Raw genomic sequence first — 57671 nt, 5'->3', positions numbered from 1 at the left:
AAGGCGGCGCCGAGCAGTAAGCTCGCCCGGCTTTACTCTTGCGAGGCCATGATCTCGCTCGATCACCGGCATCGCGCCGGATGATAAAAGCGGCTCCGCAAGGAGCCGCTTTTTTTATGTCTGTCGGCTAGCCAAGGGGAGCAACCCGCATTCTACTTCACTCGGCCTGCTGCCGGCGCTCTACCCGACGCAGCCAGACCGCAATGGCCAGCGTCACTCCGAAAAGCACCCAGGACGCCCAGGTGACGCCCGCCCAGCCGTCCCAAAGCCAGAAAGGCTCCAGCCAGAACCCGCCGAGACTCGCGCCGCTGTAATAAAACACCAGGTAAAGCGCCGAAGCGCTGCCGCGTGCGCGCTGGGCGTTGCGCCCGACCCAGCTGGATGCCAGCGAATGCGCAAGGAAAAAACCAAAGGCGTTGATCGTCAGCCCGAGCACAATCAGCGCAAGCGAATCGGCGCGGGTGATCGCCGTGCCCGCCATCAGAATAAACACCCCGAGTATCATGCAGCGCGCCACCGACAGCCGCGCGGCCAGCCGACCGGATAACATCGATCCCAGGGTGCCGCTCAGATAGGTGAGAAAAATCAGCCCCAGGCTGCTCGCCGCCAGCTGGTAGGGCGCATTCGCCAGGCGAAAGGTGATGTAGCTGTACTGGTTGATAAACACCATGAAATTAATGCCGCCCAGGGCATAGGCGCCCAGTAGCGCCGGCGTGCGCAAATGCCCGTACAGATCGGCGGCCGCCGTCGCCAGGTGAAACGGCCGGGGCGTAAACGCCCGGCTGGGCGGCAACAGGCGCCAGAACAGCACGGTGCCGGCCAGCGTCATCAGGCCCACGGTCGTGAACGCCGCGGACGCGCCGCCCATATCCGCGACGATGCCGCCGACAACCCGGCCGCTGATCCCGCCCAGCGAATTGGCGCCGATGTACAGCCCCACGGCCCCCACCAGCGCGCGTTTATCGAACTCGTCACCCATCCAGGCGATGGCCACCGCGGGCAGCCCGCCGAGGACAAACCCCTGAGCCAGCCTGAGCGTCAACAACGCGGGAAAGTTGGGCGCCAGCGCCAGCAGCAGCGACAGACTGCCCGCCAACAGCAGGCTATAGCGCATGATGCCCTGGCGCCCGATCGCATCGGACAGCGGGCCGAACACCAGCAGCGCGCCGGCCAGCGACAGCGTCGCTGCCGACATCACAAAGCTGACGGCCAGCGTCGACACACCGTATGTATCCTGCAGCTCGGGCAGCAGCGGCTGAGGCACGTAAAGATTGATAAACACCAGGAACGAGCCCAGGCACATCGCCAGGGTCGCACGCCACCAGGCGCGGGTCTTGAGCGCTATCGCCACGGGAACCTACCGCTCCGGTGACAAAACACGATTCAGCTGCGCCATCTGGCGCTGTTCCAGCGGGCGGCGGGACTGCCAGTAATAGCGCTGCCAGTAGGTATTATCCAGCCGCGACATGATCACCCCTTTGGAGGTGGAAGCATGCAGGAAATAGCCGTCCTTCACATAGATGCCCACGTGTCGGCTGCCTGGCGGACGGAAAAACACCAGGTCACCGGCGCGCAGCTGCCGGCGATCAATCGCGTGGCCTTTTTTCACCTGCCCGCGCGTGGTGCGGGGCAGGCTGATCTCGAAGGAATCGTCGTACACATTCTGCACCAGCGCCGAGCAGTCGACGCCACGCCGGGTTGTGCCGCCCAGCCGATAGGGAGTGCCCGACCAGCGCTCGTGCTCTTCGAGCAGCGCCTCGCGGATCACCGCCGGCTCGGGAGTCTTGAACCGCGACAGGTCAGTCAGAGGGTTATCCGCCGGCGACATCATCGCGCCACCGCTGTGGGATACCCCCGGCAGCGAGTGGGTAAAGCCGCTATCCGACGCGGCATCGTCGGCGTGCCGAGGACTCCCGGCGCAGCCCGCCAGCAGGAGAATCAGCGCCAGGGCACCGGTTTCACGGATGCCCGGCAACAGCATGCGGGGCGGCACGCCAGCAACAGTCATACCCAGGACCTCGTCAAGCGGTGCAGGACGTCGCGGGCGCAGCCGGCCGGGCCGCCGGATCGTACCTGACACACGGAAAGCGGAAACACGGCTCAGCGGGATACGGCCGTGTACGAAATAAACGCGCCGTCGCAGTATAAGCGATAGCTTCGATAGCTGGCGAGGCTCAATGCAGCGTCAACCTGTCACCGGGCAGCGTATCAACATGCAGCGGCACACAATGCCGCGGCCGGCTGCCGGGAAAATCCAGGCTTGCCCAGCTACCCGCCAGCACCGGGGCACCGCAACGCCAGGCCACCAGCGCCTGGCGCAGCCCGGCCAGAAACTGCTGACGCTCGTCGGTTTCCCCCATGCCGAATGAAAACCCGGCATACAGGCCCTCGGCATACGCCTGCCAGCCAGCATAGTGCGTTGCAGCAAGCGCATGGGCGCGCTCAAGCACCTGCGCCAGCCGCGACGGGCTCAGCCAGTCGAGCTCGCGACCGGCGATGGCCAGATCCACCGCCTGGGCAATATCCCACGCCGCCATGTCGATGTCGTTGCAGCCGTCTTCATTGTCACGCACGCGTTCCAGCCGCAGCCGATGGTTACGCTCTTCGACGGGGCTGTCGCCGGTTTGCAGGATGGCAATTTCTTCGTCCAGCCGCCGGCGGTTGAGCGTATAGGGCGCATAATTGATCTGGTAGTCCTGGCGGTCGCCGGCTTCGAGCATGTCGTCGATAAACCCGCTCAGCTCCCGGGCGTCGTGGAGCTGATAATGACTTTCGAGCCACTGACGAATGGTCTCACGCTCCCGGGCGCCTTCCGGCCGCGGCTGGCGCCAGGCGGGGCTGTTCAACGGCCCGACCAGCGCCATCGCGGTAAAATCGCGCAGCGAAGGCCGCCCGTCGGGCTCGCGCCAGCGGCCGGGCTGCCAGTCCAGCCAGTGAAATACGCTGCCGGGATCGTTCCGGTGCCAGGCAATATCCCCTGTCAGCGATACGTCATCGGGCTCCGAGAGGCAGCGCGCCCAGGCCAGCCAGGCGTCGAGCAGCCGGGTCGGTGTGGCATAAAAATGGCACAGGCAGCTTTTCAATGCTTCGGCCAGCGACACCAGCGCGGCGTCATCAAAGCGCCGGCTATCCACGGCCGCCTGGACGTAAAAGGCAAATTTTTCCGCCATCCGGATGGTCGCGGCGTGGCGGCTGGCCTGCCTGAGCCAGCCACGCTGCACCAGCGCCTCGCGGGCCGGAGACCCCATAGCGGTTTGCGACGGAGCCTGAAAGCCGTGCGCGGCGTCGGCGGCCATCTGGTTGAGATGGTGCGCCTCGGCCGGCAGCCAGTAACGCGTCAGCGCCTCGGCGCCTTCTTCGGCATGCACATCCAGCTCGTTTTCCAGATAGCGCTCGGCCTCGAGGCGCTTGGCTTCGGGCAGCGGCGCCTGCGGGTCGCGCTGACGCTGCATCAGCTGCGGGTCACGCACGCCGGCAATCGCCTGCAGCCAGTGCCGTGGCGTGTTGCGATACGCCCGCAGGCGAGCGCGCGAGGCGTCGCGGCAGGTCGGTTCGGACAGCGCCATGAGCTGCGCTTGCCAGGCATGGGATGGCTGCCAGGCATCGCCCGGCGCCTGCGCTGACCCGGCCGCGCCTTCGTCGCGGTAATCCATCCCGCCGGCCAGGCTCATCCCCCGGCGGTAAGCCTTGAGCACGTCGGCCCAGCCGGCGTAGCGGTGTTGCAGGAGTTCGGCGGCATGGGCGGCAAAGTCGTCGGACTCGGCGGCCTCAAGGTAGCCGCAGCAAGCGCCCGACCAGGCCAGCTCGGCCAGCCGCAGCCAGTCCCACGCGGCCCATTCCAGCGGCGCATCGGTGGCTACCCAGCGCTGTATCATTCCGATAAACGGCGCGCCCTGGGCCGCCAGCTCTTCTACCCGTCGCTGACGCCGGGCCACGTTCAGGGCGCCGAGCTCGGCGGCGCAGGTATCCCAGTGGTAACGCTCGCCCTGCGCGGCCAGCCACAGCATGGCGTCAATCAGCGTCTCGCGCGATGTTATCTGCCACGCCTCGGCCAGCCAGGCGGCGGCGTCCGAGCGGCTGTCGGGCCAGGGCGAGTCGGTCTCGTCGATAGCCAGCAGGTGCCGCTGGTGTTGCTGCCAGCTATGTAACGCGTTGAGCAAAAGATTCCCCTGTTAAACCCGCAAGGCACGGCAAAAAGGCGCTTATTGTAACGGGCCGCCCGAAGAAACGGGACCCCCGCCGCCACCTCGGGCGCGGTCGTCGAGGCGTCGCTAGCGTATTTTGCTGACCACCCAGAGCAGCACCGCCGACCCGGCAACCGCCGTTACCAGCGAGCCGATAAAGCCCCCGGCATGAAGCCCCACCAGGCCAAACAGGAAACCGCCGATCACCGCGCCGACGATGCCCACGCCCACGTTGGCGATAAGTCCAAAGCCGCCGCCGCGCATCAGGTTACCGGAAATCCAGCCGGCCAGACCGCCGATAATCAACCAGGCAATAAAACCCATATTTCCTCCTGTCTGTCTTGCTGTTGTGTCGCCGCGACGAATCCGGCTCCTTCCGGGCCGGGTCTCGGCAAGGTGAACACGCATCGTGTTTGTTTTACCATGATAACAGCCAACCTGTTTTTTCCATTCGTTTATCCATCAGGACGCTTTGATGATTCCCGACTCGCTTCGCCAGCGGCTTGACGCTACCGACGGCCAGCAAACCCTGACCTGGCAGGGGCGCGAAATGGTGCTGTTCCATCAGGCATGGGGGCAGCTGGCCATCGCGCTGACCGGCGCCCAGGTCGTGCACTTTCAGCCGTCAGGCGAGTCGCCCTGGCTCTGGCTGACGCCGACCCCCGCTGAAGCACCGGCGACACTGCGCGGCGGCATCCCGCTGTGCTGGCCGTGGTTCGGCGATGAGCGCTATGCCGATGAAAGCCCCAACCGTCAGGGGCCGTTTCACGGCCATGCGCGGCTGGCCCTCTGGCGGCTCGATGCCGTGGACGAACACGAGGAAGGTATCGAGGTGCACCTGTCTCCCGAGGAGCGCCTGCACAGCCAGCTGAACGTCCGCCTTGTCATCCAGGCCAATGCCCGGCGGCTGAACGTCGAGCTGATCAGCGAAAACGCCGGCGATGCACCGGTCAAGACCAGCGCCGCGCTGCACAGCTACCTGGCCGTTGACGATGCCTTTGCCTGCCAACTCGAAGGCCTGGCGGGCGCTCGCTATCTGGATAAACGCCGGGATTTTGCCGAAAGCGAACAGCAGGGCACTCTCGCCGTACGCGGGCCGCTTGACCGCCTCTACCACAGCAACGCCGCTGTGGTCGTGGACGATGGCCGGCGCCGGCTCAACGTCGCCAAGTACCAGAGCGATTCCACCGTCGTCTGGCACCCGGGCACCGCCACGCTTGACGATACCCACGACAGCGCCGTGCGAAACTTTATCTGCGTGGAGTCGGCCAACACCCGGCTCGACCCGGTCTGGCTGGTGCCCGGCGCGCGCCACCTGCTGGGCACAACGCTCAGCCGAGCCTGAAACAGCCGGCCAACTGCCCCACAGCAACACGCCGGGCCCTGTTACACTGCATCGCGGCACGCGGGCAGCCCGGATACCCGCGTGCCGCCTCTGCGATCAACACACGGCCAACTGCTGGAGACACACCGCATGAACGTATCGCTCTGGTTCGAGGCGTTTTCCATGGTTTTCAATATCGTCGGCATGGTCATGGGCGTGGGCGGCCTGATGCTGGCACAGCGCTCCCCCCGCCGCTGGCCGGGCTACAGCATTACCACGCTGGGCTTTGTCATCGCCACGCTGCCGATCTCCTGGCAGCTGGTGGCCGGGCTGGCACAGGGCGGCTGACTTCATGGCCATGCCTACGCCTACCACGCCTGGAGCGCTGAGTCGCGAACTCGGCAACCTGCTGGAGCGCGGCCGTGACCGCCAGCTGCGTCTGGCCGTCACCGGCCTGTCCCGGGCCGGCAAGACGGCGTTTCTGACCTCGCTGGTCAACCAGCTTCGCCACGCCGGCGTGGAAGCCCGCCTGGATCTGCTGCCGGCGGCCCGGGACGGCCGCCTGCTGGGCGCACAACGCCTGAATCAGCCGGACCTGGGCGTACCGCGCTTTCCCTACGACCCGGCCATGCAGGCGCTGAGCGATACGCCCCCGCGCTGGCCCGAACCCACTCGCGGTATCAGCGAGCTGCGCCTGGCGCTGCGCTATCGCCCGGCGCGCGGCGGCTGGCTGCGTACGTCTGTCTCGCACCTGACGCTGGACCTGTTCGACTACCCCGGCGAATGGCTGCTGGATCTGCCGCTGCTGGATCAGGACTATTATCAGTGGTGCCAAAGCCGCCCGTATGCCCGCGGCGAGCAGCGCCAGGCGATCTTTAGCGAGTGGCTGGCCGCCGCCGAGGCGCTGGACCCGGCTGAAGAAGCCAGCGAAGCCGTACTTGCCGAGCTGGCCGAGGCCTACGCGGCCGGCCTCAAGCGAGCCAGGCAGCTGGGCTTTTCGCACCTGCAGCCGGGGCGGTTTTTGCTCCCCGGCGAGCTGGAAGGCGCCCCGGTGCTGCAGTTTTTCCCCCTGCCGTACCTTGACCAGCCGCGGGAAGCGCTCGAAGCCCTGCCCGACAACAGCGTCTATGCCACCCTGGCCGCGCGCTTTCGCTACTATCAGAAACAGGTAGTGCAGCCCTTCTACCGCGACCATTTCCGCCGCTTCGACCGGCAGATTATCCTGGTGGATGTGCTGGGCGCCCTGAACGCCGGCCCGGAACGCTTTGAAGACCTGTCCCGCGCCCTGGGCGAACTGATGCAGAGTTTCAGCTACGGCAACCGCCATCTGCTCAACCGGCTCCTTGCGCCGCGTATTGACCGCCTGGCCGTGGCCGCCACCAAGGCCGACCATGTCACCCCCGAGCAGCACGACAACCTGGTGGCGCTGCTCAATACCATGCTCAAGGAGCCGCTGAAGGACTTGCGCTTTGCCAACGTGCCGGTCAAGGCCATGTCGCTGGCGGCAATTCGTGCCACCCGGACCCGGGAAGTGCGCCAGGGCAGAGAACGGCTGCCGGCGCTGCGCGGCACCGACCTGGAAGGCGAGGAAACTCTGGTCTATCCCGGCGACGTTCCCGCCAGCCTGCCGGATGCCGCCTTCTGGCAGCGCCAGGGCTTTGATTTTGCCAATTTTCGCCCGCTCCCCGGGACCACCGGGGCGCTGCCGCATATCCGCATGGATGCCGCCATCGACTGGCTGATCGGAGATAAACTGACATGACCACGCCCCAGCCACGCCGGCACTTTGCCCTGGACGACGACAGCTCCTCCGACCCTCACAACGCCAGACACCACGACGCCGGACGCCACCACGGCGCCGATACGCAGTCGGCGACCGACCCCCTGCGCGCCGCCCACCGCTTCGACCAGGGCACCCGGGATACCCAACCGGCCGACGACGACGCGGCCGCCACCGCCCTGCCCGAGCACAGTCTGGGCGCGCCGCGCAAGCGCCACCGCGGGCTGGTGCTGGTACTCGCCGGCAGCGTGGTGCTGGGCATCGCCGAGTTTGTCACCGGACTGCCCGATGCGCTGACCGGCGCCCGCTGGCTGGACGCCGCCTGGCGGCTGCTCGGCCTGGGGGTCATTGGCCTGGGCGCGGCGGCCACGCTGCGCGAACTGGTGCGGCTGAAACGCCTCAAGCGCCACGACAGACTGCGCACGGCGCTGGCCGAGCTGCCGCATCGCTCACCGCGCAAGGCACAAAAGCTGGCCGGCAGGCTCCAGGATCAGCTGCGGCTGAGCGAGGATGATCCGCACTGGCGGGCCTTCCGGGCCGCGCAGCAACCGCATCACAACGGTGAGGAAACCCTGGCGCTGCTGGATCATCACCTGCTGACGCCCCGCGACCGCGAGGCGCAGCGGCTCATCTCGCGCATGTGCGGGGAAACGGCTGTTATGGTGGCGGCGAGCCCGCTGACGCTTGTCGACATGGCGCTGGTGGCCTGGCGCAACCTGGCCATGGTCGACCGCCTGTGCCGTCTTTACGGTCTGGAGCTTGGCTATATCAGTCGCCTGCGGCTGTTCAAGGCGGTGCTGCACAACATGGCGTTTGCCGGGGCCAGCGAGCTGGCCACCGATGCCGGCATGGACATGCTCTCGCTGGACATGGCCGGGCGGCTGTCGGCGCGTGCCGGCCAGGGGTTGTCCGTCGGCCTGCTGAGCGCCCGGCTGGGACTGCGTGCCCAGCGGCTGTGCCGCCCGCTGGCCTTTGCGCCCGAGGCGGCGCCGACCGTGGCCGACCTGCGCCGCGATCTATGGCAACAGCTGCGCCGGCTGGATGCGCGGCCCGACGATACCGCGCCGGCGCAGCGGCGCTGAGCCATCCGGCCGCCGCGATTGGCGCCATCGCCCCGAACCCGTATAGTGGCGGCCTACCCTCGCCAACCAAACGAGCCTCATGCTGCAGAATAATTCCTCGCTTGCCCAACTCAAGCAACAGATTCGTGATACCACCCCCCGCGCCGAAGGACAGGTCAAGGGCACCGACCGCGGCTTCGGCTTTCTGGAAACCGACGACGGTGAATCCTACTTCATTCCGCCGCCCGCGATGAAGCAGGTCATCCACGGCGACCGGGTCGAGGCGGTGATTCACCAGAACGGTGACAAGACCTCGGTTGAGCCGGAAACGCTCATCGAGCAGGGGCTGGATCGCTTTGTCGCCCGTGTGCAGAAGCGCGAAGGCCGCCTGGCCGTGGTGCCCGATCACCCGTCGATCCGTAACGCCATCAAGGCGCGCATCAAGCGCAGCCTCGACGAAGACAGCATCGCCGACGGCGACTGGATCGTGGCGCGGCTGGTCCGCCATCCGATGAAAAAGGACGACCGCAGCTTTTTCGCCCAGATCGACGAGCTGGTCGCCAAATCGGACAACCCCGCCGTGCCCTGGCGGGTGACGCTGGCGCGCCATGCGCTGGAGCAGGAATGCCCGGATGCCGGCAGCGAATGGCCGCTCCACGAGGAAGGCCTGGAGCGGGAAGACATTACCGCGATGCCGTTTTTCACCATCGACAGCGCTTCCACAAGGGACATGGATGACGCCCTGCACGTGGTCGAACGCGAAGACGGCGGCTGGCGCATGAGCGTGGCGATTGCCGATCCCACGGCCTACGTCGACGAAAACCACGCGGCGGACAAGGAAGCCCGGGTGCGCGCTTTCACCGTCTACCTGCCGGGTCAGAACGTCACCATGCTGCCCGAGCAGCTGGCCGACGATCTCTGCTCGCTGCTGGAAGGTCAGACGCGTCCGGTGCTGGCGTGCACCCTGGACGTCAACGCCGACGGCAGCCTGGGCGACTATCGCTTCTTCGCCGCCGAGGCCATGTCCCACGCGCGGCTGACCTACGAGAACGTCTCCAACTGGATCGAGGGCGAAGGCGACTGGACCCCGGCCGACAACATCGCCCCGCAGCTGACGGCACTGCGCGACCTCACCGAGGCGCGCTCGGCGTGGCGCGAAAAGCATGCGCTGGTGTTCAGCGGCAGCCCGGACTTCGTTTTCAAGCTCGATCCGGCCGGCAACGTGCTCAACATCGAAGTCGAAGAGCGGCGCATTGCCAACCGCATGATCGAGGAATCGATGATCGCCTCCAACGCCTGCTGCGCGGACTACCTGTCGGCCAACGTCGGCCACGGTATCTTCAACGTGCATCGCGCCTTTGAGCCGGAAAAGGTCGAAGACGCCCAGGCGTTTCTCGCCACCCAGGACATCAATGTCGACACCGACGACCTGCTCGACCTGCCGCGCTACAAGACGCTCAAGCGCGAGATCGAAAGCCGCGAGAATGCCTGGCTGGACGTGCGCCTGCGCCGCTTCCAGGGCTTTACCCGGATGTCGGCGCTGCCCGGCCCCCACTTCGGCCTGGGGCTGACGGCCTATGCCACCTGGACCTCGCCGATCCGCAAGTACGGCGATATGGTCAACCATCGTCTGATCAAGCACGTTCTCAAGGGTGAAAAGGCGCCCGCCGAAGCCAGCGAAGCGTTGACCGAGCAGCTCACCGAACGCCGCCGCCTGAACCGCATGGCCGAGCGCGACGTGAAGGACTGGCTCTACGTGCGCTACCTGACCCCGGACGCCGAGGCCCAAACCGCCTTTGACGCCGAAATCATCGCCATCAACCGCGGCGGCATGCGCGTGCGTTTGATCGACAACGGCGCCACGGCCTTTGTCCCGGCACCGATGATGCACAGCGACCGCCGCAAGGTGGTCATCGACGACAAGGAAGGCCGCATCCAGGTCGAAGACGTGGAACGCTACAAGCTCGGCGATGCCGTACGGGTCAACCTCATCGAGGCCCGGGAAGACACCCGCTCGCTGGTCGCCCGCCCCGCCGCCTGATCGCCGCGCGCCGGGGCCATCCTGCCCCGGCATCCGCGACAAACAAGGACGCAAAAAAGCCGCCCGGACCATGATGGTGCCGGGCGGCCCTGTTTCTGGCCAACGGTTATCGGCCAGCGGTTATCGGCCGAGGACGCCTTGCGCCGGCCGTGATGACCTCTGGCTTACCAGCCGGTCATTTCCTTGAGCGCGTCACCGATATGAGCCAGCGAGCGCACGGTTTTCACCCCGGCGCCTTCCAGCGCGGCAAACTTCTCATCCGCGGTGCCCTTGCCGCCGGCGATAATCGCACCGGCATGGCCCATGCGCTTGCCCGGAGGCGCGGTGACACCGGCAATATAGGAAACCACCGGCTTGGAGACGTGCTCCTTGATGTACGCCGAGGCTTCTTCTTCCGCGGTACCGCCGATTTCACCGATCATCACGATGGCTTCGGTTTTGGGATCGTTTTCAAACAGCGCCAGCATATCGATAAAGCTGGAGCCCGGGATCGGATCGCCGCCGATACCCACGCAGGTGGACTGGCCAAAGCCGTGGTCGGTGGTCTGCTTGACGGCTTCGTAGGTCAGCGTGCCCGAACGCGAGATAATACCAACCTTGCCCGGCTGGTGGATATGGCCGGGCATGATGCCGATCTTGCTTTCTCCCGGCGTAATCACGCCCGGGCAGTTGGGGCCGATCAGGGTCACGCCCAGCTCGTCACACTTGACCTTGGCATCCAGCATGTCGAGCGTGGGAATGCCTTCGGTAATGCACACGATCAGACGAATGCCGGCCTTGGCGGCTTCGATGATCGAGTCCTTGCAGAAGGGCGCGGGTACGTAAATCACGCTGGCTTCGGCCCCGGTTTCCTGCACCGCTTCCTTCACGGTGTTGAACACCGGCAGCCCCAGGTGTTCCTGGCCGCCCTTGCCCGGCGTTACGCCGCCGACCATCCGCGTGCCGTAGGCAATGGCCTGCTCGGAGTGGAAAGTGCCCTGGCCGCCGGTGAACCCCTGGCAGATGACCTTGGTGCTGTTGTCGATCAGGATACTCATTATTTCCCCTCCGCCGCGTTGACAACCTGCTCTGCCGCGTCGGTCAGGCTGGTAGCCGCGATAATGTTCAGCCCGCTTGCCGCCAGCTTTTCGGTGCCCAGCTCGGCATTGTTGCCTTCCAGACGCACCACTACCGGTACGTTGACGTCAACTTCCTCAACGGCGCCGATGATGCCTTCCGCAATCATGTCGCAGCGCACGATACCGCCGAAGATGTTGACCAGCACCGCCTGGACGCTGTCGTCGGACAGGATAATCTTGAAGGCTTCCGCCACGCGCTCCTTGGTCGCACCGCCGCCCACATCGAGGAAGTTGGCCGGGCTGCCGCCGTTGAGGTTGACGATGTCCATGGTGCCCATCGCCAGGCCGGCGCCGTTGACCATGCAGCCAATGTTGCCGTCGAGCGCTACGTAGTTCAGCTCCCACTTGGCAGCATCGGCTTCGCGCTCGTCTTCCTGCGACGGATCGCGCATGGCCTGGAGGTCGGGATGACGGTACAGCGCGTTGCCGTCGAGGCCTACCTTGGCATCCAGGCAGTGCAGGTTGCCCTCGCCGGTGATGACCAGCGGGTTGATTTCCAGCAGCGCCAGATCCTTGTCGTGGAAGAGGCGAGAGAGTCCCAGCAGGATCTTGGTGAACTGCTTGATCTGCGCCCCTTCAAGCCCCAGCGAGAAAGCCAGCTCGCGGGCCTGATACGGCTGCGCACCGACCAGCGGGTCGATTTCGGCCTTGAGAATCTTCTCCGGCGTTTCGTCGGCTACCGTTTCGATCTCGACGCCGCCTTCGGTTGACGCCATGAACACCACGCGCCGCGTAGTCCGGTCAACGACCGCGCCCAGATACAGCTCGGAGGCGATATCGGTGCAGTCTTCCACCAATATCCGCGATACCGGCTGACCGACGTCATCGGTCTGGAACGTCACCAGGTTCTCACCCAGCCACTGCTCGGCGAAGGCCCCGGCCTCTTCGGGCGATTTGATCAGTTTGACGCCGCCTGCCTTGCCCCGGCCACCGGCGTGTACCTGAGCCTTGACGACCCACTGTTCGCCGCCGATTTTCTTGCAAGCCTCTACGGCGTCTTCCGGGCTGTCCACGGCAAAGTTCCTGGACACCGGCAAGCCATAGTCGGCAAACAGCTGTTTGCCTTGATACTCGTGAAGGTTCATCGCTTCATGCCATTGGTTGCATGTGACTCGAACGATGGGAAACGGTTGCTCCCCATCCCCGCGCTTTCGATACATTGCCGAAAGCATTGCGCCACCCGGAGGTGGCGCTTGTTAAAAGGGATTGTGGATCACTTACGCTTTTTGCGGTTCGCCATGTGAATCGCGTGACCATCAACGGCAAGCGCCGCCTCGTGGATGGATTCCGACATGGTCGGGTGGGCATAGCAGGTCAGCGCCAGGTCCTCGGCACTGGAGCCGAATTCCATGGCAATCACGCCCTGGGCGATCATCTCACCGGCATGCTGGCCGACAATATGCAGCCCGAGAATACGATCGGTTTCGGCATCCGCAATCACCTTGGCGCTGCCCTCGGTGGCATTGTTGGCCATGGCGCGGCCGTTGGCCGCAAACGGGAACGCCCCGGTGCTGACTTCGATGCCCTGCTCTTTGGCGTCCTGCTCGGTCATGCCGACCCAGGCCACCTCGGGGAAGGTATAAATCACGCTGGGAATGGCATCGTAGTTCACCTCGGCCTTCTGGCCGGCGATGATGTCCGCCACCATCATGCCCTCTTCGGACGCCTTGTGCGCCAGCATGGGGCCGCGCACACAGTCGCCGATGGCATAAACGCCCGGCACGCTGGTACGGCACTGATCGTCGACGGTAACAAAGCCGCGCTCGTCGAGATCAACATTGACGCCATCGGCAATCACGCCCTGGGTGTAGGGCTTGCGGCCGACGCAGACGATCAGCTTGTCGAAGGTAATTTCCTTCTCGCCGTCGGCATCCGCGTACTTGACCACGACTTCCTGGCCCTTGACCTCTGAGCCGGTCACCTTGGCGCCGAGCCGAATATCCAGGCCCTGCTTCTTGAGCAGCTTCTGAGTATCCTTGGCGATGGCGCCGTCGACCATGGGCAAAAAGTCATCCATGGCTTCGAGTACCGTTACCTCGGACCCCAGACGATTCCACACGCTGCCCAGTTCCAGACCGATTACGCCGGCACCGATAACGCCCAGGCGGCCGGGCGTTTCGTCAAACTCCAGCGCGCCGGTGGAGTCGACGATAAGGCCTTCGGTCAGCGGCGTCGGCGGAATCTCGACCGGCACGGAGCCGGCAGCGACCACGATGTTGTCGGCTTCATGGGTGCTGGTCTTGCCGTCAAAGTCGGTCACTTCAACCTGCTTTTCGCCGATCACCTTGCCGGTACCGTTGATGGCCGTCACGCCGTTGGCCTTGAACAGCCCTGAGATGCCGCCGGTTAGATTCTTAACGATCTTGTCCTTGCGCGCCATCATCTTGCCGACGTCCATTTTGACGTCGCCGGTGGCAATGCCCAAATCGTCAAAGTCGTCCCGGGCTTCAACAAACTTGTGCGAGGCCTCAAGCAGCGCCTTGGACGGAATGCAGCCCACGTTCAGGCAGGTGCCGCCGTGGGCCACGCCGCCCTTGCTGTCCTGCCACTTCTCTACACAAGCGGTTTTCAACCCCAGCTGCGCGGCGCGAATGGCGGTCACATAGCCACCGGGACCGGCACCGATAACGATTAGATCAAACTTGTCAGCCATGTTGGCTCCTCTGTTCGGGCTGCCCCGCCACACGCGGCAGGGGCAGTGTAGATAAGTTCTCGTGACGCATGAGGACGCCCCGGCGCGCAAGCGACCGGCCGTATGGCAGCGCTATACGTTAAGCAGCAGACGTGCCGGATCTTCCAGCAGCTCCTTGATCACGACCAGGAACTGCACGGCATCCTTGCCATCGATCATGCGGTGGTCATAGGAGATGGCAAGGTACATCATTGGCCGAACTTCTACCTGACCGTTAACCGCCATCGGCCGTTCCTGGATCTTGTGCATGCCCAGGATCGCCGTTTGCGGCGGGTTGATGATCGGCGTCGACAGCAGCGAGCCAAAGATACCGCCGTTGGTGATGGTAAAGGTGCCACCCTGCATTTCGTCGATGCCCAGCTTACCGTCACGGGCGCGCTTGCCAAAATCGACAATGCTCTTTTCCACGTCGGCCATCTGCATCCGGTCGGTATCGCGCAGCACCGGCACGACCAGGCCGCGTTCGGTGGAAACCGCGACGCCGATATCCTGATAGCCATGATAAACGATATCGCTGCCGTCGATCGAAGCGTTGACGTCGGGGAAGCGCTTGAGCGCCTCGGCGGCCGCCTTGACGAAGAAGCTCATGAAGCCGAGCTTGGTATCGTGGGCCTTGAGGAAGGTTTCCTTGTACTGGGCGCGCATCTCCATGATCGCGCTCATGTCGACCTCGTTGTAGGTCGTGAGCATCGCGGCCGTCTGCTGCGCCTGTACCAGCCGCTTGGCAATGGTCTGACGCAGGCGGCTCATGGGCACACGCTTTTCGGGGCGCTCACCCTCGACCGGAGCCGGCGCTGCCTGAGCGCCCTGCGTCGGTGCAGGCGCGGGAGCCGCCGACTTCTTCGCATTACCGTCTTTCAGCGCCTTCTGGACATCTTCCTTGAGAATCCGGCCGCCCTTGCCGGTGCCGTCGATGCGCGATGCGTCCAGGTCGTTTTCCGCTACCATCCTGCGCGCCGCCGGCGCCAGGATTTTGCCGTCCTGATGTTCCTCGGCCTCATCGTCCTGGTCATCGGCCCCGGCAGCCGGAGCTTCATCCGCCGGGTCGCTACCGCCGGCGCCTTCGGCAAACAGGGCCAGCAGCTGCTCGGACTCGACCTGGCTGTCCACGTCAGCGCGAATTTCGGTCAGCGCGCCGTCTGCCGGCGCCACGACTTCGAGGACGACCTTGTCGGTCTCGATCTCGGCCAGCACTTCGTCACGGCTCGCCGATTCGCCGACCTTCTTGTTCCAGCTGGCCACCGTGCCTTCCTGCACGGACTCGGGAAATGACGGCGCCTTGACTTCGTGCTGCTTGCCGGCGGCCGGCTGAGAGGCAGCGGCGTCCGGCTTTGCCGCGGCAGGCTTGTCGTCCTGCGGCGCGCTGTCGGCAGCGGCAGAAGCCTCGCCGAGCTTGCCCAGCACCTGCTCGGACTCCACGGTATCGTCTTCTTTGACCAGGACGTCACTGAGCGTGCCGGCTTCCGGTGCTACAACTTCCAGCACGACCTTGTCGGTTTCAATTTCAACCACCAGCTCGTCGCGCTCGACGCTGTCGCCGGGCTTTTTGTGCCAGGCGGCAACGGTGCCCTCAGCGACGGACTCTGGAAAGGTTGGCGCTTTGATTTCGGTAGCCATGTGGTATCCCTTGTGTGTTCGCGAAACCCCGGTGGGCGCTTACAGATTGAATGCGTCGTCCACCAGCTGGTGCTGCTGTTCGGCGTGAACGGACATATAGCCCGCTGCCGGCGCCGCAGAGGCGGGGCGGCCGGCAAACTTGAGCTTGCCGCCCAGTCCTTCCCCGAGCCGCTCGGCAACCGCGCGCAGGTGGTGCTGACTGGGGTACCAGGCCCCCTGGTTCAGCGGCTCTTCCTGACACCAGACAATATCGGTGACGTTGGTATAGGCCTTGAGCACATCCTGAAGCGCATCGCGGGCAAACGGATAGAGCTGCTCGATACGCACAATCGCCGTATCGTGGCGCTCGTTTTCCTCCCGCCATGCGGCCAGGTCGTAATACACCTTGCCGGCACAGAGCACGATACGCGTCACGGCCTCGGGAGCGAGGTCGGCCTGGTCGGGGAGCACCATGTGGAACTCGCCGTCTGCCAGGTCTTCCAGGCTGGACACGGCCTCCTTGTGGCGCAGCAGCGACTTGGGCGACATGATCACCAGCGGCTTGCGCAGCTTGCGAATCACCTGACGGCGCAGCAGATGATAAATCTGCGCCGGCGTGGTGGGCACGCAGACCTGCATGTTGTTTTCCGCACTCAGCTGCAGAAAGCGCTCGAGGCGCGCCGAGGAGTGTTCCGGGCCCTGACCCTCATAGCCGTGGGGCAGCAGCATGGTCAGCCCGCACAGGCGTCCCCACTTGGTTTCGCCCGAGGAGATGAACTGGTCCACCATCACCTGGGCGCCGTTGAGAAAGTCGCCGAACTGGGCTTCCCAGATCACCAGGTCGTTGGGCGCGGTGGTCGCGTAGCCGTATTCAAAGGCCAACACGGCTTCTTCCGAAAGGAAGGAGTCGTGGATGGTGAAACGCGGCTGGCCGTCGCTGATATTCTGCAACGGCACATAGGTGCTGCCGTCGTTCTGGTTATGGACCACGGCGTGGCGGTGCGAGAAGGTGCCACGGCCGGCATCCTGCCCCGTCAGACGGATCGGATGCCCCTGATCCAGCAGCGTGGCGTAGGCCAGGGTTTCACCAAAGCCCCAGTTGATCGCCAGGTCACCGGCCTGCATCTTGCGCCGGTCGGCATAGATCTTTTCCACCTGACGCTGTACCGCAATCCCATCGGGAATGGTGCACATGCGCTCGGCCAGCAGCTGCATACGCTGCATGTCAAAGGAGGTGTCGGCGTAGCCGGTCCACTCGTGGCCGATGTAGGGCTGCCAGTCGACAAACAGCGCCTCGTTGGGCTCCTGCACCAGCGCATTGGCAACGTGGTTGCCGGCCATCAGGTCTTCGCGGTAGGTGTCGACCATGGCGCCGGTGTCGTCCTGGCTGACCACGCCCTCCTTGACCAGCCGCTCGATATAGCGCGTGCGCGCCGAGTCGTGCTGCTTGATCTTGGAATACATCATCGGCTGAGTGCCCGAGGGCTCGTCGGCCTCGTTGTGCCCACGACGGCGGTAGCACACCATGTCGATCACGACGTCCTTCTTGAACTTCTGGCGATAGTCCAGCGCCACCTGGGTGGTGTGGATGACCGCATCGGGATCGTCACCGTTGACGTGAAAAATCGGTGCCTGCACCATTTTGGCGATATCGGTGCAGTATTCGGTAGAGCGTGCATCCAGCGGATGCGATGTGGTGAAACCGATCTGGTTGTTGATCACCACATGCACGGTGCCGCCGGTGCGGAAGGCACGCGTCTGGGACATCTGGAATGTCTCCATGACCACGCCCTGCCCGGCCAGGGAAGCATCCCCGTGGATGTTGATCGGCAGCACTTTCTCGCCAACCGGGTCCTCTCGGCGATCCTGACGGGCGCGTACCGACCCTTCGACCACGGGGGCCACAATTTCAAGGTGTGACGGGTTGAACGAGAGCGCCAGGTGAACTTCGCCACCCGGTGACATGACGTTGGAGCTGAAGCCCTGGTGATACTTGACGTCACCGGAGCCGCGGTCGAATACCTTCTTGCCGTCGAACTCGTCGATCAGATCGGCGGGGTTCTTGCCCAGGATGTTGACCAGCAGGTTGAGCCGGCCGCGATGCGCCATGCCGATGACGATTTCCTTGGCCCCGTAGCCGCCGGCGCGCTGGATCAACTCGTCCATCATGGGAATGAACGTCTCGCCGCCTTCCAGACCAAAACGCTTGGTACCGGGGTATTTGGCGGCCAGGTAGTTTTCCAGCCCTTCGGCGGCAGTCAGCCGCTCCAGCACATGACGGCGCGCCTTTTGGCCGAACTCGGGGGCGCTGCGTACCGATTCAAAGCGATGCTGTAGCCAGCGCTTTTCTTCGGTATCGACGATGTGCATGATCTCGCAGCCGATGGAACGACAGTAGGTGCGCTCCAGAGCGTCGATAATGTCGCGCAGCGGTGCCTTGTCGAGCCCCAGGAAAAACGAGCCGGTCCGGAATTCGGTATCGAGGTCGTCGCTGGAAAGCTGATGGAAGGAAAGGTCGAGATCCGGTACCGGGGTGGGATCGCGCAGCCCCAGTGGATCAATATCGGCTTTCTGGTGTCCGCGAAAGCGATATGCGTTAATCAGCTGCAGCACCTTGACCTGCTTTTTATCCATACCGCTTTCTTCGGGTACGGCAGCGCCGGGGCGCGTTTGCTGGCCAATGCGGTAGAACTGGTCGCGGACAGGACCCAGCGGGACATCGCCGGACGCATGGCCTTCGGGACGCGGCAGCTCGTCAAAGTAACGGCGCCACTCATCGGGCACAGCGTCGGGATCGGTGAGGTACTGCTCAAAAAGCGCTTCCACGTAGTGGGCATTGGCGCCACTGACGTGAGAAGAACGCCACATCAACTCCATTATGCCTTGTTGCATCTCTCGGTCACCCTACACAGATGGGGTGGTATCGGTATCGCTGCAGGGTCGCGGCGATATCGCTATGGACCATGGCGGTGTGACCTCAGGTCGCACCGCCAATGGCGCCATGATAACAAGCCGGGCGTTACGGTTTAAGTGGCAGGCACAAACTTGTTGCCGCAATGCCTGCAACCCGGGTTGCAAGCCTGAATTTACCGGCACGCAGGATCCGATACCATGCACCCGGCCCTACAATCAGGTGGCGTCAGCCACCAGCATTTCACGAATCTTGCCGATGGCGCGTGTCGGATTCAGCCCCTTGGGACAGAACGCCACGCAGTTCATGATGCCGCGGCAGCGGAACACCGAGAACGGGTCCTGCAGATCGGTGAGCCGCTCTCGAGTCGCGGTATCCCGGGTGTCGGCCAGGAAGCGGTAGGACTGCAGCAGACCCGCGGGACCGACGAACTTGTCCGGGTTCCACCAGAACGACGGGCAGGACGTGGAGCAGCAGGCGCACAGGATGCACTCGTAAAGCCCATCGAGCTTCTCCCGGTCTTCGGGCGACTGCAGCCGCTCGATTGCCGGCTCCGGCTCGTCGTTTTGCAGGTACGGCTGAATACGCTCGTACTGCTTGTAGAACATCGCCATGTCCACGACCAGGTCGCGGATCACCGGCAGACCCGGCAGCGGGCGCAGCGTCAGTTTGCCGTTCCTGACCACGTCGGACAGCGGGGTAATGCAACCCAGACCGTTGCGACCGTTCATGTTCATGCCGTCGGAGCCGCACACGCCTTCGCGGCAGCTACGACGAAAGGCCAGCGTAGCGTCCTGCTCTTTCATCATGTGCAGGACGTCCAGCACCATGACGTCGCGGCCCCTGGTGTCGACCTGAAACTCCTGCATGTACGGCGCAGTATCGGTCTCGGGGTTATAGCGGTATATCGATACCTGAAGATTAGACATCGTGACTCCCTCTCGTCTGCGGCGTATCAGTAGGTACGAATCTTGGGTTCGAAGGTGTCAACAGTCCTGGGCTTGAAGTTGACATCACGCTTGCCCAGCCGCTTTTCGGTCGGGTCGTAGATCGAGTGCTTCAGCCAGTTGACGTCATCACGGTCGGGGTGGTCGTAGCGCGAGTGGGCACCGCGGCTTTCCTTGCGCTCGAGCGCGGAAATCGCCGTGGCTTCCGCCACTTCCATCAGGTTATCGAGCTCCAGCGCTTCGACCCGGGCCGTGTTGAAGGCATTGGACTTGTCCGGCAGGTAGGCATTTTCAATACGCTCACGCAGCTCGGCGAGGCGCTTGACGCCTTCCTGCATCTTCTGCTCTTCGCGGAAGACGCCGAAATCGGTCTGCATGATGTCCTGGAGCGCACGCTTGAGGTCGGGGACGGATTCGCCGTCACCGGACTCGTTCCAGCGCTCGATGCGCTTCATCGCCGCCTGAATATCCGCTTCGCTGGCGTCCAGGTAGTCGATGCCCTCGTTGAGCGCACTTTCGATGAACTGCCCCGCCGAACGGCCGAATACCACCAGGTCCAGCAGCGAGTTGCCGCCCAGGCGGTTGGCCCCGTGAACCGAGACGCACGCCGCTTCGCCGCAGGCAAAGAGGCCGTTGACGACCTGGTCATTGCCCTTGTCATCCTGCATGATGGCCTGGCCGTGCACGTTGGTGGGAATACCCCCCATCATGTAGTGGCAGGTCGGCACGACCGGGACCGGCTCGTGAACCGGGTCCACGTGGGCAAAGGTTTTGGACAGCTCGCAGATACCCGGGAGGCGCTTGTTGAGCACTTCTTCGCCCAGGTGGTCGAGCTTGAGGAAGACGTGGTCGCCATCGTCGCCGGCACCGCGGCCGTCGAGCATTTCCAGGACCATCGAACGAGCCACGACGTCGCGGCTGGCGAGATCCTTGGCGTTGGGCGCATAGCGCTCCATGAAACGCTCGCCGTCCTTGTTGATCAGATACCCGCCTTCGCCGCGACAGCCTTCGGTGACCAGGGTGCCGGCACCGTGAATACCGGTGGGGTGGAACTGCCACATCTCCATGTCCTGCATGGGGAAACCGGCCCGCAGCGCCATGCCGATGCCGTCACCGGTATTGATCAGCGCGTTGGTGGTCGAAGCGTAAATACGCCCGGCCCCGCCGGTGGCCATCACGGTTGCGCTGGATTTGACGTGAACCACTTCGCCGGTTTCGATGCACATGGCGATGCAGCCCACCACGTCACCGTTTTCATTTTTCACCAGATCAACCGCGTACCATTCGTTGAGAAAGGTCGTGTTGTTCTTGATGTTGTTCTGATAAAGCGTGTGCAGCAGCGCATGGCCGGTACGGTCGGCCGCCGCGCAGGTGCGCGCCGCCTGGCCGCCCTCGCCGAAGTTTTTCGACTGGCCGCCGAACGGACGCTGATAGATGCGGCCGTTGTCAAAGCGCGAAAACGGCAGCCCCATGTGCTCCAGCTCGAAAACCGCCTTGGGGCCTTCGGAACAGAGGTATTCGGCGGCGTCCTGGTCGGCAATGTAGTCACTGCCCTTGACCGTGTCGTACATGTGCCAGCGCCAGTCGTCTTCCGGGTCGGCAGCACCGATGGCGCAGGTAATGCCGCCCTGGGCGGAGACCGTGTGCGAGCGCGTGGGAAACACCTTGGACAGCACGGCGGTTTTCTTGCCGGACTTGGCCAGTTCGAGCGCCGCTCGCAGGCCGGAGCCGCCGCCGCCAATAATGATGGCGTCAAATGTCAGGCTACGCATGTTGGACATGAATCAGGCTCCCCACAGAAGTTGAATGCCCCATACCAGGTACACAAAGATGGCCAGAATGATGATCATCTGGACACCTACGCGCTGATAGGTCGATTTGAGGTAATCGGTGGTTACGGTCCAGAGGCCGACCCAGGCGTGAGCTGCCAGCGAGATAAACGCCAGAAGCGAGAAAATACGCATCCAGGTCTGCTCGAACAGCCCGCTCCAGGTGTAATAATCAAGGTCGGGATTCAGCAGCAGATACGCCACCATGAAGACCGTATAGACGGCGAGAATAACAGCGGATACCCGCTGAAGGAGCCAGTCGGAAACGCCGTTACGGCTAAAACTGGTGATACTGGTTACCATATCCACACTCCTGCCAGAATGATCAGCACGGCGCTGGCGATCACGGTGATCTGCGCCTTTTGTACGCCACCCTCAAGGGTTACGCCGACGTCGGCATCCATGAAAAGGTGCTTGATGCCCGCCACGAAGTGAAACGCCAGGGCCGATACCAGCCCCCAGGCAATCAGCTTGGCGAGAAAGTTGCTTGCCAGTGCGTGGCTTACGGCATCAAAGCCTGCCGGCGACGACAGCGACTTGCTGAGCGCCCAGAAGGCAAAGATCAAACCGACAAACAGAATAACGCCGGTTACGCGATGCACGATCGACGTGATGGCCGGCAGTGGGAAATGTATTGTCGGTAGATTGAGGTTTACGGGTCGTTTGCTATTCACGGCTCTATACACACTCTTCTTGGCCCGCTCTGCAGCGATCGGGCATGGCCCGAGCGGGCGGTGGTTGCTGGAAGGGCTCGGCCGTTGCCAAGTCAGACACGCTACCCTGTGACCGGCAGCATGCGCTGCAAATTATATAAATCTTGGACGTGACTGACAAACCAAACCCGGTTTTACGCGACTATGGTGCAAGGGTTCTGCGCCACGCTCCCGGCGCCAGCGGCTCCCGCCATCCCTGGCGCCACCCGCGGCACGCCGCTGCAAACCGCATGGTGCCTGCCTCACACCGTCAAGCATAGACAGTCGCACCACCATGTTACAACCTTTGTACAGCAGGCTTGGCACTTCGGCTAATTGACAATATTCCGCGCCATTCTATAGTGGGCGGGCCTTTTCGCCGGCACGGCATACCCGCCAATCCTTGCGGGCATGTCCGTCCCCATCCGAACCCGAAAGGAGGCCTGCATGGCTGACAGGAAAGCGACACTAACGGTAGACGGCCTGGATGAAGCGGTTGAGTTACCCGTTTATTCCGGCAACCTGGGGCCCGACGTCATCGACGTTCGCAGCCTGGGTGCCAACGGTTTGTTCACTTACGACCCCGGCTTCATGGCAACGTCTTCCTGCCAGTCGGCCATTACCTACATCGATGGCGGCCAGGGCATGCTGCTGCACCGGGGCTATCCCATCGGCCAGCTGGCCCAGCACTCCAACTTTGTTGAGCTCTGCTACACCCTGCTGTTCGGTGAACTCCCCGACGATCAACAATACGCCGACTTCCAGGCGCGCATCGTCAACCACACCATGGTTCACGATCAGATCAACAACTTCTTCAAGGGTTTCCGGCGGGACGCGCACCCCATGTCGATCCTGTCCAGCGTGACCGGCGGGCTGGCGGCCTTCTATCACGACCACATGAACATCACCAAGGAAGAAGATCGCGTCATCAGCGCGGTACGCCTGATTGCCAAGATGCCGACCATCGCGGCCATGGCGTACAAGTACAACATCGGCCAGCCGTTCAATACCCCGCGCAACGAGCTGAGCTATGCCGAGAACTTCCTCTACATGATGTTTGCCACTCCGACCGAGGAGTATCGCATCAATCCGGTGTACGCCAAGGCGATGGACCGGATTCTCATGCTCCATGCCGACCACGAGCAGAACGCCTCGACGTCCACCGTGCGCATGGCCGGCTCTACCGGCGCCAACCCCTTTGCCTGCATCAGCGCCGGCATCGCCGCGCTCTGGGGCCCGGCTCACGGCGGCGCCAACGAAGCCGTGCTGAAAATGCTGGACGAGATCGGCGACGAGTCCGAAGAAAACATCCAGCGCTTTATCGACAAGGCCAAGGACAAGAACGATCCGTTCAAGCTCATGGGCTTCGGTCACCGCGTCTACCGCAACTTCGACCCCCGCGCCCGCGTCATGAAGGAAACCGCCGACGAAGTGCTCGCCGAGCTGGGCCACGCCAACGATCCCCAGCTCAAGATCGCCAAGCGGCTGGAGCAGATCGCGCTGGAAGACGAATACTTCATCGAGCGCAAGCTCTACCCCAACGTCGATTTCTACTCGGGCATTGTGCTCAAGGCGATGGGCATTCCGACCAATATGTTCACGGTGATCTTCGCGGTATCGCGCACCATCGGCTGGATCTCCCACTGGCACGAAATGCTCAGCGACAGCTACAAGATCAGCCGGCCGCGTCAGCTGTATACCGGCCACGATCCGCGTGACTACCCGCAGCAGTAAATCGCACAGCGGAAACCACGCCGCACGGCGCGAGACCGTGCCTTTGCAAGGCCACCTTCGGGTGGCCTTTTGCATGCCGGAGCAAAGATCATTGGCGCGGCAAAAACGCCTTCGGAGTGCCGGACAACCCTTGACTTTTGCCTGCACGGCCAACGAGGAACGCTTTTCCACACTTGCTGTGGATAAGCCTGTTCACAACCGTTAGAAAACGTTCGCCAGCGGGCATGCACAGCGGTTTTGACTCAAATTGTTTATTTTTTAACCTACTATAACTTATTGTTTTTTAACAATTTAAATATATCAAGTGGTTTTTGGGGCAATAACAGACGGTTGTGCACAGCGATGCAGCGCGGAACGGCCGTAGTGGACAAGTCAAGGGCAGGTAAGCGCTGAAATGCAGGTTTTTAGCCGCTTCCGGCGATGTTCAGCGGCAATGTCAACCGATGAATCAGCGGCCTCTTTAAAGGGCTATATCGGGCACATAAAAAAGCGACGGGAGCAGGCAAACAGCTACCGAAGAAAAGTCGCACAATCCAGAGGCAAAACCGGCCGGACAGGCTGGCAGTCGATCGAGGAGACGAAATGAAAAACGACGGGATCGACGCGCGGATTGTCGGCGAGCCGAATGGCGTCCCATAGGGGGTTCGAACCCCTGTTACCGCCGTGAAAGGGCGGTGTCCTGGACCACTAGACGAATGGGACGAAACGAACGGGTACATAACATGGTGTTATGTCCTGATGATGCAACAAGTCATGATGCACCAGGGAAGGTGGTGGAGCCTAGCGGGCTCGAACCGCTGACCTCAACACTGCCAGTGTTGCGCTCTCCCAGCTGAGCTAAGGCCCCATGTCGTTAAGACGGGGCGAATAATACGTCCGCCCCGGCACCACGTCAAGAAAAAAGCGCCGTTTTTTACGGCGCTTTGTCGTGGGCAGATACACGATCACATCAGGGCAGTTCGCGGAAGGCTTTTTCCAGGCGTTTGCCCTGCTTCTTGGAAACGCCGCCCAGTACGTTGATGGCGTGGCGCAGCCGTGCCCGGGTCATGTCCGATCCCAGAATCGCCATGGCGTCCATCACCGAGGTGCTGGCGCTCGAACCGGTAATAGCGATAAACACCGGCGCCAGAAACGCTTTCATCTTCAGCTCGAAATACGCTGCCAACGCCTTTACTTCTTCAAGCAGCGCGTCCTTGTGCCAGGCCGGCACGGTCTCGAGGCGCCACACCAGAAACTGCAGCAGCTTGACCAGCTCATCCCTTTCAAGCTTCACGTCGGCAAACGATGCCTCGGTGATGTTCGGCAGGCCGGAGAAAAAATGCCCGGCCAGCGGCGCGACCTGAGACAGGGTTTCCACCCGCGGACGCACCTGAGGCAGAATCCGGCGGACATACGCCTCATTGAACGCCCATTCGCGCAGCGCCTGCAAAAAGGCCTCGTCGTCCAGGTCTTCACGAATGTAGGCGCCGTTGAGCCATGTCAGCTTGTCCAGATCGAACACTGGGCCACCCAGCGAGACGCGCTGAATATCAAACGCATCCATCATGTCCTGGAGGCTGAACTTTTCGCGCTCGTCGGGCATCGACCAGCCCATGCGCCCGAGGTAGTTGGTCACCGCCTGAGGCAAAAAGCCCATGTGCCGATAATAGTTGATCGAGGTAGGGTTCTTGCGCTTGGAAAGCTTGGACTTATCCGGGTTGCGCAGTAGCGGCATATGGCAGAGGACGGGCATGTCCCAGCCCAGGTACTCATACAGCAGCTGGTGTTTGGGCGCCGAGTTGATCCACTCTTCGCCGCGCAGCACGTGGGTAATTCCCATCAGGTGATCATCCACCACGTTGGCCAGATGATACGTCGGCATGCCGTCGGATTTCAGCAGGACCTGGGCATCCACCTGCGCCCAGTCCACCTCAATGCGCCCGCGGAGCATATCATCGAGTACGCAGACGCCCTCCCCGGGCACCTTCATGCGCACCACATAAGGCCAGTTGTCCTCCGCACGTCGCGTCTGCTCATCGGCATCCAGCGCCAGGTCCCCGGGCTTCAGCGCCAGCTGCATGCCCGCTGCCTTGCGCGCCTCGCGCAGCTCGTTGAGCTCCTCGGCGGTGCGGTAGCACTTGAACGCGTGCCCGTCATCCAGCAGCTGCTGCGCGTACTCGGCGTAGATATCACCGCGCTCGCTCTGCCGATAGGGGCCATGCGCGCCGCCGACGTCGGGGCCCTCGTCCCACTCGATGCCCAGCCAGCGCAGCGAATCCAGAATCATCTGTTCGGACTCCGCGGTTGAACGCACGCGGTCGGTATCCTCGATACGCAGCACAAACTCACCGCCGTGCTGACGCGCAAAACAAAGGTTGAACAGCGCGATATAGGCGGTGCCGACGTGAGGATCCCCCGTGGGGGACGGCGCTATACGAGTACGTACGGTCATGATGAAATCCTTAATGTCACGAAGAAACAGGCGCTGGCAGGCGATGAAGATGACAGGAAAGACGAACGCCTGAGCCGCGCCTGCCCGGGCGAATGGAGCACGGGCCGTAGCCTGCCGGTGCCAGGCGCCCGGGGCGCTGGGACGCCATTATACGTACCTGAAAAACAATCAACAGCGGCTCGCTGCCGGGATGGAGCCTCACCGTGCCTGCCGGCTATCCCTGGGGGTAGCGGACCTCGTCTCGCCGCTCGTTCCGGTGCCTGATTTCATCACCTACCGAAAACGCGCGGGTATAGACCGCGATATGGCCCAGACCATGAGGCGCCTGACGCACCAGCTGGCCTTTCAGCGCCTCGCCCTTGTCACCGATACGCTGACGTACCCCGGGTGGCTGTATACTCGCCTCCGACAGCTGCACGCGAACGCGGTAGTCGCCATCGGGCACGCCACTGCCAAATCCCATCGGGCCGGCGCGGAACTGCCCGTTATTGACCCGGGTCCGCTCGTGCCAGCGGGCGCCGCTGGCCTCACGTTCGATAATGACCAGCAGGCGAGAATCGGCCGGCAGGTTGGTTGTGCCGGTAACACCCAAACGCAAATCATCGCGCAGGGTAACGCCGGCATCCATCGACACCGTTAACGGCTCGACGTCTTCTTTTTCCACCGGCGCTGGATCGGCCGGCTCATCGGCCGTGTTACGGGCAGATTCGGAGGTACGCGCCTCCTCCTCGCTACCGCCACAGCCGGTCAGCCAGGCCGCCAACACAAGCAGGATAAAAACGCGCATCGTCGAGCTTTGCATCTTTTTCCCCCGCTGGTCGTGTTTCCCTGATTAGCCACGTCTCAACCCCGCCGGGTCAGGACGCGTCGCCGATTCCGGCGACTCTATCGTACCACTGCTGCGGCTCGGCTTCGTCGGGGGTCTCGTCAACCGGTGCCAGAACCGTTGGCTGCCAGCCACTGTTTTCCAACGCCTGACGGAGCTGTGCGTAGTCCACGGGCCTATCATCGGCCTCGTCGATTTCTTCCAGCGCGTGCAGCAGATCGCCCATCTCGATCTGCTGATCGTCCCGGGGGAAGGACTGCACATACCGCTGTCCGTTTTCACGACCCACCTTGACCGGCATATCAATGATATTGACACGCTCACCGACCTTGATGCGCGGAAACAGCGCTTCGATGGTTTCGGGCATCATGCGCACACAGCCGTGGCTGACGCGCATACCCACCCCGTCGGGACGGTTGGTGCCGTGTATCAGATAGCCCGGAAGGTCCAGCAGAATAGCGCGGGACCCCAGCGGGTTATCCTTGCCCGCCGGCACCTTGGGGGGCAGCGTCTCGCCGTTTTCGGCCGCCTCCTGACGTATCGACTCGGGCGGATACCAGGCCGGATTTCTGACCTTGGTGGTGGTTTCCGTCACCCCCAACGGGGTGTCGTAACCGTCGCGCCCAATGCCGATGGGGTAGGTTTCCACGCGCGGCGGTTCGTCTTTTGCCGTGTCCGGATAGTAGTAGAGGCGCAGCTCGGCGAGGTTGATCACAATGCCCTCGCGGCGCACCGGTGGCAGAATATAGCGCGCCGGAATCACGACTTCGTCACCGGCATCGGGTGCCCAAATGCTGGTATCCGGATTGGAGTGACGAATTTCTTCGTAGCCCACGTTATGCTCGTGTGCAATATCGAGTAGCGTCTGCCCTTCCCGAACGTCTACCTTGTACGCCTCACCGACCATGTCGCCGGTATCGGGCAACGTATAGCGGCCATGCGGCGCTTCGTCATTCGCCATCACCGCCGCCGGCAGGAGCATCAGCACCAACGGCACAGCCCGGCGGCTGAGGCACCGGACCAGCGGCAAAAGGGCATTCGCCTTGTTAAGCATTACGGGGTTTCCTGCGTAGATATTGAAGGGTCCGACGCCGTCTCCAGCGGTTTTAACGCCTCTTTCAGGGTCGCCGCTGAAAGCTCGCCCAGATGACTGTCCACCAGCTCACCATCGGCGGCGTAAAACAGCGTTGTGGGTAGCGCCGCGGAGCCTGCCAGCTGACCAATGTTGCCCTGTCGATCCAGCAGCACATGATCCATGTCCAACGCCATTTGGTCCATGAAATCACGGATGGTGATGCCGTCTTCTCCCTGGTTGGCAAACACGAACATCAGATCGGGCCGCTGCTCTTGCGCCTGTTCGAGTAGCGGCATCTCCTTGCGGCACGGCGGGCACCAGGTCGCCCAGAGGTTGACAACCATTGGCTTGTGGCCGGCTTGTTGCTGTAGATCCGCGAGGTTGACCGGCTTGTTATCCAGCGTATGCAGCGTTGCCTGAGGTGGCCGGCTGGCCTGATGCTCGATCAGGCTCAAGGCGCCGCCGGTCAGCCCCCATGCCAGCAGGCCGGCAAAGGCCGCCATGCACAGCGGGCGACGCATCGCCGCCTGGCGCCAGCCCACATAGCCGCCGTACGCCGCCATTGCAGCCAGACCCGCCATCAGATCAAAACCGCCGTCGCGGATATCGATCCAACTCAGCGGGTCCAGCCCATAGCTGGAAAAATACCGCCCGACGAACACCAGCCGCGCTGCCACCAGCCCCACCAGAGCAAGATTGATAATGGCATCGCCGATGGCGACGTTCCGGCGCCGAGCCGACAGCTTACCCGCTACCAGCGCAACAAGAAACGCCAGCACAATCAGCGCCTGCCCGACCGACACCGCCAGCGGCCCCAACGTCAGTGATAACACCCCGACCTCCTCTGGTTTGCTACATCGTCTCAATAGGCTATCGGGCCCATGCTAGCCAGAGGCGATTAAGCGCCGGTTAGGCGATCGGCGTCTCCGGTGATCTGGTGAAAAGCCAGGGCAGATGTCGCCATGTTGCCCATGCCATGTGATAGATAGCACCGTATTGGGTAGAATACCGGGGCTTCCCTGCCGAATACACCCTGATTGCCCGCAAAGAGACAATAGACCCGATGACAGCTCACCTGGCCAATGATGCCCGCCGCTTTTCCGTCGCGCCGATGATGGAGCGCACCACGCGGGATTTTCGCGCTTTTTCTCGAACGCTGACCCGCCGAGCGCTGCTGTATACCGAAATGGTCACGACCGGGGCGATACTATACGGCTCGCCGCGTGAGCGTTTTCTGGGCCATGATGCGGTCGAGTATCCGCTGGCGCTACAGCTGGGCGGTAGCGACGCCGGGGCGCTGGCCGAATGCGCAGCCATTGCCGAGGCGTGGGGCTACAACGAGGTGAATCTGAACGTGGGGTGCCCGAGCGACCGGGTGCAGAACAACCTGATCGGTGCCTGCCTGATGGCCTACCCCGACAAGGTCGCCGCAGCGGTAAAAGCCATGCAGGCGGCGGTCACGATCCCGGTGACGGTCAAGTGCCGTATCGGCATTGACGACCAGGACGAAGATGCCGACCTGGAGCATTTTATTACCACCGTGGCCGAGGCCGGCGGCGAGATATTCACGGTCCACGCACGCAAGGCCTGGCTCGAGGGGCTCTCGCCCAGGCAAAACCGCGACGTGCCGCCGCTGAATCGTGCCCGGGTGCATCGTCTCAAGGCGCGTCATCCGTCGCTGCATATTGGCATCAACGGCGGGCTGACCAGCCTGGACGCCTGCGCCGACGAGCTGGAGCGAGTCGACAGCGTCATGATGGGCCGCGAAGCCTATCAAAACCCCTGGCAACTCGCCGATGTGGACCGCCGACTGTACGGCGTGCCCAACCCTGCCGACGAGCGCATGCAGGCAGCGCTGGCGTTTCGCCCCTACATCGCGCAGCGCCTGGCGGACGGTGCCAAGCTCAACCATATCACCCGCCACACCCTGGGGCTGTTTCAGGGCTGCCCGGGCGGGCGCCAGTTCCGCCGCCATCTGGCGGAAAATGCCCACCGCGACGGCGCCGGACTCAGCGTGTACGACGATGCGCTGGGACGCGTTAAAACAACGGCGGCGGCGTAACAAGCGAAGCCGCCAGGCGGCCACAAGCAAGCTACCGCCGATCCTGGCCGGCGTGCCCGGCACGATCCAGTCAGTCTCGTCAACACTATCCATACAGTTTTGAATGTAAAAAAACGCGGCAGTGGCGTAGACTATGGCCGCCGTTTCATCATTCAGGTTGCCGGATCATGGCGCGAAAAACCAAAGCCGAAGCTGCTGCCACGCGAGAAGCCCTGCTGGATGCCGCCGAAGATATGTTCATTGTCCGTGGCGTTGCCCGCACCTCGCTGGACCAGATTGCCCGCCACGCCGGCATGACCCGGGGCGCCGTGTACTGGCATTTCAAAAACAAGGTGGATCTTTTCCACGCCATGCTGCAGCGCGTACGCCTGCCGTTTGAAGATCTGATACAGGAGCTGGATGACCGGACCGTTGACCAGCAGCCGCTGGAAGCGGTGCGATTGGCCTGTCTGAAGGGATTTTCCCGCCTGGAAGAACCGCGCTACCGCCGGGTGCATGCCATTGTGCTTCACCACTGTGAAACCTTTGGCGACATTGATCCGTTGGGAATGCAGAACGAAATGTCGGCCGATACCTGCAACGCGCTGCTCAAATACTTCAACATGGCCGCCAGCCTGCACCAGCTGCGCCCCTGCCTGGCACCGGACGTCGCGGCGCAAATCATGCAGGCCATGCTGGCCGGGCTATTCCACGACTGGCTGCGCAATTACGAGCGCTACTCCATCTCCAGGGAAGGCGCCCGACTGGTCGATACCCAGCTTGCGCTGATGCAGCATGCCTGAGCGGCGCCTTCCGGCCTCTGTTGATCAGCCCTCGTTGAATACCTTTGTTGAACAGCCTTTGCTGAGCTCGCGGTCAAGCTGGCTCGAATGGCCAAATCCGCGGATTCAGCGCCTCTAAAGCCGTTACCGCGAGCGCTCCTGGTGCGATGCCGTCCGCTGCCCCAGCGTCAGCCGTTTGGCGTGCATCCGGGCTTCGCAGTAGGCATCGGTTGTCACGCTGCGATACGCGTTTTCCTCGGCGATGAGCTTGACCAACACGCGATGCTCCCCCAGGTGAGGCATGCTGCCGCCTTGCGGCTTGCCGTGCAGGCGTACGCTGCATTCCCGATCGCTAAGCAGCTCGGCGCTGGCCCAGCCGTCGTCATCCGGCTCGCTGGTAACTTCAACGGTTTCACCCAGCAGCGTACGACGCTGCCCGTGAAACCACCGGTGAGTCTTGTGGCAGATCCGCGCCGCCAGCGGTGAGACCAGCGCGAACGACGCCCAGAGCACGGCCACGCCCAGGGGCACGCGAAACAGCCCCAGCGGCAGCCGGCTCAGGACAACGGCTTCAACCGCCAGGGTCACCAACCCGGCCAGCAGAATCAGCACGCTGAGCGCAAAAGTAGCCGGCACACCGGCAAATCCCAGCGATACCAGGGTGCTCGCCGTCTGCTCGTGGCGCAGGCTATCGCGCTCGAACAGCTCCACCGGCACCAGACGCAGGGTCACCAGCACCCAGTACAGCACAACCAGCGGCACCAGCAGGCTGAACACGAACATGGGAAAGCTGAGCAACAACGCTTTAACCGCTTCCATAGTCTCCCTCCTTGCCCGTTTAACGCCTGCCTTCAGTATATATCATAAAAGCATGAAATACCCGTCAGAACCTACGGTAGAAGCGGCGATGACGCCAAACAGTCAAATAAGACAATTCCTTATAAAGACCTTTTATAAAACAGGCCGCTATAAAAAAGCACCGGCTCGAAAGCCGGTGCCTGGTAACGCGGCCGGTGCCTGAGTCACACCGGCAACAACGCCTTACTCCGCGGGCGCATCAGCGTCCGTGGCAGGCGTCTCATACCTGCTGACTCCTCGCTTGCGCTGAATCCAGTCGGCAATGCCGGCAATCATGGCATAAAAGCTGGGAACAAAGCAGCTGGAGACGATGGCCACCGTGGCCATGCCGACCGACACCGTGGTGCCGATGTGGTGGCTACTGGTATCACTCGCGCCGGTGGCCAGTGCCAGCGGCAGGGTGCCCAGAATAAAGGCAAACGATGTCATCACGATGGGCCGGAAACGCAGCTCGGCCGCGTGAATGGCCGCATCGCGAATGCTCTTGCCCAGCTCCTTGCGCTGCAGCTCGGCGAACTCCACGATCAGGATCGCGTTTTTCGCCGCCAGCCCCACGACCACCAGCATGCCGATTTCCACGTACACGCTGCTGTCCAGCCCGCGCAGGGCAATGCCGCCGATGCCGCCGAACAGCGCGAAGGGCGTAGCGGTGAGAACCGCCAGCGGCAGCGACCAGCTTTCGTACTGGGCCGCCAGAATCAGGAACACCATCATCATGCCGAAGATAATCGCCAGCGTCGCCGCGCTACCCTGGTTGGATTCCTGATAGGCGGTACCGGTCCAGCCCATGCCCCAGCCGTCGCCCAGGGTCTCGTGCACCAGCTCTTCCATGGCGTCGATGGCCTGAGTCGAGCTGTAACCCTCGGCCGGCTGGCCCTGGAACTGCGCGCCCAGGTAGACGCCGAAACGCGACACAACCGACGGCTTGGTCTGACGCTCCAGGGTCACGAATTCGGACAGCGGAATCCGCTCGCCCTTGCCGCCACGCACATAGATATCGCCGATATTATCCGGCGTCTTGCGGAATTCGTCCTCGTTTTGCAGATAGACCTGGAAGTTGCGGTTTTGATAGCTGAAGTAGTTAACAAAGCCGTTACCCAGCGTATTCGACAGGGTGGAGTACAGCGCCGGCAGCGATACGCCGTAGCTGAGCGCCTTCTGCTGGTCGATCTCGGCGCGATAGCCGGGCACGTTGACGTTGAATGTGGTGAACACCTGCTCAAGACGCGGGTCCTCGCCGGCGGCCTGCATGATCTTGAGCGACGCCTGGTACAACTCCTTGGCCGAGGCGCCGTCAAACGACTGCAGATAGCCGGTAAAGCCACCGGTGGTCGACAGGCCGATGATCGGCGGGACGTTGAACGCCCTGGCGGTACCGCCTTCCACCTCGGCGCCCAGCTTCATGATTTTACCCACCAGCTGATCCGCCGTCAGGTCGCGCTCGCTCCAGTCATTCATGTTGATGAACATGATGCCCCGAGCGGTATTCACCGCGCTGGAGAGCATGTCGTAGCCGGCCACCGCCGAGGAATACTCCACGCCGGGAATCTCCTCGATGCGCTCGGACAGCTCCGACATATAGTCCCGGGTGCGCGACAGCGAAGCAGAGTCGGGCAACGAGACGCTGGCCAGCACGATCCCCTGGTCGGTTTCCGGTACCAGCGAGGCGGGCGTGGTCTCGTACAGCCACCAGGTCGCCCCGCACACCAGCGCCGTCAACACCAGCGCCAGCCCCCAGAAGCGCACCAGCACCTTGACCGCCGCCATATAGACCGCGGTAATGCCGGCGAAAAGGCGGTCAAACAGGCGCAGCGGCGTATGCAGCGCGCGCATCGCCTTCGACTCTTCGGTGTCCTTCTTCTTTTTGATGAAAATGGCCGACAGCGCCGGGGTGAACGTCAGCGCCATGAGCGCCGAGAAGCCCACCGAGATGGCAACCGTCATGGCAAACTGCTGATAAATCTGCCCGGTAAAGCCGCCAAGGAAAGCCACCGGCACAAAGACCGCCGCCATGATCAGCGACGTGGCAATGATCGGCCCGCCGACTTCCTGCATGGCGCGAATGGTCGCCTGGCGTACGCTCAGGTCTTCCTCGCTCAGCACCCTTTCGACGTTTTCCACCACCAGAATGGCGTCATCCACCACGATGCCGATGGACAGCACCAGGGCGAAGAGCGTCAGCAGGTTGATGGAAAAGCCGAACATGTAAAACCCGGCAAAGGTCGCCAGCACCGATACCGGTACAACCGACATGGCGATGACGGTAAAACGCCAGTTCTGCAGGAAGATGAAGAGGATCACACCCACGATCAGGAAGGCTTCGATGAAGGTGTGCAGAACGGTTTCCACCGAGGCGTCGATAAATAGCGTGGTGTCGTAGGGCACCACGTAGTCGAGCCCCTCGGGGAAGCGCTGCTTGAGCTCTTCCATCGTTTCCTTGACCGCTTCGGCGGTTTCAAGGGCGTTGGCGCCGGGCTGCTGGTTGATAATGATGGGCGCCATGGTACCGCCGTTCAGCCGCGCCTCGACGCCGTAAAACGACGCGCCAAGCTCGATGCGGGCGACGTCGTCAAGCGTCAGCGAAGAGCCGTCGGGGTTGGTACGCAGGGCAATGTTGCGGAAGTCCTCGACGTTATTGAGGCGCCCACCGGCGGTAATGGTATAGGTAAAGGCACGCGGCTCGTCCTGGGGCGTCGCGGCCAGGCTACCCGCCGGCACCTCGGTGTTCTGGGCGCGAATGGCCGACGCCACCTCGGCCGGCGTCAGGTCATACTGCGCCAGCTTGTTGGGGTCCATCCAGATACGCATGGCAAACTCGCCGCCGCCCAGCACCTCGGCCTCGCCGACGCCGGGTACCTGACGCAGCTCATCCAGGACGTTGAGCGTGGCGTAGTTCTGCAGATAGACACGGTCGTAGTCGCCATCGGGGGAAATCATCGAAATCAGCATCAGAATCGAGCTGGACCTGAGTTCGACTTCGACGCCCTGATCCTGCACCGCTTCGGGGAGCTGCGATAGCGCTCCCTGCACCCGGTTGTTGACGTTGATGGTGTTGATATCACCGTCGGTGCCGATATCAAACGCCACGGACAGGCTCATGGAGCCGTTATCGGCGCTGGTCGAGGTCATGTAGAGCATGTCCTCGACGCCGTTGATCGACTCGGCCAGCGGCGCGGCCACGGTCTGTGCCACGGTTTCGGCGTCAGCGCCGGGGAACTGGGCACTCACCGACACGGTGGGCGGCACGATGCTGGGATACTGCTCGATGGGCAGCACGCGCATGCTCATCACCCCGACAACGGTCAGGATGATGGCAATGACCGTCGCGAAAATCGGCCGCTTGATGAAGAAGTTGGAGAAATTCATTACGCCGCGTCCTCTTGAGCCGGCGCGTTCTGCTCCTCCGCTGAGTCGCCTTCATCCGTGGCGTCCTGCGCGGCCTTCTCATTACCGCCATCCGGCTGCTTTTGCGCCTGGCTGGCCTGCTTTTCTTCCCGAGCCTTTTCCATCAGCGCGGCGGCATCGCCGTCAAACGACTCCGGTTTGATCGGCGTTCCCGGCTTGAGCCCGGCCGGGTCGCCCACGACCAAACGGTCGCCGGCTTCCACGCCGTCGCGCAGAATCTGCCAGGGGCCGGCCAGCTCACCCAGCTCGACGGTGCGCGCTCGGGCCACATCGTCCTCATCCAGGGCAAACACCTGTGGGCCCATCAGCCCCTGGGTCATGGCAATTTCCGGCACGGCGAGAACGTCGTAGCGCTTGAGCCCTTCAAGGTGCACACGCACGTATTGACCGGGCAGCACCCGGGCGTCCGGATTGGCAAAGCTGGCATTGGCCTGGACGGTGCTGGTGGCTTCATCCACGCGCACACCGAGAAAATCCAGATGGCCATTCAGGCGGGTATCGCTGTCCGGCAGCTCCAGCGCGGCGCCGATAGTCTCGATACCGGTGCCGTCGTCCAGCTGCTGACGCAGTTCGGAGGCGTCGCGCTGAGGCAGCTGAAAGCGCACTTCGAGCGGGTCCAGCGGCGTAATGGTCGCCAGCCGAGTACCGGGATTCACCAGGTTGCCGACGTTGACCATGCTCAGGCTGACCATGCCCGACACCGGCGCGGTGACGCCGGCGTAGTCCAGATCAATACGGGCGCTTTCCAGCGCGGCGGAGGCCTGAGCCACGCTTGCCTGGGCCACACGCCGATCGGCCAGCGCCTGGTCGTACTGCTGACGGCTGACCGAGTTCTGCTTGAGCAGCCGCTCGAAGCGCTGGGCATCGCGCTGGGCGCGTGACAGCTTGGCGCGTGCGCTTTCCAGATCCGCCTTGCGCTGATTAACCGCGGTCTGATAGCGATCGGGCTCGATGCGGTAAAGCGTGTCGCCCTTCTCGACCATTTCCCCGGGCTCGAAGAGTTTTTCTTCCAGGGTGCCGGTCACCCGGGCGACCAGAGTGGCTTCGTCATCGCTGCGCAGCAGCGCCGGATAGGATTTTTCCAGCGCAATGTCCTGGCGTTCGGCGGTGGCGACCTCTACCGAACGAGGGCTGGCTTTTTGCCCCTCGCCCTTCTGCTGGGCCTGGTCGGGTGCGTCATCGCCACAGGCAGCCAGCAGCGCACCGGCCCCGAGCAAAAACGCCACGCGGCCAGCTCTACTCAACGTCGTTTTCATGATGTCCTTTTGTCCGTTAACGGCCTGACAGAATGTGCAGAGCCTACATCCATACACAGATGCATGTAAATATAAAAGAAAGCGATGGAAATATAAAAGTCGAGTTACGGGAGCGGCGCGCGGCCGCTCCCGACCTCCTGGATCACGCGGTTCGCGGCGTTCACTTTTCCGGGCGTTCGCCGATGTCCATTACGCTGCTCGCGTCAGCTTCGGGCAGCGTCAGGCTGACGCTGTCATCGCTCAGCCAGCCGTTGATCTTTTCCAGCGCCTTTTCATCCAGCACGCCGGATTGCTGGCGCAGCGTCAGCAGGTTGATGACGTAATCGTAGCGGGCACTGGCATAGTCGGCCATGGCGTTGTAAAGGTTCTGTTCGGCATCCAGCACATCGACGATATTGCGCGTACCCACCTCATAGCCGGCGCGGGTCGCATCCAGCGCGCTCTGGTTGGAGACAACTGCCTGACGGCGAGCTTCCACCGTAGAGACATCGTTGCTGACCTGGGTATAGCGCGAACGCACCTGCTGAACAGTCTCGCGGCGCTGGTCTTCAAAATCATACTGGCTGGATTTCAGCTGATAGGTATTGCGACGAATGTTCGCCGTGGTGGTACCGCCGGTGTAGATCGGCAGGCTCAACTGCACACCCACCTGGCCTTCAGCGTTATAGCCATCGACGCCGTCGGCATCATTGTCGTCATGGTTGTACCGGGCGAAGGCATTGACCTCGGGCAGCCGGCCGGCTCGGGCAATATCCACATTGCTTTCGCTCACCTCGATACCCGCCTGGCTGGCCAGCACCCTGGGGTTTTTCTCGATGGCCAGCTCGACCCAGTGCTGACGATCATCGGGAACCGGCGCCTTGACGGGCACCTCGTCGGCGAGCGCCTCGATGCTGGAATAGCGTTCGCCGGTCAGGCGTTCGAGCGCTTCAAAACGCACCTGCAGATTGCTCTGGGCGGCGATCCGTTCGGCCCGGGACTGATCAAACCGTGCCTGGGCTTCTTCCACTTCGGTGACCGCAATCAGGCCAACGTCGAACTGCTCCTTGGCCTGCTCCAGCTGGCGGCCGATGGCGCGCTCCTGGGCGCGGCGCGCTTCCAGAATCTCGTGAGCGCGGAGGATCTCGAAATAGGCCGATGCCACGTTGATCAGCACTTCCTGCTCGGTAGCCGCCAGCTGGTACACCTGCTGATCCACCTGGCGCTCGGCCCGGGTGACTTCACGGCTGTCCAGCGCATCAAACAGCGCCTGGGTCGCTTCCAGAGTAAAGCTGGCACTGTTGACGCTGTCGTCCTGGTTTCCCGCACCGGCAGGCCCCGAGCGAGTCTGGCGCTCGAACTGTTCGCTGTGAGCGACGCTACCCTCGGCCCTGATCTGCGGCAAAAGGTTACCCTGCTCGGCTTCGCGCGCTGCCCGGGTACTCTCCGTCACGGCCTCGGCCGACTCCAGCGCCGCGTTGCTATCCAGGGCGTCACGGGTGATAGTTAACAGGTCTGCCGACCACGCGGGCACCGCCCATGCCGCTGCCACCAGCGATGGCAAAAGCGCACGGCGCGCCGAGATCAGGGCAAAAGATAGGGGCTGTCGCAGCATGGCGTTATCCTCGTGATAATTCGGTCGTTAAGGCGATGCGGGCCATCGTTTTATATAGCGGAGCCAGCAGGACGGGGAACAGCCTCGCCCCTGCATGGCGGCAATTTACATACATTGTCGCATGTTGTCGCCTGAAGCACAGCGTTTCTCGCCTCGATGAGCCGAATCATCGGGGGCGAAACCGCCATCATCCACGTTGGCTGCCATTATCCGGCAGGATAGCGTGACCTTTCATCAAGCGCTGGAGATTTTATGTACAAGCTTGCGTTTTACGTTCCCTGCGATGCGGCAGAAAGCGTCAAGGAAGCGGTTTTTGAAACCGGCGCCGGGCAGCTGGGCCACTACGAGGCCTGCTGTTTTCAAACCCGTGGCACGGGACAGTTCCGCCCGCTGGCGGGCGCCGAGCCGCACATCGGCAGCGTGAATTCGCTGACCCGGGTAGAAGAAACCCGGGTAGAACTGGCGTGCCACGACGACGTGATTCACGCCGCGGTGGCCGCCCTGAGACTCGCCCACCCCTATGAGGCCCCGGCCTACGATGTCTGGCAGCTGGCCGAGATATAGGCCATGTCCGCTATGCGCCCGTCCATACTCGACAGACTACACCAGCGGCTGCAAACCCGCCGCCCGTGCGCGTTGACCGATGATGGCGCGCGCCCTCGGGCCGCAGTGCTGCTGCCGATTGTCGACCGCCCGAGGCCAACGCTGCTGTTTACCCGCCGTGCGCAGCACCTGACCACCCACCGCGGCCAGGTGGCGTTTCCCGGCGGCAAGCACGACCCCGGCGATCCCGACCTCTACGCCACGGCGCTGCGCGAAGCCGAAGAGGAAATTGCCTTGGCGCCCGCCAGCGTTCAGGCCTACGGCCAGCTGTCCGATGTGGTATCGCTGCACGGCCTTCAGGTCACCCCCTGGGTGGGCGTGATTCCGCCGGACCTGCCGCTCCGGGCCGAGCCCCGGGAGCTGGACGCCATTTTTGAAGTGCCCCTGGACCACTTTCTGGATGACCGGCGCACCCATACCGATGTCATCACGTCGGGGGGCCACACCTGCTACGTGCCCAGCTATCGCGTCGATGGCTATGTTATCTGGGGGCTGTCGGCCATGATGCTCGTCGACCTGCTGGCCCAGGGCTTTGACATGGATATCGATCTATTCCGGCGCCCGAGCGGCGTATTACAGCATCATCCGCTACGCCCGGTTCGGCACCGGCCGCGCCAATAGCGGCACTGCGACCTTTATGGCGGCGGCGTTTTGCCGCTGTCTTCGCGCCTGTCTTCACTACCGTCTTCACCACTATCTTCGCCACCACCTTCGCTGCCGTCTTCGCTGCCTTCTGCCGGCGGTTCCTGCCCGGTCGCCGGCTCGGGCGGCGAAAGCAGCACGCGGTCGAGGGGCTTGCCGAACGGCGTATCGGCGGCCGATTCCGCGGCGGCGGGCGCTTCGCGCAGCGTTTCCATATTCCGGCTGCCGCGTTCCTCGGTGGCTTCGCTCAGGTCAATGGTGATTTCCACGCGGCGGTTCTTTTCCCGACCCTCCGCCGTCTCGTTGCTCGCCCGGGGGTTGGTATCGGCAAACCCCTGTACCAGCAGCCGCTCCGGCTGAAGTTCCCTGTTGCGCTGCAGAATGTTGGCCACCGAGGCCGCACGCAGCGCCGAGAGATCCCAGTTACTGCTGAAGCGCGGCGTATGAATGGGCAGGTTATCGGTATGGCCATCAATGGATACCGTCCCGGGAAGGCCGACAAAAATACCCGACATATCCTCGAGTAAGGTTTCAAAAGTGCCGGTTACCCGGTCCGAGCCGGACATGAAGGTGCCCTTCTCTTCAATACGGATCACCACCCGAAAACCGTCCACTTCCACATGGGTCACATCGTTGTTGCCCGATTCCTCCAGCAGCTCCCGCAGCTGCTTTGCCACGTCGCGGGTCTGCGCCTTGCGCCGGGTTTCCAGCCTATCGCGCATGGCCTCCAGCTGCGGGTCCTCCTCCATCGTCTTCTGGCGGATTTCATCCAGCAGGGTGCGGTCCGGCACGGCAGGAGAAAACTTGTCCAGCGCGGCACTGGTCCCCTTGGGAATCTGCATCGCTTCGATGTCGCGCTGCACGCCAAACGCCTGGGACAGCTCGCCGGCAATACGGCGGAACTTGTCGGCATCGATCTCGGCAAACGACAGCAGCAGCACAAAAAAGCACAGCAGCAGCGTCATCAGGTCTGCGTAGGTCAGCATCCAGGGGGGAATGTTGGAAGCAGGCTTTTTTTTCATGGATCAGGTCTGTTTACCGGCGGGGCTGCCTGCTTCGCTGTCCTGGCCGCGACTCTCCGGCGGCAGATACAGCGCGAGCATCTGCTCGAGTACGCGGGGGTTCTTGTCTCCCTTGATCGCCAGGATCGCATCAATCCACAGCTGCTGCATTTTGGCCTCCTGATTCATGCGCAGCCACAGCTTGTCGGCAATGGGGCTGGCAAACATATTGGCGATCATGGCGCCGTACAAGGTGGTCAACAGCGCAACCGCCATGGCCGGGCCGATTTTGGCGGGGTCTTCCATGTTCGCCAGCATCTGTACCAGCCCCACCAGGGTGCCGATCATGCCCATGGCCGGCGCCACTTCGGCGAGCGCCGAAAACACCCGGGCTCCGGCTTCGTTACGCTCCAGCGTCAGCAGGCGCTCCTTGGCCATCATCTCTTCGATCATTTCGGTGCTGAACCCGTCCGCCAGCATTTGCAGCCCCTGGGCCAGAAAAGGCGAGCTGACATCCTGGCCTTCGAGCACCAGCAACCCCTGCTTGCGTGACATCTTCGACAGCTCGATCAGCTCGTCGATGCTCGCCTGGGTGCTCGGCAGCTGAAACTTGAATGCCCGGGCGGCGGCTTTAAAGGCAAACCGGAACTGGGTCAGGGTGAACTTGGCCAACACCACAAAGAGGCTGCCGCCGACTACCAGCACAATCCCCGTGGGGTTCAGAAAGACCTCCGTGGAGGTGCCCATCAGCACCGATGCGCTGACCATCACGGCGGCCCCTAACAGCCCGATTAGCGTTGCGAGATCCACGGCCACTCCCGACATTGTAAGCGTTTGAAACATCCGACAAGGCAGACAATAGGGCGATGAGGCCAGCGGGTCAACGCGAATGCGCCATGCCCGGATGACGGGGTGTCCGGCGGCGCGATACCCCAACCTGCCCTGGCTACCGGACAACCGACTGATATCAATAGGTAAAAACGGTTTTTAGCGCAGAAAAAAGCCCTGAGCCAATGTCAGGGCCTGGTCGTGTCCGTTACCCGGACAAGCCTTTACGGGATTCAGCCGTTTTGCAGCGTCGCGTTCAGGGTAATCTCGGCATTGAACAGCTTGGACACCGGGCAGCCCGCCTTGGCACCTTCAGCTGCCTGCTGGAAGGCCGCATCGTCGGCGCCCGGTACGGTCGCAGTGACGTCCAGGTGAATAGCGGGAATTTCAAAGCCGTCGTCGCTTTCGCGGATCGTGACCCTGGCCTGGGTGTCCACCTCATCCGGCGTATAGCCCGATTCTCCCAGCACCAGCGATAGCGCCATGGAGAAGCAGCTGGCGTGGGCCGCGCCGATCAGCTCTTCGGGGTTGGTCCCCGGCTCGTTCTCGAAACGCTGGCCAAAGTTGTACGGGCGCGCGTCGAGTACGCCGCTTTCGCTTGAAACCGTGCCCTTGCCGTCTTTCAGGCCGCCGGCCCAGTGTGCGCTTGCGTGACGATCCATACCGATACTCCTTAGCGTGTTGGCGTTATTGGTTCGCTTGCTTGAAGGCCATGCAGGATGGTCTTTTAATCCGGGATCACGCTCTTCAACGAACGTCGATCACTCACGCCATCCTGAAGCGAAGCCGGCCCTTTATCAAGGTCCATAACGTCCGACCAGGCGGCTTCGCTGGGTAGCTTTTTGCGGCGCTGAAGCGCGTATGTTATCCCTTGGCATCCATTAGCCTTCTATCCAGTTATTAACTATCAACATCCAACAGCTGACATCGGCCATCAACGCAGGCTGAAATAAGCCGGCTGGATGCGCCGGCTGCAAGGAACCGCGCCAACGACGCGCCACAGAGAAAAGCGCTGGATGAACACAAACCGCAACACCAACCCCATGGAGACAGCGATGAGCGATACGTCCTACACCCTGCCCCGAGTCTGGCAGTGGGAATCCGATAACGGCGGCGCATTCGCCGGAACCAACCGCCCCGTCGCCGGTGCGACCCACGAAAAGGAGCTGCCCGTGGGCAAGCACCGCTTCCAGCTGTATTCGCTGGCCACGCCCAACGGCGTCAAGGCCGGTATCATGTTCGAGGAGCTGCTGGCCCTTGGCCATGACGCCGAATACGATGCCTGGCTGGTGGATATTGGCGAAGGCGAGCAGTTTGGCAGCGGCTTTGTGGACGCCAACCCCAACTCGAAGATTCCCGCGCTATTCGACCACGGCCCAGGCGAGCCCCGGCGGGTCTTCGAGTCCGGCGCCATCCTGATGTATCTCGCCGAGGCGTTCGATGCGCTGCTGCCCCGGGACCCCGGCGCACGTACCGAGACACTCAACTGGCTGTTCTGGCAAATGGGCAGCGCAGCTTTTGTCGGCGGCGGCTTCGGGCACTTTTTCGCCTACGCGCCCGAGGCGATGAAATACCCGATTGACCGCTACACCATGGAAACCAAGCGCCTGCTGGACGTTCTCGACCGGCGGCTGGCCGACACCCGCTACCTCAACGGCGAAGATTACAGCATCGCCGATATTGCCAACTGGGCCTGGTACGGCCAGATAGTGCTGGGTCGCGTGTATAACGCTGCCGAATTTCTGCAGGTGCACGAATACCCCAACGTCGTGCGCTGGGCCGAGGAGATTGCCGAGCGCCCCGCGGTCAGGCGCGGCTGCATGGTCAACCGCCCCTTTGGCGAACCGCACGAACAGCTGCTCGAACGCCACGACGCCAGCGACTTCGAACACAAGACACGCGACAGGACCGGCTGATTCAACAGGTCACCATGCTACGAGAACCTTGCCGCGTAACTACAGCGCCCTGCTGAAGGTCAGCGCGGCAAACCGGTCGGGGTCCTGCTGGCCGTGGAATTCCCGGCTGCGCTGCAGCGCCGTAAAGCGCATCTGCCAGTCATCCCAGGCCAATGACAGGCCGGCCGACAGATCGCCGACCCATTCACGCCGGTCAACCGAATGGCTGCTGGAAAAGGTATTGCCGTCCAGCAGCAGGTTGCGCGCCATGTAGTAGCCTTCGACCCCGCCGAACACATACCAGCGAAAGCCGTCTGCCGCATCAAAGCCGGCACTGCTGGCCGAGTTCGGCGTCAGAGTCGGCACGCTTCTCGCGGCATCGCCAAAGCGCAGGTAATAGCCGGTGCTGGCATAGGTATAGAGATTACCCAGCGCGATGCTCGCCTCCGGCCCCCAGGCCAGCTGCTTGCTGGCCAGCGGGCTTTCATGCCACCACTGGCGGCGCATGCCCAGGTTGACAATCGCCTCGTCCCCGATCTGGTGGTCCCAGCCCTGGGGCCGATTACTGCCCGTCAGGCGGTGGACTTCCTGCTGGATACTGTCGGCAAGGGAAGACGGCCCGACCATCCCCACGTCCAGGTGCAGATCGGTGGTGGTACGGCCGTTGGGACGGCTTTGCTCACCGTAAAGCGACGCCCCGCCGTACACCAGCCCGGCATAGGGGCGGTCATTTTCCAGCAGCCGCGACGCCCTGATGTTCATGGGCGTATAAATCTGCTGGACCAGACGATATTCGGCCCGGTCGGCCTGCTGGATCAGCGTGTCGGGCAGCCACCGGGAAAAGCGCTGCGTCCAGTGTGCGGCTTCGGGTCTGAAGCTATACCCGAGTTTGACACCGCTAGTGTAGTGGCCATCGTCCACACTGATCATGCCGTCGTTGGTCACTTCCAGGCTCAACGCCTCGTCGGATGCCGGCGCCAGGGCAGGTATCAGCAGTGCGGTAAGGGCCGACACAACCGTCGGCCATAAGCAGCGGGGTCGCGGCATGTTTTGCTCCCGATGTTTGAAAACACGCCAGTAAATCATGAATTCAGACAAAAGTCGTTAGCCGACTTAATGCCTGCGTGAAAGCCAGTGCTTGCCTAAGACCCATGCCGGCCCGGCATCAGCGCCGGGTTAAAATCTGGCCGGGCGCTTTTCCACAAAGGCGGCCATGCCTTCCTGCTGCTCGTCACCGGCAAAACAGAGCGCAAACAGGCTTTGCTCCAGTTTGAGCGCGCTGTCCACGTCCTGCTCCATGCCGTCATATACCGCCGACTTGGCGGCTCCTACCGCACGGGGGCCGTTGCCCGCCAGCTGGCCGGCGAGTTTCTCGGCATAGTCATCCAGCTCGGCTTGTGACATTACCTGGTTGACCAGCCCGATGCGCAACGCCTCGCTTGCGTCGATCTTGCGCCCGGTGGTCATCAGGTCCAGCGCCATCGCCGGCCCGACCCGGCGCGGCAGCCGCTGGGTACCGCCAAAGCCGGGAATGACCCCCAGCTGAACTTCGGGCTGGCCGAACATGGCATTGTCGCTGGCCACGGCCCAGTCGCAGGCCAGCGCCAGCTCGCAGCCGCCGCCCAGGCAAAAACCGTTGACCAGCGCCACAACCGGCACCGGAAGTTTTTCCAGCCGCCGAACGGTATCCAGCGCATGGCCGGCAAACGCCTGCGCCTGCTGCGGGGTCTGCTCGCGCATCCGGGTAATATCCGCGCCGGCCACAAACGCCTTGTCACCGGCGCCGGTCAGCATCACCGCGCGCAGCCCTTCGTTGGCTTCGAGGCTATCCAGCACCTCACTCAGGGCGTCCAGCACTTCGGGATTCAGCGCATTGAGCGCTTTGGGCCGATTAACGGTCAGGCGCACAACGCCATCGCGTTCCTGAACGTCGATCAGGTCGCTGCTGTTGTAGGTCGCGTTGCTCATGGCGGTTCTCCTGTTTGTTGTTAAACGTATGTTGTTAAACGTATGTTGTTAAAAACGTGTGTCATTAACACGGTGCTGCGACAACACGGCGACGTCAGCCGCGATGCCGGTCGAAGTCGTCGAGGCACTGCATGTCGGCTTCCAGGACGGCACGCTGGGCACGCCCCTCGGGCAGCCACTGGCCGATCACGAAGCTCGCGCTCAGGCGCTTCTGCACGTAGAACGCATCATCGTCGCCGGCGTCAATGGCGGCCTGCGCTACCAGCGCTGCCTGCCCCATCTGCCAGGCGCAAAGCACATGCCCCAGCAATTTGAGAAACGGAGTCGCCAGGGCCTGGACGGCATCCGCGCCACCCTCGGCCTGCTGCCCCCGGGTCAATACCCGCTGCATGCCTGCGCGGACGTCTTCGCCGCCGGCGGCCAGCGCCGTGCCCAGGCCGGCAAGCGTCGAATGGTCGTCAAGCGCGCGGGCCGTTGCGTCCACGTCGTCCAACAGCGCTGACACCGCCGCGCCGCCGTCGCGCGCCAGCTTGCGGCCCGCCAGGTCCAGCGCCTGGATGCCGTTGGTGCCTTCGTAAATCGGCGCAATGCGTGAATCCCGCCAAAGCTGGGCGGCACCGGTTTCCTCGATGTAGCCCATGCCGCCGTGTACCTGTATGCCCATTGACGCGATATCCACCGCCTGGTCGGTTGTAAACGCCTTGACCACGGGAATAAGCACGTCGACCCGCGCCTGGGCCGCTTCCCGCTCGGCGGCGTCGCTCGCTCGCCGGGCGCGGTCCATTTCCGCGGCACACTCAAGCTCCAGCGCCCGCAGGGCGTCGGTCCGGGCGCGCATCGACAGCAGCATCCGCCGCACGTCAAAGTGGTCGCCAATCGCACAGTCGGCCTGGGCCCCGGGCTGCCGCCCCTGGGTGCGCTCATCGGCATAGGCAAGCGCGCTCTGGCAGGCGCGCTCGGCGATTCCCACGCCCTGCACGCCGACCTTGTGCCGTGCCGCGTTCATCATGGTGAACATGTGGTTGAGCCCGCGCCCGAGCTCGCCCACCAGATAGCCCACGGCACCGCTGTTCTCGCCAAAGCTCAGGGTGCAGGTGGGCGAGCCGTGAATCCCTGTCTTGTGTTCGATGGACGCGCAGGTCACGTCGTTGCGCTCGCCGATCGAGCCGTCGGCATTCACCAGCATTTTGGGCACAACAAACATCGAAATGCCCCGGTTGCCTTCGGGGGCATCCGGCGTGCGCGCCAGCACCAGGTGGATGATATTGTCGGTAATATCGTGCTCGCCCCAGGTAATGTAGATTTTTTGCCCGGTCAGACGGTAGCTGTCGCCGTCCGGCACGGCCCGGGTACGCACCCGGGAAAGATCCGACCCGGCCTGGGGCTCGGTCAGGTTCATGGTGCCGGTAAAACGACCTTCGATCAGGCCCGGCAGAAACATCGTTTGAAGCGCCTCGCTGCCGTGCTGGGTGAGCGCCTCGATGGCCCCGGCGGTGAGCATCGGGCAAAGCCCCAGCGCCATGTTGGCGCTCTGGAACATTTCCTGCACCGAGCTTGATACCACCTCGGGCAGGTTTTGCCCGCCCAGCGACTCGTCCACGCTGAGGCCGTTCCAGCCGCCGTCGACATACGCCTGGTAGGCAGCGGCAAAGCCGTCGGCGGTGGTCACGCTGCCGTCGGCATGGCGGGTGGCACCCTGCTGATCGCCCACCGTATTCAGCGGTGCCCAGACGTCACCGGCGAGTTTGGCGGCTTCTTCCAGCACGGCTTCCACCAGATCCGGGGAAAGGTCTTCCAGAGCGGGATACTCCAGCGCACGATAGCGCTGCTGTTCGCCGAGTACGAAGCGCATATCGCGCAGCGGTGCAGCATATTGATTCATAGCGATCCTCGGGGGTCGTGACACCACCGTGCGGTAAGCAGCGCCGGTGGGCAGCGGGTTTCACAATACCGGCGCGACAAGGCCAGCGGAAAAAATCAAACGTATGCTTGATACTGACCCTGAAGCCGCCGTCTTGCAATAAGGTCGGGGCCACAGCACCATTGTGGTCGCGCACCGGTTTTTGCGCCGAAATGCCCCATCAGCGTATTCTCGAACCCGCCCGCTTATCTTTAAGACTTTTGACGCAAGGAAAGAGCCATGCTCTCAGGACTGGATCATCTCGTGGTGACGGTGACGGACATGAATCGCGCCGTGGACTTCTATTCCCGCGTGCTGGGGCTCGACGTACGTTACCGCGACACCCAGCGGGTTGACCTGATGCTGGGCGATACCGCCCTGCGCCTGCACCAGACGGATACCGACATTGCGCCCGTCTCGGCCACGCCGACCCCCGGGAGTCTGGATCTCTGCCTGCGCTGCCAGCTGCCGCTGGACGAGTTCCGGCAGCACCTCGACGCGCTGGCCATAGAGGCCGAGCTGGGTCCGGTTGCCCGCCAGGGCGCCAGCGGCCCCATCGAGTCGATCTATTTACGCGATCCCGACGGCAACCTGCTGGAAATTGCCCGCCCGGCGTCCAAACCCGCGCCCCGGGAAAGCTGATAGCTGTTCATGGCCGGCTTTTTCTCCTTCCGTCACCGCGACGCTGATAGCGTACGCGCCGGCGCCATTGCCTGGCTCTGGCGGCGGCTCGCCGGCCGTTCGCCGGCCTGCCTGTGGCGCCTGGCGCGTATCGCCGGCGCGCTGGTCTATCGGTTCAGCCGCCGCGAACGCCACATTACCCGTTGCAACCTGGCCGACGTTTACCCCGGTCAAGGCACGGCCCGGCGCCAGGCGTTAATGCGCAGGAGCCTGCAACACTCAGCAGCCACCATGCTCGAGCTGGGACACGCCTGGATGGCACCGCCCGAGCGCGTAGCGGCCGGCATCAAGGCGGTACACGGCCGCGACAAGCTGGACAGTGCGCGCCGCGACGGCCGCGGCGTCATCGTGCTGGCGCCGCATTTCGGTAACTGGGAAGTGCTGAACTTCTGGCTGTCCAGCCACTTTCCGTTTACCGCCATGTACGAGCCGCCGAAAATGGCCGGGCTCGACCCGGTAATTCGCCGTGGCCGCGAGCGCCAGGGCGCGACCCTGGTGCCCACCAACGCCCGGGGTGTCGCTGCGCTGCTGAAAGCGCTGAAGAGTCGCCAGACCATTGGTATACTCCCGGACCAGGAACCCGACTGGGGAAGCGGCGTGTTTGCGCCGTTCTTCAATCGTGACGCCTATACCGCCACGCTGCTGCCCAAACTGGTGGCGCGCACCCGCGCCCGGGTCGTCACCGGCGTGGCTCGCCGCGTGCCCGGCCAGGGGTTCGAGATTCACTTCCTGGATGCCGACGAGCGCGTTTACAGCACCGACGACGTCACCTCGGCCACCGGGGTCAACGCCTCGGTTGAAGCCGCCATCGCCCTGGAGCCGGCGCAGTACCAGTGGGAATACAAGCGCTACCGCAAGGTCGTCGAGGAGCAGCAGGGACGACCTGACTTCCGCGATTTTCGCCCGTATTGATCCACGCCAGCATTGATGTCCCGTACCGTTGATCTCAGGTGCCGCTGATCCACGCTGCCGTTCTCGATTCAGGGCGTCACCGGCGCCTGAAACCACGCTGATGAGACTCGGCTACCCCATTCCGATCGACCCGAGTAAAGAGCCCGTATGACTATCCCGACCGACCCTGATACCCACCGCGACGATACGCTTACCCCCCGGGTCGTTTATGGCCTGTTTCTCGCCGGTCTGATCACCGCCAACGTCACCCTGCTGATCGGCGTGATCATTGCCTACGTTTACCGCAAGGAGGCGACGCCCTGGCTACGCGCCCACTACCGCTACCTGATCCGCACCTTCTGGATCGGCACGGTGTACTTCTGTGCCGTGTTCGCCGTCAGCGTGTTCATGCTCGGCATGTTTCTATGGCCGCTGCTGGGACTCTGGCTGGGCGTTCGCTGCGTAACGGGGTTTCTGGCCCTGCGCCGACACCAGCCGCCGACCCGCCCGGGCAGCTGGCTCTGGTAGCGCCGGTCGCGTACCATCCGGCGGCGGCCTCGCCCTTCCGCCGGCACCGCTTCAAATCATTTGTCGCTTCTTGCGAAACAACCTGTGAGAGCTTTATGTCCGCCTCGATCAACCTGACCCAGACCATTCGCCAGGCGCTGCCGCTGATCGACCTGACCCGTCTGGAGGCGACGGATAGCGACGCCGATATCGAATCGCTGTGTCATCAGGCCAAAACGCCTTTCGGCCACCCCGCGGCGATTTGCGTTTACCCCCGCTTCGTCGTGACCGCGCGGCGCGCGCTGACGGCGCATTCGCTCAGCGGCAACGTCAGGATTGCGGCGGTGGCCAACTTTCCCGACGGCGGCGCGGACGTCATGGCGGCAGCGCGCGAAACCCGCGAAGCGGTAGCGTCCGGCGCCGATGAAGTCGATGTTGTGCTGCCCTGGCGCACGCTGATCGACGGCGACGAAGATACCTGCCTGGCCTTCGTGGAAATGTGCCAGGCCGCCTGCGGCGGTCAGGCGCTGCTGAAAATCATCCTTGAAACCGGTGAACTCAAGGACCCGGCCCTGATCCGGCGCGCCAGCGAGATTGCCATTGAAGGCGGCGCCGATTTTATCAAGACCTCCACCGGCCGCGTCAGCGTCAACGCCACGCCGGATGCCGTCGAGATCATGCTCCACGCGATCCGCGACAGCGGCGAGGCGGTGGGCCTCAAGGTCGCCGGCGGCGTCGACAGCGCCGAAGATGCTGCCGAATACCTGGCGCTGGCCCGCGATATCATGGGGCCGGCCTGGATAACGCCCGAACACATGCGCTTGGGTTCCTCCGGCTTGCTGGCCAACTGCGTGGCCACGCTGACCGCCTTTTAGCCGCCGGCCGGCGCCTGCACTTTCCTTGCCGCGCCTTTGCTCGTATTCTGGGCAGCGGTTTTCCCGACCGGTTTACAAGACCGGGTCATACAATCAAGTCATACGACCAAGTTATATAATCGAGTCACTCAACCCCGACGCGACCACCGCGGCCCGGTGTAACGGCGCGTCATACACAAGGAGAACGCCATGGCTGGTTTGCTGCCTGATGTTGACCCTGATGGGCTTCTGGAATATTCCGTGGTTTATACCGACCGCGCGCTCAACCACATGTCGCAACGCTTCCAGGGCGTGATGCACGATATTTCCGCCACCCTGAAGGAGGTCTACCACGCTCATTCAACGGCGATCATTCCCGGTAGCGGCACCTTCGGCATGGAAGCCGTCGCGCGCCAGTTTGCCACCGATCAGCGCGTCATGGTGCTGCGCAACGGCTGGTTCAGCTACCGCTGGACACAGATTATCGACCAGGGCCGGCTGACCGATCAGCAAACGGTGCTCAAGGCCCGCCGCGTCGATCCGCAGGACGACCGCTCGCCGTTCATGCCCGTGCCGGCGGAAGAAGCCGCCGAGCGCATTCGCGCCGAAAAGCCCGCGGTAGTCTTTGCTCCCCAGGTAGAAACCGCTGCCGGCATGCTGCTGCCGGATGAATACCTGCAGACTGTTGCCCAGGCGACCCACGACGCCGGCGGTATCTTCGTACTCGACGCCATCGCCGCCGGTACTCTCTGGGTCGATATGCACAAGCTGGGCATCGACGTCGTCGTTACCGCACCGCAAAAAGGCTGGAGCGGTTCGCCCTGCTGCGCCATGGTCATGCTCTCCGAGCGCGCGGAACAGCGCCTGGCCGAGACTCAGAGCAACAGCTTTGCCTGCAACCTGGGCAAGTGGCACGACATCATGCAGGCCTACGAAAACGGCGGCCACGCCTACTACGCCACCCTGCCCACCGATGCCCTCCAGACCCTGCGCGACATCATGCAGGAAACCCGCGACTACGGCTTCGACCAGATCAAGAATGAGCAGATCACCGTCGGTCAGGCAGTCCGCGAAATGCTCGCGCGCCACGGCTTTACCAGCGTTGCCGCCAGCGGCTTTGAAGCGCCTGGCGTGGTTGTCTGCTATACCGAGGACCCCGGACTGCCCGCGAAGCTCGCCGCCGAAGGCGTGCAGGTCGCCGGCGGCGTTGCGTTGCAGTGTGACGAAGGCGACAACTTTCAGACCTTCCGCATCGGCCTGTTCGGCCTCGACAAGCTGCACAACCCCCAGCGTAGCGTGGATAATCTGGAACGCGCGCTGGAAGCGCTCGGGGACTGAATCAGCGCACGGCACAAGACGGCAGCCCCCGGCGGCGTGGCCCGAGCTTGCCATACGCCGCCGGTCACGCCACCATTGCCGGCTAATCATCCCGTCGCTGGAGCCTGGTAATGCCGATTGCCCGCTTTTCCCCCTTTGAGCTGGTGCTGTTACAAAGCCACAGCCAGGTGGATGCGGCGACGCTGTTACTTCAGGCCTGGGTTCTGACGCACCGCAACGGCATCACCGCCGGGCAACGCTATCGGCGGCTGGCGCAGGAAGCCACCGAGCTCGTGCCGTCGGACCACCTGCAGACCCTCATGCAAATCGCCGCCGAGCACGACATCCAGGCGGTACAGCTGGCGGCCGAAGTCCTGCGGCACGAAAGCCCTCATGAACAGGGTATGGCGGTCATGCACCGCACCATCAGCGTGGCCACCGACGATGGCCAGCTTTCGCTGGCCAATCACTATATCCTGCGTTTTATCGCCGACCTGCTGGGATTGACGCCGGCCACGCTGGAAACGCTGTTCGAGGAAATCGCGGGCGCCCCGCTGACGGCTCCGCAGGACCCCAGCCGGGATGCCTACTGGCGCGAACACAACCCCGCCCATTATCGCCGCCGCGCCGAGCGCGAAGCCGAAGCCGAACGTGCCCGCGAAGAGGCCGAGCAGGCGGATGCCCGGCGCGACGCGGAACGCCGGGAGCGCGAGCAGGCCAGCCAGCAGAAAAAGCAGGCCCGCCGCGACAGGGCGCGCGCCAAACAGGAGCGCCGACAGCGCCAACAGGAAGAAAAGGACCAGCGGCGCCGGCGCGACGCATATGAGCGTCAGGCGCACGACCGCCGGCAACGCGAGGAGCAATACCGCCGCCATCAGAGCGACTACAGAGATCGCCAGCATCAGGGGACGGGCGGCCACCGGGCCCAGGCCTCAACGTCGCCGGATCGCACCCTGCGCGCGCTGGCCGTGCTCGGACTCTCTCGGGGGGCGAGCCGCACCGAGATTCGCCGCGCCTATCGCCGCATGGCGCAGATGCATCACCCGGACCGCTTTGTCGCCGAAAGCGAAAGCCGCGCCGCCCAGGCATCGATGCGCTTTCAACGCATCAAGAAAGCCCATGACTATTTGATGAAAACTCTATGAGCTAATGAAAACCCCATGAGCTGATGAAGCCCCGATGAGTGGATAAAAATCCCGTGAGCTCCTGAAGGCCCAGCGCGCTTGCCGATAAAAGCCCCGCGAGATCGCATAAAGCCGACAAGGCGAGGCTTGACGGGCGCTGGCCGATCGCCAAGGATAACGCTCATGGCCGACACCCACGGATAGAGCATCGCCATGCGAGACCTGTATCAACGCCTCTCCCTGCCCCCAAAGGCTTCCCCACGACAAATCCGCCGTGCCGTGGATACCTGCCCCAACCGCGCCCTCCAGCAGGATGCGGACGCCGTGCTCACCGTCGCCGAACACCGCGACAGCTACGATGCCCTGCACGCCACCGTCAGCGATATTAGCCGTCTGCGCGCCCGGCTGGGGCTAAGCCACGGCGCCCACTGGCAAGGCAGCGTGGCCAACGATTTTGCCTGCCCCCCGGACGACGCCGTGGGGCAGAACGCAGCGCTGATGGGCCGCGTCAGCCAGGCCGCCACGCACTACAACCGTTGGCAACGCCTGCGCGGCCCCTGGCTAATCACCGCCGCCATTATCACCGCTGCCTGCATGGGATTCGCCGGTGGGCTCGCCCTGTGCCTGCGGCTGGGTGCGCTGTAGCGCCTGCTCGCGGGCCTTTTCCTTTTTGGTAGGCGTAGGGGCGGGCCGAGGCGGCGTGGGCCGATGAGTAGCCGCCGAGGCGTCATCGCCGCCCCCGGCCGACTCCGCGTCCGGGTCGTCCAGCGAAGTGACGCCGTCGTCGCGGTCGCGCTCGGTACCGGCTTCCATGCTCAGGCTCAGGCGCGGTACGCCGAGATCGATTTCCTGTTTTTCCATCCGCTGCTTGAGCAGCAGGTTGAACGCCCGGGCCACGTCCCACTGCATTTCCGGCGCGGTGCGAAAGCGCATCCGCAGAATCGGGCAGCCGTCGTCAAATTCGTGAATGCCCTGCATTTCCAGCGGTGCCCAGATGTAATGGCGCATCATCGGGTTGTTGCGCAGCTCCTGGGCGGTTTCCTGCATCAGCGTGATGGCATCGTCGATGTGCATCGCAAAGGGAATGCGGATCTTCATCAGCGCGATACCGAACTGGCGCGACATATTGTGGATCGAATCGATGCGGCTGAAGGTGATGATATGCACGATGCCGTCGAGGTCGCGCAGGCGCACGGTGCGCAGCGTCAGGCCTTCGACGGTGCCCATGTGGCCGTTGATCTCGACGAAATCACCCACGGCCAGCGAGTCTTCAATCAGGATGAAAATCCCGGTAATCAAATCCTGCACCAGCGTCTGGGCGCCAAAACCGATGGCCAGACCGATCACCCCGGCACCCGCCAGCAGCGGTGTCACGTTGACGCCCAGGTTGGCCAGCCCGGCAATCCCGGCAATGATCAGAATGGTGACGAAAATCACGTTGCGGATCATCGGCGTAATGGTCTGGGCGCGGGCCTGGTTGACCCGCCGCCCCTGGGATTTGGCCGACGAGATCAGCGCGCGCTGAATCGCCGTATCGGAGAAAATCCACACCAGCCAGGCAATCAGCACCGTCGCCCCGAGGCTCACCAGCGCCTTGCCGATGCGCGCCCCGGCCAGCCCCTCCTGGCCGATGCCGAACAGCGAGCTGCCCCACACCTGCATGAAGAGCTCGGCAAACACCATCCAGGCGCAGATATGCGCCAATACAAAGCCCACGCGCCCCAGCCGGCGGCGATATTCGCGGTAGCGCGGCGGCAGCCGGCGTTTCTTGCGCCGCTCGCCGTGGCGGCGCAGCAGCCCGGTGACCACCAGCGTCAACACCAGCAGGCTGGCGGAAATGATCGAACGCGCCAGCGCCGTGCCCACATCCCCCACGCTGACGAAAATCGCCAGCAGCGAGCCGCCCACCAGCAGCAGCGCGGGAATGTGCCAAAGCCCCCCGAGGGCACGGCTCAACTCGATGGCGGTGCCGGCATCCCGGCGCTGATAGTACCGCCGATTGCAGATCAGGTGGCGGATGGGGCGCTTGAACTTGATGATAAAACGCGCCGCAACCAGCGCCGCCAGCATATTGGCCAGCACCGACACCAGGCCGGCGAAATCCTCGCCCAGCATGCCCACCAGGCGGCCGGAAATCAGCGCATCGCCCAGCGCAATCAAGGCGCCGATCACGAACAGCCCACGCAGCGCACGCTCCTGCAACAGACGCACGGCGGTAAAGCGATGGCCGCTGCTGAAAAAGGCGATCACGGTTTCAAACACCACCGACAGCGCCCGTCCGCACACGCAGACATACGCCAGCACCAGTACCACCGTGCGTCCCGGGCTCGGCGACATGATCTGACCCAGCCCGAAGACGACGAAAAAGGCCAGCACCCAGGGCAGCATGCGACGCAGAAAATGAATCGCCATCAGCCCGCCGTGGGGATCGCGCGGCAGATCATGGGGCCAGCCCCGGCGCGTCGCCAACAGCCGCCCGGCAGCGATCATCACGATCAACAGCGCAGCCCAGACAGCGCCCAGCACGGCGCCGTCGGCCACCGCGCGAATCATGCCCGCTCGGCCCGGCCGGTTGACCAGTTCGCGCAGCTCGTCGACGCCTTCGCGGAGCTTTTGCGACCACTGTTCGGCGGGCGAACCGCCGGCCTGGGCCTGCTCGTTGATGTCGGTCAGCGTATCGGCCAGCGCTCCCAGCAGCCCCTGGCGCCCACCGCTTTGTTCACTGGAAGCCTCGGCAGCCGTCTGCAGGTCACGCAGCGACTTGAGCAGCTGCTGACGCTGCTGGCTGTCTTCCAGGGTGGCAATGATGTCATCCAGCGACTGCTGCAACGACGCGCTGTCGGGCTTCTGGTCCTGCGCTGTTTCCTGGTTAAGCCCGGGAATCGACACGCCCTGGGCGCCAGCCGTGGTGGCAAACGTCAGCGTGGTAATGAGCAGCGCCAACATCAGCGCCCTCCATGCGATTACGTGCTGTCGCACATGCCTCTCCTGAAATGAATCATGCCTGAAAAAATCATGCCCGGAATATGCTAATCTGAGCGCCTATCAATGGACCTGACAGGATACAAGATGCTGCCCCAGGCGCCCCCTGCTCCCCGTAATGCCCGGGGCCAAATCCGCCGCGTCGGCGTGGAAATCGAATTTGCCGGCCTGCCGCCCGCCGACACCGCCCATCTCGTCCGCGAGCTGTTTGGCGGCGAGCTTAACGCGGTGAGCCCTCACCGGCTACGCGTGGACAACACCCGCTGGGGTCGGTTCGTCATCGAGCTGGATACGCAATACGCCCATCCCGACCGCGAGGCGCTCGATCACCAGGCCGAAGGCGACGACGAATGGGCCCGTCACCGCCATCAGCTGCGCGTGGAGTTTCACGAAAAGACCCGCGAGCTCATCGGCGACATGGTGACCGGGTTGGTGCCGACCGAAATCGTCTGCCCGCCGGTGCCCTGGAACGAGCTCGACGAGCTCGATCGCCTCTTTGACGCCCTCCGCGAGCACGGCGCCAAGGGCACCGATGCCAGCCTGCTCTACGGCTTTGGCCTGCACCTGAACCCGGAAATCGCCTCGCCGGCGAGTCACGATATTCATGCCATGCTGCGCGCCTATCTGCTGCTGGCGCCCTGGCTGCGCGAGCAAATACAGGTGGATATTACCCGCGAAGTGCTGCCCCATGCCAACCCCTTTCCGCGCGACTACGCGCTCAAGGTGCTGGCCGCCAACTACCGCCCCGGCCTGCTCGGGCTAATCGATGATTATCTCGACCACAACCCCACGCGCAACCGCGAGCTGGACATGCTGCCGCTGTTTGCCCATCTCTGCCCGGAACATCCCCACGAGCTGCTGCACAGCGAGCTGACCCAGCCGCGCCCGACCTTTCATTACCGGCTTCCCGACGCTCAGCTTTCCCAACCCGGCTGGGGAGCAGTCAGCGAATGGAACCGCTGGGTCGAGGTGGAAAAGCTCGCTGCCGACCGCCGTGCGCTGGCCAAACGCAGCGCGGCCTATATTCGTTACTATCGTCGCCCTTTCTACCGCCGCTGGACCGACCGGCTGCGGCATCTGTTTCACTCGGCCTGACGCCACGGGTCTTTTCACCGCTGGCCTGCCCTGTACGATCATTGCTCTGCACTGCCGTTTTCTGCACAACCGTTCTCTGCACAGCCATTGCTCTGCATAACCATTGCTCTGCAAAACCTTTGCTCTGCAAAACCCTTGCCTTGTACGACCAGCGCCCTGTCCACCACTGCCACGAACGCTCTTATTGCATGTCACGACCCCTTATCGGCATCACTACTTCGGATCGCAAAAGCCGCCTGGCCTGGTGGTTTGACTGGTTTGCCGTCTGGCGCCACGGCGGCCGCCCCCTGCGTCTGTCGCCCGACCGGGCGCGCCCAGCCAGGCTCGACGGGCTCATCATCGGCGGTGGCGATGATATCCAGGCCCATCTCTACGACGCCGAGCTGCAGCTCGATGTCCGCGTTGACCCCCGGCGCGACGAGCTGGAGCTCTCGCTGCTTGAATGCTTTATCCCGCGGGGTACGCCGGTACTCGGCATCTGCCGGGGCGCCCAGCTGATCAACGTGCATCTCGGCGGCACCCTGGACCCGGATATCTACAGCACCCACGCCGGGTTGAAACGCCGGCGCACGGTACTGCCACGCAAAACCGTGGATATCACGCCGCAAAGCCGCCTGCATCGGCTGCTGGGTGTGCGCTGGTGCCGGGTCAACAGCCTGCACCACCAGGCGGTGCATCGCGCCGGCGACGGCGTGGCGATTGTGGCTCGGGACCGCGACGGCCTGGTGCAGGGCATCGAGTCCCGCCGCCACGACTTTCTGCTGGGCGTGCAGTGGCACCCGGAATGGCTGATCTTCAATCGTCCCCAGCAGCGCTTGATCCGCGCGCTGGTCAGCGCCGCCCAGGCGCATCGCGACGGCTCGCCAGGCGGTCGGCCAGCCGCGTAGGCTCGGGCAGTTTGGTGCGGTGCAGGCAGCGCTCGACCCAGGCCAGCGCCGTTGCCTGGCCAACCCGGTGGCCGGGGGAGACGTAAATCGGCTTGACCCGGGTACGCGAGCGCAGCACCGTGCCGATTACCTCGCCCTGGTCGTTCAGCGGCACCGCATCGCCTCGGGGTTCGCCGACCTCGGCGTGTCGGCCGCAGAGCCGCGACTTCGCCACGCCGATGGCGGGAACGTCCAGCCAGAGCCCCAGCAGCGACGCCACGCCCAGCCGGCGCGGATGGGCGATGCCCTGGCCGTCGACCATGACCAGCTCGGGCACGCT

The 57671-nt window shown here is 63.4% G+C and carries 50 protein-coding genes and 2 tRNA genes (2 of these 52 running past the window's edge); 21 read left to right on the top strand and 31 right to left on the bottom strand.

Annotated features, from left to right (window positions below):
* Window positions 1–20, top strand: partial view of an FKBP-type peptidyl-prolyl cis-trans isomerase gene (locus C793_RS0105110; RefSeq protein WP_017429876.1) — the final stretch only. 475 nt of this gene lie to the left of the window's left edge; 20 of the gene's 495 nt are visible here — the last part of the coding sequence; its start codon lies off the left edge, out of view; the stop codon is at window positions 18–20.
* 137 nt (window positions 21–157) lie between these two features.
* Here the strand turns inward: C793_RS0105110 and C793_RS0105105 are convergent, their stop codons facing one another.
* The 4 genes from C793_RS0105105 to C793_RS0105090 form a co-directional block, all read right to left on the bottom strand.
* Complete coding sequence (locus C793_RS0105105) at window positions 158–1303, bottom strand: MFS transporter (protein WP_051038337.1); 1146 nt, start codon at window positions 1301–1303, stop codon at window positions 158–160.
* Between the two features lie 54 nt (window positions 1304–1357).
* Window positions 1358–2008, bottom strand: a complete 651-nt coding sequence (locus C793_RS0105100; protein WP_017429874.1) for a C40 family peptidase — start codon at window positions 2006–2008, stop codon at window positions 1358–1360.
* A gap of 166 nt (window positions 2009–2174) precedes the next feature.
* On the bottom strand, window positions 2175–4160 hold the full coding sequence (locus C793_RS0105095; protein WP_017429873.1) for a DUF1266 domain-containing protein: 1986 nt from the start codon (window positions 4158–4160) through the stop codon (window positions 2175–2177).
* 111 nt (window positions 4161–4271) lie between these two features.
* Window positions 4272–4508: a GlsB/YeaQ/YmgE family stress response membrane protein gene (locus C793_RS0105090; RefSeq protein ID WP_017429872.1), complete on the bottom strand. Its 237-nt coding sequence runs from the start codon at window positions 4506–4508 to the stop codon at window positions 4272–4274.
* Between the two features lie 151 nt (window positions 4509–4659).
* Between C793_RS0105090 and C793_RS0105085 the strand changes: the two genes are divergently transcribed.
* The 5 genes from C793_RS0105085 to C793_RS0105065 all read left to right on the top strand — a co-directional run bounded on the left by C793_RS0105085 (window position 4660) and on the right by C793_RS0105065 (window position 10390).
* Window positions 4660–5529, top strand: a complete 870-nt coding sequence (locus C793_RS0105085) for a D-hexose-6-phosphate mutarotase (protein WP_017429871.1) — start codon at window positions 4660–4662, stop codon at window positions 5527–5529.
* 129 nt (window positions 5530–5658) lie between these two features.
* Window positions 5659–5856 (top strand): hypothetical protein, encoded by a 198-nt coding sequence (locus tag C793_RS0105080; protein ID WP_017429870.1) that lies wholly within the window; start codon window positions 5659–5661, stop codon window positions 5854–5856.
* Between the two features lie 4 nt (window positions 5857–5860).
* Window positions 5861–7270, top strand: a complete 1410-nt coding sequence (locus C793_RS0105075) for a YcjX family GTP-binding protein (RefSeq protein WP_017429869.1) — start codon at window positions 5861–5863, stop codon at window positions 7268–7270.
* Entirely contained in the window at window positions 7267–8370 is a 1104-nt protein-coding gene (locus C793_RS0105070) for a YcjF family protein (RefSeq protein WP_017429868.1), read from the top strand. The genes C793_RS0105075 and C793_RS0105070 overlap by 4 nt, the downstream gene beginning before the upstream one ends.
* Window positions 8371–8449: 79 nt before the next feature.
* Complete coding sequence (locus C793_RS0105065; RefSeq protein ID WP_017429867.1) at window positions 8450–10390, top strand: exoribonuclease II; 1941 nt, start codon at window positions 8450–8452, stop codon at window positions 10388–10390.
* A 164-nt stretch (window positions 10391–10554) separates the two neighbouring features.
* On the opposite strand, the gene sucD is transcribed toward C793_RS0105065, so the two are convergent.
* The 9 genes from sucD to sdhC all read right to left on the bottom strand — a co-directional run bounded on the left by sucD (window position 10555) and on the right by sdhC (window position 22157).
* On the bottom strand, window positions 10555–11427 hold the full coding sequence (gene sucD, locus C793_RS0105060; RefSeq protein WP_017429866.1) for a succinate--CoA ligase subunit alpha: 873 nt from the start codon (window positions 11425–11427) through the stop codon (window positions 10555–10557).
* On the bottom strand, window positions 11427–12593 hold the full coding sequence (sucC, locus tag C793_RS0105055) for an ADP-forming succinate--CoA ligase subunit beta (RefSeq protein ID WP_017429865.1): 1167 nt from the start codon (window positions 12591–12593) through the stop codon (window positions 11427–11429). The genes sucD and sucC overlap by 1 nt, the downstream gene beginning before the upstream one ends.
* 128 nt (window positions 12594–12721) lie before the next feature.
* Complete coding sequence (lpdA, locus tag C793_RS0105050) at window positions 12722–14161, bottom strand: dihydrolipoyl dehydrogenase (RefSeq protein WP_017429864.1); 1440 nt, start codon at window positions 14159–14161, stop codon at window positions 12722–12724.
* Window positions 14162–14272: 111 nt separating this feature from the next.
* On the bottom strand, window positions 14273–15817 hold the full coding sequence (gene odhB / locus C793_RS0105045) for a 2-oxoglutarate dehydrogenase complex dihydrolipoyllysine-residue succinyltransferase (protein WP_017429863.1): 1545 nt from the start codon (window positions 15815–15817) through the stop codon (window positions 14273–14275).
* Window positions 15818–15856: 39 nt separating this feature from the next.
* A complete protein-coding gene (locus C793_RS0105040) occupies window positions 15857–18688 on the bottom strand; it encodes a 2-oxoglutarate dehydrogenase E1 component (protein ID WP_026106121.1) in 2832 nt (943 codons plus the stop codon).
* Between the two features lie 237 nt (window positions 18689–18925).
* Entirely contained in the window at window positions 18926–19636 is a 711-nt protein-coding gene (locus C793_RS0105035; RefSeq protein ID WP_017429861.1) for a succinate dehydrogenase iron-sulfur subunit, read from the bottom strand.
* Window positions 19637–19662: 26 nt separating this feature from the next.
* A complete protein-coding gene (gene sdhA, locus C793_RS0105030) occupies window positions 19663–21435 on the bottom strand; it encodes a succinate dehydrogenase flavoprotein subunit (protein WP_017429860.1) in 1773 nt (590 codons plus the stop codon).
* Between the two features lie 3 nt (window positions 21436–21438).
* Window positions 21439–21786 (bottom strand): succinate dehydrogenase, hydrophobic membrane anchor protein, encoded by a 348-nt coding sequence (sdhD, locus tag C793_RS0105025; protein ID WP_017429859.1) that lies wholly within the window; start codon window positions 21784–21786, stop codon window positions 21439–21441.
* A complete protein-coding gene (gene sdhC, locus C793_RS0105020) occupies window positions 21780–22157 on the bottom strand; it encodes a succinate dehydrogenase, cytochrome b556 subunit (protein ID WP_217994458.1) in 378 nt (125 codons plus the stop codon). Before sdhC ends, sdhD begins: the two co-directional genes overlap by 7 nt.
* Before the next feature lie 465 nt (window positions 22158–22622).
* On the opposite strand from sdhC, the gene gltA reads away from it, so the two are divergent.
* Complete coding sequence (gltA, locus tag C793_RS0105015) at window positions 22623–23909, top strand: citrate synthase (RefSeq protein ID WP_017429857.1); 1287 nt, start codon at window positions 22623–22625, stop codon at window positions 23907–23909.
* Between the two features lie 626 nt (window positions 23910–24535).
* Here the strand turns inward: gltA and C793_RS0105010 are convergent.
* From C793_RS0105010 to C793_RS0104985, 6 genes are all read right to left on the bottom strand, one after another.
* A tRNA-Glu gene (locus C793_RS0105010) sits at window positions 24536–24611 on the bottom strand.
* Window positions 24612–24680: 69 nt separating this feature from the next.
* Window positions 24681–24756 (bottom strand) — tRNA-Ala (locus C793_RS0105005).
* Between the two features lie 102 nt (window positions 24757–24858).
* Window positions 24859–26340: a glutamate--tRNA ligase gene (gene gltX, locus C793_RS0105000; protein WP_017429856.1), complete on the bottom strand. Its 1482-nt coding sequence runs from the start codon at window positions 26338–26340 to the stop codon at window positions 24859–24861.
* A gap of 214 nt (window positions 26341–26554) precedes the next feature.
* Window positions 26555–27142: a hypothetical protein gene (locus C793_RS0104995; protein ID WP_026106119.1), complete on the bottom strand. Its 588-nt coding sequence runs from the start codon at window positions 27140–27142 to the stop codon at window positions 26555–26557.
* A gap of 55 nt (window positions 27143–27197) precedes the next feature.
* Window positions 27198–28220 carry a L,D-transpeptidase family protein gene (locus C793_RS0104990; protein WP_017429854.1) on the bottom strand — a complete coding sequence of 341 codons (1023 nt, stop codon included), beginning with the start codon at window positions 28218–28220 and terminating at the stop codon, window positions 27198–27200.
* Window positions 28220–29074 (bottom strand): TlpA disulfide reductase family protein, encoded by an 855-nt coding sequence (locus C793_RS0104985; RefSeq protein ID WP_017429853.1) that lies wholly within the window; start codon window positions 29072–29074, stop codon window positions 28220–28222. The genes C793_RS0104990 and C793_RS0104985 overlap by 1 nt, the downstream gene beginning before the upstream one ends.
* A gap of 230 nt (window positions 29075–29304) precedes the next feature.
* On the opposite strand from C793_RS0104985, the gene dusA reads away from it, so the two are divergent.
* Window positions 29305–30303, top strand: a complete 999-nt coding sequence (gene dusA / locus C793_RS0104980) for a tRNA dihydrouridine(20/20a) synthase DusA (protein ID WP_017429852.1) — start codon at window positions 29305–29307, stop codon at window positions 30301–30303.
* Window positions 30304–30470: 167 nt separating this feature from the next.
* The gene (locus C793_RS0104975; RefSeq protein WP_017429851.1) at window positions 30471–31085 is read left to right on the top strand and encodes a TetR family transcriptional regulator; all 615 of its coding nucleotides are present in this window, start codon (window positions 30471–30473) and stop codon (window positions 31083–31085) included.
* A gap of 123 nt (window positions 31086–31208) precedes the next feature.
* On the opposite strand, the gene C793_RS0104970 is transcribed toward C793_RS0104975, so the two are convergent.
* The 4 genes from C793_RS0104970 to C793_RS0104955 form a co-directional block, all read right to left on the bottom strand.
* Window positions 31209–31883 (bottom strand): hypothetical protein, encoded by a 675-nt coding sequence (locus C793_RS0104970; RefSeq protein ID WP_017429850.1) that lies wholly within the window; start codon window positions 31881–31883, stop codon window positions 31209–31211.
* Window positions 31884–32105: 222 nt separating this feature from the next.
* On the bottom strand, window positions 32106–35288 hold the full coding sequence (locus C793_RS0104965; protein ID WP_017429849.1) for an efflux RND transporter permease subunit: 3183 nt from the start codon (window positions 35286–35288) through the stop codon (window positions 32106–32108).
* Window positions 35288–36583 carry an efflux RND transporter periplasmic adaptor subunit gene (locus tag C793_RS0104960; protein WP_026106118.1) on the bottom strand — a complete coding sequence of 432 codons (1296 nt, stop codon included), beginning with the start codon at window positions 36581–36583 and terminating at the stop codon, window positions 35288–35290. Before C793_RS0104960 ends, C793_RS0104965 begins: the two co-directional genes overlap by 1 nt.
* A gap of 160 nt (window positions 36584–36743) precedes the next feature.
* Window positions 36744–38177, bottom strand: a complete 1434-nt coding sequence (locus C793_RS0104955; RefSeq protein ID WP_017429847.1) for a TolC family outer membrane protein — start codon at window positions 38175–38177, stop codon at window positions 36744–36746.
* A gap of 252 nt (window positions 38178–38429) precedes the next feature.
* Here C793_RS0104955 and C793_RS0104950 point away from each other — a divergent pair, with 252 nt between their 5' ends.
* Entirely contained in the window at window positions 38430–38741 is a 312-nt protein-coding gene (locus C793_RS0104950; RefSeq protein ID WP_017429846.1) for a YqfO family protein, read from the top strand.
* 24 nt (window positions 38742–38765) lie between these two features.
* Entirely contained in the window at window positions 38766–39401 is a 636-nt protein-coding gene (locus tag C793_RS0104945; RefSeq protein ID WP_026106117.1) for a CoA pyrophosphatase, read from the top strand.
* A 14-nt stretch (window positions 39402–39415) separates the two neighbouring features.
* Here the strand turns inward: C793_RS0104945 and C793_RS13545 are convergent, their stop codons facing one another.
* From C793_RS13545 to C793_RS0104930, 3 genes are all read right to left on the bottom strand, one after another.
* Window positions 39416–40444: a flagellar motor protein MotB gene (locus tag C793_RS13545; protein ID WP_017429844.1), complete on the bottom strand. Its 1029-nt coding sequence runs from the start codon at window positions 40442–40444 to the stop codon at window positions 39416–39418.
* A 3-nt stretch (window positions 40445–40447) separates the two neighbouring features.
* Window positions 40448–41233: a MotA/TolQ/ExbB proton channel family protein gene (locus C793_RS0104935; RefSeq protein ID WP_017429843.1), complete on the bottom strand. Its 786-nt coding sequence runs from the start codon at window positions 41231–41233 to the stop codon at window positions 40448–40450.
* Window positions 41234–41484: 251 nt separating this feature from the next.
* Window positions 41485–41913 (bottom strand): OsmC family protein, encoded by a 429-nt coding sequence (locus tag C793_RS0104930; protein ID WP_017429842.1) that lies wholly within the window; start codon window positions 41911–41913, stop codon window positions 41485–41487.
* A 393-nt stretch (window positions 41914–42306) separates the two neighbouring features.
* Between C793_RS0104930 and yghU the strand changes: the two genes are divergently transcribed.
* On the top strand, window positions 42307–43167 hold the full coding sequence (gene yghU, locus C793_RS0104925; protein WP_017429841.1) for a glutathione-dependent disulfide-bond oxidoreductase: 861 nt from the start codon (window positions 42307–42309) through the stop codon (window positions 43165–43167).
* Window positions 43168–43206: 39 nt separating this feature from the next.
* Here yghU and C793_RS0104920 read toward each other — a convergent pair whose 3' ends face one another.
* The 3 genes from C793_RS0104920 to C793_RS0104910 form a co-directional block, all read right to left on the bottom strand.
* Window positions 43207–44193, bottom strand: coding sequence for a lipid A deacylase LpxR family protein (locus tag C793_RS0104920; protein ID WP_017429840.1), 987 nt, complete (start codon window positions 44191–44193; stop codon window positions 43207–43209).
* Between the two features lie 129 nt (window positions 44194–44322).
* Complete coding sequence (locus C793_RS0104915) at window positions 44323–45114, bottom strand: enoyl-CoA hydratase/isomerase family protein (RefSeq protein ID WP_017429839.1); 792 nt, start codon at window positions 45112–45114, stop codon at window positions 44323–44325.
* Between the two features lie 94 nt (window positions 45115–45208).
* Window positions 45209–46996: an acyl-CoA dehydrogenase gene (locus C793_RS0104910; RefSeq protein WP_017429838.1), complete on the bottom strand. Its 1788-nt coding sequence runs from the start codon at window positions 46994–46996 to the stop codon at window positions 45209–45211.
* A gap of 258 nt (window positions 46997–47254) precedes the next feature.
* On the opposite strand from C793_RS0104910, the gene C793_RS0104905 reads away from it, so the two are divergent.
* The 7 genes from C793_RS0104905 to C793_RS0104875 all read left to right on the top strand — a co-directional run bounded on the left by C793_RS0104905 (window position 47255) and on the right by C793_RS0104875 (window position 53033).
* The gene (locus C793_RS0104905) at window positions 47255–47656 is read left to right on the top strand and encodes a VOC family protein (RefSeq protein ID WP_017429837.1); all 402 of its coding nucleotides are present in this window, start codon (window positions 47255–47257) and stop codon (window positions 47654–47656) included.
* A gap of 9 nt (window positions 47657–47665) precedes the next feature.
* A complete protein-coding gene (locus C793_RS0104900; protein WP_017429836.1) occupies window positions 47666–48607 on the top strand; it encodes a lysophospholipid acyltransferase family protein in 942 nt (313 codons plus the stop codon).
* Between the two features lie 147 nt (window positions 48608–48754).
* Window positions 48755–49114, top strand: a complete 360-nt coding sequence (locus tag C793_RS0104895; protein ID WP_017429835.1) for a DUF4870 family protein — start codon at window positions 48755–48757, stop codon at window positions 49112–49114.
* 95 nt (window positions 49115–49209) lie between these two features.
* A complete protein-coding gene (gene deoC / locus C793_RS0104890; protein WP_017429834.1) occupies window positions 49210–49968 on the top strand; it encodes a deoxyribose-phosphate aldolase in 759 nt (252 codons plus the stop codon).
* Between the two features lie 189 nt (window positions 49969–50157).
* A complete protein-coding gene (locus tag C793_RS0104885) occupies window positions 50158–51285 on the top strand; it encodes an aminotransferase class V-fold PLP-dependent enzyme (protein WP_017429833.1) in 1128 nt (375 codons plus the stop codon).
* A gap of 110 nt (window positions 51286–51395) precedes the next feature.
* On the top strand, window positions 51396–52409 hold the full coding sequence (locus C793_RS0104880; RefSeq protein WP_017429832.1) for a J domain-containing protein: 1014 nt from the start codon (window positions 51396–51398) through the stop codon (window positions 52407–52409).
* Between the two features lie 192 nt (window positions 52410–52601).
* Entirely contained in the window at window positions 52602–53033 is a 432-nt protein-coding gene (locus C793_RS0104875; protein WP_026106115.1) for a hypothetical protein, read from the top strand.
* Here the strand turns inward: C793_RS0104875 and C793_RS0104870 are convergent.
* Entirely contained in the window at window positions 52950–55334 is a 2385-nt protein-coding gene (locus C793_RS0104870) for a mechanosensitive ion channel family protein (protein ID WP_017429830.1), read from the bottom strand. The two genes, C793_RS0104875 and C793_RS0104870, sit on opposite strands and share 84 nt — an antisense overlap.
* Before the next feature lie 123 nt (window positions 55335–55457).
* Here C793_RS0104870 and C793_RS0104865 point away from each other — a divergent pair, with 123 nt between their 5' ends.
* Window positions 55458–56465: an amidoligase family protein gene (locus C793_RS0104865; protein WP_017429829.1), complete on the top strand. Its 1008-nt coding sequence runs from the start codon at window positions 55458–55460 to the stop codon at window positions 56463–56465.
* A 188-nt stretch (window positions 56466–56653) separates the two neighbouring features.
* The gene (locus C793_RS0104860) at window positions 56654–57352 is read left to right on the top strand and encodes a gamma-glutamyl-gamma-aminobutyrate hydrolase (RefSeq protein ID WP_017429828.1); all 699 of its coding nucleotides are present in this window, start codon (window positions 56654–56656) and stop codon (window positions 57350–57352) included.
* On the opposite strand, the gene nfi is transcribed toward C793_RS0104860, so the two are convergent.
* Window positions 57297–57671 carry the 3' portion of a deoxyribonuclease V gene (gene nfi / locus C793_RS0104855; protein ID WP_017429827.1) on the bottom strand. 327 nt of this gene lie beyond the right edge of the window, so 375 of the gene's 702 nt are visible here — the last part of the coding sequence; the start codon falls outside the window, past its right edge — the gene reads right to left on this strand; its stop codon occupies window positions 57297–57299. The genes C793_RS0104860 and nfi overlap by 56 nt on opposite strands.

The sequence above is a fragment of the Vreelandella jeotgali Hwa genome, from assembly GCF_000334215.1.
Taxonomy (GTDB): Bacteria; Pseudomonadota; Gammaproteobacteria; order Pseudomonadales; family Halomonadaceae; genus Vreelandella; species Vreelandella jeotgali.
This window is presented reverse-complemented; position numbering and strand designations above follow the sequence as displayed.

Excerpts from the sequence above, each read along its gene's own strand:
- sdhD (WP_017429859.1), bottom strand. The coding sequence starts at position 21,786 with ATGGTAACCAGTATCACCAGTTTTAGCCGTAACGGCGTTTCCGACTGG.
- C793_RS0104970 (WP_017429850.1), bottom strand. The coding sequence starts at position 31,883 with ATGGAAGCGGTTAAAGCGTTGTTGCTCAGCTTTCCCATGTTCGTGTTC.
- gltX (WP_017429856.1), bottom strand. The coding sequence starts at position 26,340 with ATGACCGTACGTACTCGTATAGCGCCGTCCCCCACGGGGGATCCTCAC.
- C793_RS0104955 (WP_017429847.1), bottom strand. The coding sequence starts at position 38,177 with ATGCTGCGACAGCCCCTATCTTTTGCCCTGATCTCGGCGCGCCGTGCG.
- C793_RS0105040 (WP_026106121.1), bottom strand. The coding sequence starts at position 18,688 with ATGCAACAAGGCATAATGGAGTTGATGTGGCGTTCTTCTCACGTCAGT.
- C793_RS0105085 (WP_017429871.1), top strand. The coding sequence starts at position 4,660 with ATGATTCCCGACTCGCTTCGCCAGCGGCTTGACGCTACCGACGGCCAG.
- C793_RS0105070 (WP_017429868.1), top strand. The coding sequence starts at position 7,267 with ATGACCACGCCCCAGCCACGCCGGCACTTTGCCCTGGACGACGACAGC.
- C793_RS0105080 (WP_017429870.1), top strand. The coding sequence starts at position 5,659 with ATGAACGTATCGCTCTGGTTCGAGGCGTTTTCCATGGTTTTCAATATC.
- sucC (WP_017429865.1), bottom strand. The coding sequence starts at position 12,593 with ATGAACCTTCACGAGTATCAAGGCAAACAGCTGTTTGCCGACTATGGC.
- C793_RS0104885 (WP_017429833.1), top strand. The coding sequence starts at position 50,158 with ATGGCTGGTTTGCTGCCTGATGTTGACCCTGATGGGCTTCTGGAATAT.
- dusA (WP_017429852.1), top strand. The coding sequence starts at position 29,305 with ATGACAGCTCACCTGGCCAATGATGCCCGCCGCTTTTCCGTCGCGCCG.
- C793_RS0104880 (WP_017429832.1), top strand. The coding sequence starts at position 51,396 with ATGCCGATTGCCCGCTTTTCCCCCTTTGAGCTGGTGCTGTTACAAAGC.
- C793_RS0104875 (WP_026106115.1), top strand. The coding sequence starts at position 52,602 with ATGCGAGACCTGTATCAACGCCTCTCCCTGCCCCCAAAGGCTTCCCCA.
- C793_RS0104870 (WP_017429830.1), bottom strand. The coding sequence starts at position 55,334 with ATGTTGGCGCTGCTCATTACCACGCTGACGTTTGCCACCACGGCTGGC.
- C793_RS13545 (WP_017429844.1), bottom strand. The coding sequence starts at position 40,444 with ATGAAAAAAAAGCCTGCTTCCAACATTCCCCCCTGGATGCTGACCTAC.
- C793_RS0105100 (WP_017429874.1), bottom strand. The coding sequence starts at position 2,008 with ATGACTGTTGCTGGCGTGCCGCCCCGCATGCTGTTGCCGGGCATCCGT.
- C793_RS0104960 (WP_026106118.1), bottom strand. The coding sequence starts at position 36,583 with ATGAAAACGACGTTGAGTAGAGCTGGCCGCGTGGCGTTTTTGCTCGGG.
- C793_RS0104990 (WP_017429854.1), bottom strand. The coding sequence starts at position 28,220 with ATGCTTAACAAGGCGAATGCCCTTTTGCCGCTGGTCCGGTGCCTCAGC.
- sucD (WP_017429866.1), bottom strand. The coding sequence starts at position 11,427 with ATGAGTATCCTGATCGACAACAGCACCAAGGTCATCTGCCAGGGGTTC.
- C793_RS0104895 (WP_017429835.1), top strand. The coding sequence starts at position 48,755 with ATGACTATCCCGACCGACCCTGATACCCACCGCGACGATACGCTTACC.
- yghU (WP_017429841.1), top strand. The coding sequence starts at position 42,307 with ATGAGCGATACGTCCTACACCCTGCCCCGAGTCTGGCAGTGGGAATCC.
- C793_RS0104920 (WP_017429840.1), bottom strand. The coding sequence starts at position 44,193 with ATGCCGCGACCCCGCTGCTTATGGCCGACGGTTGTGTCGGCCCTTACC.
- C793_RS0105105 (WP_051038337.1), bottom strand. The coding sequence starts at position 1,303 with ATGTGCCTGGGCTCGTTCCTGGTGTTTATCAATCTTTACGTGCCTCAG.
- odhB (WP_017429863.1), bottom strand. The coding sequence starts at position 15,817 with ATGGCTACCGAAATCAAAGCGCCAACCTTTCCAGAGTCCGTCGCTGAG.
- C793_RS0104975 (WP_017429851.1), top strand. The coding sequence starts at position 30,471 with ATGGCGCGAAAAACCAAAGCCGAAGCTGCTGCCACGCGAGAAGCCCTG.
- C793_RS0104865 (WP_017429829.1), top strand. The coding sequence starts at position 55,458 with ATGCTGCCCCAGGCGCCCCCTGCTCCCCGTAATGCCCGGGGCCAAATC.
- C793_RS0104910 (WP_017429838.1), bottom strand. The coding sequence starts at position 46,996 with ATGAATCAATATGCTGCACCGCTGCGCGATATGCGCTTCGTACTCGGC.
- C793_RS0104915 (WP_017429839.1), bottom strand. The coding sequence starts at position 45,114 with ATGAGCAACGCGACCTACAACAGCAGCGACCTGATCGACGTTCAGGAA.
- C793_RS0104965 (WP_017429849.1), bottom strand. The coding sequence starts at position 35,288 with ATGAATTTCTCCAACTTCTTCATCAAGCGGCCGATTTTCGCGACGGTC.
- C793_RS0105035 (WP_017429861.1), bottom strand. The coding sequence starts at position 19,636 with ATGTCTAATCTTCAGGTATCGATATACCGCTATAACCCCGAGACCGAT.
- sdhA (WP_017429860.1), bottom strand. The coding sequence starts at position 21,435 with ATGTCCAACATGCGTAGCCTGACATTTGACGCCATCATTATTGGCGGC.
- C793_RS0104930 (WP_017429842.1), bottom strand. The coding sequence starts at position 41,913 with ATGGATCGTCACGCAAGCGCACACTGGGCCGGCGGCCTGAAAGACGGC.
- gltA (WP_017429857.1), top strand. The coding sequence starts at position 22,623 with ATGGCTGACAGGAAAGCGACACTAACGGTAGACGGCCTGGATGAAGCG.
- C793_RS0104900 (WP_017429836.1), top strand. The coding sequence starts at position 47,666 with ATGGCCGGCTTTTTCTCCTTCCGTCACCGCGACGCTGATAGCGTACGC.
- C793_RS0104950 (WP_017429846.1), top strand. The coding sequence starts at position 38,430 with ATGTACAAGCTTGCGTTTTACGTTCCCTGCGATGCGGCAGAAAGCGTC.
- C793_RS0104995 (WP_026106119.1), bottom strand. The coding sequence starts at position 27,142 with ATGCAAAGCTCGACGATGCGCGTTTTTATCCTGCTTGTGTTGGCGGCC.
- C793_RS0104860 (WP_017429828.1), top strand. The coding sequence starts at position 56,654 with ATGTCACGACCCCTTATCGGCATCACTACTTCGGATCGCAAAAGCCGC.
- lpdA (WP_017429864.1), bottom strand. The coding sequence starts at position 14,161 with ATGGCTGACAAGTTTGATCTAATCGTTATCGGTGCCGGTCCCGGTGGC.
- C793_RS0105065 (WP_017429867.1), top strand. The coding sequence starts at position 8,450 with ATGCTGCAGAATAATTCCTCGCTTGCCCAACTCAAGCAACAGATTCGT.
- C793_RS0104905 (WP_017429837.1), top strand. The coding sequence starts at position 47,255 with ATGCTCTCAGGACTGGATCATCTCGTGGTGACGGTGACGGACATGAAT.
- C793_RS0105090 (WP_017429872.1), bottom strand. The coding sequence starts at position 4,508 with ATGGGTTTTATTGCCTGGTTGATTATCGGCGGTCTGGCCGGCTGGATT.
- C793_RS0105075 (WP_017429869.1), top strand. The coding sequence starts at position 5,861 with ATGGCCATGCCTACGCCTACCACGCCTGGAGCGCTGAGTCGCGAACTC.
- deoC (WP_017429834.1), top strand. The coding sequence starts at position 49,210 with ATGTCCGCCTCGATCAACCTGACCCAGACCATTCGCCAGGCGCTGCCG.